Genomic DNA, 55,363 nt, shown 5'->3' on the forward strand with positions numbered 1-55,363 from the left:
CGCTGGAAAGGCTCACTGCTCGCTGATCGCGTGACAGGGTGGAGGCATGAGCGAGCTGGCACAGGACGAGCTGAAGACCGCGATCGACCACCTTCTGGATGAAACGGGTATCGGTCTCAACCGTTCGCTGATCCGCAAGATCGTGCGCACCGGCATCCAGCTGGGTGAAGACGACACTGACCGGCTCAACCTCAAGATCGCCTCCGCTGCCCTCGCAGAGATGCGCGATGCGTTCCGCCTGTTCCAGCCGTACGCCGACGTGCCCAAGGTGACCGTCTTCGGGTCCGCCCGAACTCAGCACGATGATCCGCTGTACGACCAGGCCCGGTCGGTGGCCGCGGTCCTCGCCGAGCGCGGGTGGATGGTGGTGACCGGTGCGGGGCCCGGCATCATGCAGGCGGCGGCGGAAGGCGCGGGCGAGAAGATGGCGCTCGGCGTCTCGATTCGGCTGCCTTTCGAAGAGAAACCGAGTGCGGTCGTCGCGAAGGACACACAGTCGGTCGAGATGAAGTACTTCTTCACGCGCAAGCTCATGCTCGTGAAGGAATCCACCGGGTTCATCTGCCTCCCCGGCGGCTTCGGCACGATGGACGAGATGTTCGAACTGCTCACGCTCCAGCAGACGGGCAAGGCGGAGCCGATGCCGATCGTTCTGCTGGACGAGCCGGGTGGGCGCTTCTGGCGAGGCCTGGAGAAGTTCATCGTCGAGACACTCATCCCCGCAGGCGTCATCTCACCCGACGACCTCGACCGGGTGCTGATCACTGATTCCGCGGAGGAGGCGGTCGCCGAGATCACTGGCTTCTGGCGCAACTACGACTCACTGCGCTGGGTCGACGACGTGCTGGTGCTCCGCCTCAAGAACATGCCGACGGATGCCGAGGTTGAGCGCCTCAACGAAGAATTCTCCTCCTTGGTGACAGAGGGGCGCATCGAACTCATCGATGCACTGCCCGTTGAAGTTGCCGACAAGGACGTCGTCGATCTGCCCAGACTCGCCTTGCGTCTGCGGCAGCGCGAAGTGGGCGGTCTTTACCACCTCATCGGCGCACTCAACTCGCTGCCTTCCGCACGCTGACGCCAGCGCCTTCGCACAGCGCCGGGATGATGGGCCGAATCCGCCGTGATCTGCGGATCGGGTATCGTTGTACGGATGCCGCGCGCGCACGATGCCGCGGTGAAGAGCTGAATATGGAGGCCGTCATGGAGATCGAACTGGGGTTGTTGCGCGGGATCGAGAAGGAGAAGGCGATTCCCTTCGATGAACTCGTCGCGATCATCGAGCAGGCCATCCTGACTGCCTACGGAAAGCACGTCTCAGAAGACGGCGCTGTGCCTGAGGGCGTGCGTGTCGAGCTCGACCGCAAGAGCGGACACGTCGCGGTCCTGCAGCCCGTCACTGACGAAGAAGGCGCAGTGATCGGCGAAGAGGACGCCACACCCGGCGACTTCGGCCGCATCGCCGCATTCGCTGCCAAGCAGGTCATCAGCCAGCGACTCCGCGACATCGCCGATGAAGCCGTACTCGGCGAGTTCAAGGGCAAGGAAGGCGACATCGTCGCCGGCGTCATCCAGCAGGGGCCGAACCCGCGCATGATCCACGTCGACCTCGGCAGCGTCGAGGCGATTCTTCCGCCTGAGGAGCAGGTTCCCGGCGAGGAGTACTCGCACGGCTCGCGCCTTCGCGTCTACGTCACGAGCGTGGCGAAGGGACTCAAAGGTCCGCAGATCACCGTGTCGCGCACGCACCCGGGACTCGTCCGCAAGCTTTTCGCACTCGAAGTGCCCGAGATCGCCGCCGGCCTCGTCGAGATCCTCTCCTTGGCGCGCGAAGCCGGGCACCGCACGAAGATCGCAGTGAAGGCGAACGACCCTTCGATCAATGCCAAGGGTGCGTGCATCGGTGAGATGGGACGACGCGTGCGTGCTGTCACAGAGGAGCTCGCGGGGGAGAAGATCGACATCGTCGACTACGACGCCGACCTTGCGACATTCGTCGCTCATGCGCTCTCACCGGCCAAGGTCACAAGTTCTTTCGTGCTGGATGCAGGCACGAAAGCGGTTCGCGCGCTGGTCCCCGATTACCAGCTCTCTCTGGCCATCGGCAAGGAGGGCCAGAACGCCCGTCTCGCGGCCAAGCTGACCGGTGCGAAGATCGACATCCAGCCCGACAGCATCCTGGACTGACCCGCAGGGCGCGGAGTTGTTCCCCAGCGGCGCGGTGTAAGATGGAACCCGTACGAACATGCGTTGGTTGTCGCATGCGTGCTCCTCGCTCCGCCCTGATCAGGGTGGTGGCTCAAGATGAAACGCTCATCCTTGATGATCGTGCCGTCATGCCGGGCAGGGGCGCGTGGGTGCATCCGACGCAAGAGTGCCTGGAAGCCGCCACACGGCGGCGGGCCTTCGCACGAGCACTCCGGGTGTCGCAGAACATCGGGTTCCCCGAAGACTTCGACACGCAGACTATTCAAGATCATCACCAGCGAAACAAAGGCTGAACGGCTATGGAAACAAAGTGAACGGCTCGAAATGAGACCCGTCCGCGACTAGTGGTCTGCCCTGTCTGGGCAGACCGACCCAGACAGGAGAATTGTGGCTGCCAAACCACGCGTACACGAGATTGCCGCCGAACTCGGCGTTGACAGTAAGGTCGCACTCGCGAAACTGAAGGAGCTCGGCGAATTCGTCAAGAGCCCTTCGTCAACGATCGAGCCCCCGGTGGCTCGCAAGCTCCGCGCTGCCATCGAGGCGGACGGGGCGATCAAGCCCAAGGCCGAGGAGAAGCCCGCTGCGAAGCCGGCGGCTGCCAAGTCGGCCTCCAAGGCGCCGACCCCCGGACCCAAGCCGGGGCCGAAGCCCGCCCCCGAGGCGAAGCCCGTCGAGGCGACGCCCGAAGCGGCGACCCCCGCACCGGCAGCAGAGAAGCCGGCCCCCGAGGCTCCGGTTGCTCCCGCAGCCGAGCCGGCTGCGTCTGCTGACCCGTCGGCAGCGCCCAAGCCGGGTGCTCCGCGTCCGGGCAACAACCCGTTCTCGACTTCCCAGGGCATGGGACAGCGTCCGGCAGGACCGCGTCCGGGTAACAACCCGTTCGCTTCCGCGCAGGGCATGGGCCAGCGCCCGACCCCCGGCAACATCCCGCGCCCGCAGGCTCCTCGCCCCGGCGCACCCCGTCCGGGTGCTCCTCGCCCCGGTTCCCCTCGTCCAGGCGCTCCTCGGGGCGGTCAGGGCGGTCGTCCCGGTGCTCCGTTCCAGCAGCGTTCGGGTGGACCCGGTCGGCCTGGTGGCGGTCCCGGCGCTGGTGCTCCTGGAGCACGTCCCGGCGGCGGCTTCGCCGGTCGCCCAGGTGGCGGCGGCGGTCGTGGTCGCGGACCCGGTGGTGGTACTGCCGGTGCCTTCGGAAAGGGAGGCGGCAAGTCCAAGCAGCGCAAGTCGCGTAGGGCTAAGCGGCAAGAATTCGAAATGCGGTCAGCACCGGTCGTCGGTGGCGTCAACGTCACTCGCGGCAACGGTGAGACGATCCGCATGCGCCGCGGCGCATCGATTGCTGACTTCGCAGACAAGATCGAGACCCTGACCGGATACACCGTCCAGCCGGGAACCCTCGTGACGATCCTCTTCAACCTCGGCGAGATGGCCACGGCCACCGAGTCGCTCGATGAGGCGACCTTCGAGGTCCTTGGTGCCGAGCTCGGCTACAAGATCCAGATGGTTTCTCCTGAAGACGAAGACAAGGAGCTCCTCGAGGGCTTCGGTCTCGACCTGGAGAAGGAGCTCGAGGAGGAGAGCGAGGACGACCTCGAGATTCGTCCTCCGGTGGTCACCGTCATGGGTCACGTCGACCACGGTAAGACCCGACTGCTCGACGCGATCCGCAAGACCAACGTCATCGAGGGCGAAGCCGGCGGCATCACCCAGCACATCGGTGCGTACCAGGTGTGGACCGAACACGAGGACATCGAGCGCGCGATCACGTTCATCGACACCCCCGGTCACGAGGCCTTCACGGCCATGCGTGCCCGAGGCGCGCAGGTCACTGACCTCGCGATCCTCGTCGTGGCTGCGGACGACGGCATCATGCCCCAGACGGTTGAGGCTCTCAACCACGCGCAGGCCGCAGGCGTGCCGATCGTCGTCGCAGTGAACAAGGTCGACAAGCCCGAGGCCAACCCGGGCAAGGTGCGCCAGCAGCTCACCGAGTACGGCCTGGTCGCAGAGGAGTACGGCGGAGACGTCATGTTCGTCGACGTCTCAGCGCGCCAGGGAACCGGCATCCAGGAGCTTCTGGACGCTGTGCTGCTCGTCGCGGACGCAGGCCTTGACCTGACGGCCAACCCGAACAAGGCTGCACGTGGTGTTGCCATCGAGGCGAAGCTCGACAAGGGCCGCGGTTCGATCGCGACAGTGCTCATCCAGTCCGGCACGCTCCGCGTCGGCGACTCGATCGTGGCAGGCACGGCATATGGCCGCGTTCGCGCCATGATCGACGAGAACGGCGAGGCTGTCGAGTACGCGGCCCCGTCGCGTCCGGTGCAGGTGCAGGGTCTGAACTCCGTCCCGCGTGCTGGTGACGTCTTCATCGTGACCGAAGAAGACCGCATGGCGCGTCAGATCGCTGAGAAGCGTGAAGCCGTTGAGCGCAACGCACTGCTGGCCAAGGCCCGCAAGCGCATCTCGCTCGAGGACTTCACCCGTGCTCTCGAAGAGGGCAAGGTCGAGACGCTCAACCTCATCATCAAGGGTGACGTTTCCGGTGCCGTCGAGGCGCTCGAGGAATCGCTGCTCAAGATCGAGGTCGATGACACCGTTCAGCTGCGCATCATCCACCGTGGTGTGGGTGCTGTCACAGAGTCCGATGTCAACCTGGCAACGATCGACAACGCGATCATCGTGGGCTTCAACGTCCGCCCTGACCCCAAGGCCCGTGAGGCTGCGGCTCGTGAGGGTGTAGATGTCCGGTTCTACTCGGTCATCTACTCCGCGATCGACGAGATCGAGAACTCCCTAAAGGGCATGCTCAAGCCGGAGTTCGAAGAGATCCAGTCCGGTGTCGCCGAGATCCGCGAGGTGTTCCGCTCCTCGAAGGTCGGCAACATCGCGGGTGTCATCGTCCGCTCGGGAACCATCACCCGAAACGCGAAGGCTCGCATCATCCGCGAGGGCGTCGTCATCGCCGATGGTCTTGCCATCGAGTCGCTGCGCCGGTTCAAGGATGACGTCACCGAGGTCCGCACGGACTACGAGGCCGGTATCGGTCTCGGTAAGTACAACGACATCCAGATCGGCGACGAGATCGAGACGACCGAACTCGTCGAGAAGCCTCGCGGCTGATCTGATCGATTGTGAGGGGCGCCCACGGGCGCCCCTCATTCGTCACAGAGGAGAAAGAAAATGGCCGGAGAACGACAGGCACGCCTCGCGGATCGCATCCGCGTCATTCTGGCTGAGCGTCTGGAGAAGGGACTGCGCGACCCTCGTCTCGGTTTCGTCACCATCACGGACGTCCGTGTTTCCGGTGACCTCCAGCATGCCTCCGTCTTCTACACCGTGCTGGGAACCGACGAAGAGCGCGTCTCCAGCGGTGTCGCTCTCGCCTCGGCCACCGGCATGCTCCGCAGCGAGGTAGGACGCCAGCTCAGCACTCGGCTCGTTCCGACTCTGGAGTTCATCGCCGACGCGCTTCCGGAGAACGCCGACAACATTTCGGCGCTGCTTCGTCAGGCGCAAGAACGTGATGCAGAAGTCGCCAAGCTCGCGTCGTCTGCGACACATGCCGGCGATGCAGACCCGTATGGTCCTGAGGTCACGGAAACAGAGCAGCAGTAGCCAGCCGCGTTTCTGATTTGGTACTCTGATCGCCGTTGACGGCCCGCAGATGCGAGCCGTGATGTCGGGAGATGCGATCAGGTGACGACGGCTCTGCAGGATGATCTGCGTGTGCAGTACGGCATCGCTGACGCCCGCGCGGACATCTCCCGGATCACCGCAGACCTCGCCAGCAGCGGTATACCTACGGCACCTCATGTCGTGACGAAGCTCGCACGGCGCCTGAACAGCGATGCGCAGGCGGTGCGGGAGACGGCCGCAGAGCTCAGCTCCTCGCAGCGCAGCGGACTCAGAGCGCTCCCGGAGCTGCTTCCGCTCGTGCCGTCGATTGCGGCGGAGTTCGATCGACTCGAACTATCTGCGAGAGATCGATTCGTGCTGCTGATCGCTTCGCTGTGCGCGGAGGCGGGGACCGACCTCCTTATGGAGGCGGCACAAGTCGATTCTCCGCACCGCGTTGCCGAATCCGTCGGCGAGTACCTGACGCTCTCGCGGGGTCAGTACAGCTTCAAGGACGCAAGACTTAGCGTGTGGATCGGGCATGCCGAGCCCCGCACGGCGGTCATGCGTGCCCATGAGCGATTGCACCAGGCGCATCTCGATCAGGGCGACGCCGCACACGCGGCGTGGCACCTGGCGCGCAGCGCAGTGGAGCGGGTCGCCGAGGTTGCACCACACCTGACGGCTGCGGCGCGCGAGATGCACGAGTGCGGACAAGCAGATCTCGCGTTCATCGTGGCGGTGGAGGCCGCGGAGCACGCCACCGGGGCAGTGCGCGATGAGGCATGCCTTGTGGCGGGAGCTGCTGCGGTTGCGGCGGGATGCTTCGAAGATGGGGTCGACCGGTTGGGAAGCCTCTTCCCGCACGGCGATGCGGAGCACAGGAGACAGGCTCTTGGGAGCATGCTCATCGCCGAGACCTGCGTGCGCGGCACGGTTCCCGTGCTCGATCCGTCCGAACACCGACCTCCCACGACGGATGCTCGGCACTGGAGCGCGTGGGCGCGAACGGCGGGGCTTGCTGCGATGATGTGCGCTGAGCGCGGTGAGATCTCGGGGATGCGCGTATGGCTGGCAGAACTGCGCGACGCGGACCTGCGGGCTGGGGCGCAAGGCGAGATCCGTGATGCGGTCGTTGCGCTGTGCTGGATGCTCACCGGTGACCAGGGCGAGGTTGAAACCCTCTCTCGAGGTCCGTTCGCCGGCGGTGTCGTCGGCGCGCTGCGCACCGCAGTCGGGGGCGACATCGAGCGGGCACTCCAGATGCTCGGCCGTGCGCAATCGGGCCTGTTGAACGAGGTCGATCCGCTGATCGCTGGTTTCGAGCACAGTCCGCTCATGGGCGCTTATCTTGCCGTGACTGAGACGCTGCTGCACTTCTGGCGCGGGGACATCGGTGCGGCAAGGGAGTGCCTCCTCGCGGCATCCGTTGATCTGCCGATCGCCATGCCCTTTGCCGGTCTCGGCACAACCCTCGCTCATCGGCTCGACATCATGTTCCTCGGCGCCCCCGGTGTGCTGCCTCAGGTTCTGAGAGCGACGCTCCCGGCCGGAATCCGCGTGGACAACCTGGTGGACCACAGCCTGCGCGCGTACCTCGATGGCGCCCACGAGCAGGCAGCCACGAACCTGCGGATCTGGCACGATCGAGGCGCGCCGCAGCCGGCGCTGTCGGTTCCGGGACTCGATGAGGTGGGCCCGCTGGTCCTCGGTGCCAGGGTCGAGCCGCCTGAGCTCGCCAAGGCGCGCGAGCTCAGGCATCGCATCCGGAAGATTCCCGAAGCGTCATGGCGTCATGAACGTGATGCGGTTGCCGAGGCGGCCCGTGGGCTGAACTCCTCCTTCTGCCGCGCTCGTGTAGAGGCGATGTTAGGTTCGGTCAGTGCCGTTCACGAGGATCTCTCGGCAGGTCGTCGGCACCTGCGTGCCGCACGCAGCCTCTTCGAGGAATCCGGTGCGCTGGCATGGCGGAGCGTGGTGGATGTGAAGATCGATCGGCTGGCGATGCAGCAGCAGGCGAGCGAAGGAATCGTCACGGCACCGATAAATGTGATCGGTGACGCGGATGCGTCGGAGAATAGCTGGTACGTCTGGTCAGAGGTGCTCACCGAGCGCGAGCTGGAGGTCGCAATGCGCGTTGTGCGAGGACTCACGAACAACGAGATCGCAGCCGAGCTCGACGTCTCGGTGCGGACTGTCGAGGTGCATGTGAGCAGAGTATTCAATGCGCTGGCAGTGCGGAACCGTGTCGAACTCACCGTGCTTGCGCACCGAACGGGCCAGTACCTCTGACGCGCAGACGGTACGGCTCAGTGCGGCAGTCGAAGGTGTCCATCGACCGCTTCGATCAGGCCATCGGCGATCAGTGAATCGATAGCGCGGTCGCGCTGCGCGGCATCCGTCCAATCATGAATGACGGCGTCCGCGGGCACCCCCGCACGGGAGGAATTCCGAAGGACTTTCAGGACAGCACCGCGAGCCGCCCGATCGGAGCCTTCATAGCGCGCCTGCCGGCGCCGAGTGTCGCCGGTGTCCGGCTGCCCTGCCGCAAGCCACGCGCAGCCGCTTGCGATCGGGCACGCGTCGCACCGCGGCGCACGGGCGGTGCAGACCACGGCACCCAGCTCCATCATGGCGGCGTTGAAGATGGCGGACTCTGCGTCTTCTGACGGTAGGAGCGCGGACATCGCCTCCAGATCACGACGTGCCGGAGGTCCGGGTTGGGACCGGCCCTCCCATGCACGCGCGATGACGCGGCGGATGTTCGTGTCAACGACGGGAACTCGGTCTCCGAAGGCGAATGCGGCGACGGCCCGAGCGGTGTAGTCGCCGATTCCGGAGAGTGCGAGCAGAGCGTCGACATCGCGCGGCACCGAGCCGCCATGACGGTTCGTGATCTCGATTGCAGCCCGGTGCAGCCAGAGTGCGCGCCGCGGATAGCCTAGGTTCGACCATTGCTCAACGACATCCGCGGGGGATGCCGTCGACATCGCGAGGGGAGTGGGCCAGCGCTCGAGCCACGCCTGCAGATGCGGGACGACCCGCGTCACGGGCGTCTGCTGCAGCATGAATTCACTGACGAGCGTTCCCCAGGCGCCGTACTCGTCGTGGAACCGGTCACGACGCCAGGGCAGGTCGCGAGCGTGCGTGCGATACCACTGGGACAGCTCCTCCTGACGGAGGGAAGTCGCGGCAGAAGTCGGAGACACGCAGACAGCCTATGCGGATCGGCGCGTGTGCTGTTCTCGCTAAGATCGAAGGATGGTCGAGCCCGGTATTCTCCTCGTCGACAAGCCCGGTGGGCTCACCAGTCACGACGTCGTCGCGCGCACGCGACGCGCCTTCGGCACTCGCAAAGTCGGTCACGCCGGCACTCTCGACCCGATGGCTACCGGCCTTCTGGTCATCGGCATCGAAGGCGCGACAAGGCTGCTCACGTACATCGTCGGGGCTGCGAAGACCTATCACGCGACAATCCGGCTCGGCCAGTCGACAACGACCGACGATGCCGAAGGTGAGATCACTGCACGCGCGAGCGACGATCTCGTTCAGGGTGTCACAGGGGAGCAGATCGCACAGGGTATCGCCGTGCTCACCGGAGAGATCGATCAGGTGCCGAGCGCTGTCTCTGCGATCAAGGTCGACGGGCGGCGCGCCTACGACCGCGTGCGCGCAGGCGAAGAAGTTGCGCTGAAATCGCGTGCTGTCATCGTCTCGCGCTTCGATGTTCTGGCCGAGCGCCGCGACGCAGGCGCCATCGACCTCGACGTTGTCGTCGACTGCTCGTCAGGTACGTACATTCGTGCGCTCGCCCGCGACCTGGGGGAGAGCCTCGGCGTCGGGGGACACCTGACCGCGCTGCGCCGCACGCATGTGGGGCCTTTCGATGTTTCGGATGCCGTGAGCATCGACGCTCTCGATGAGGCATCGACCCTGACACCTTCTGCCGCCGCTGTTCAGGTGATGCAGCGGTTCGATGTATCGGCCGATGAGGCCAGAGACCTGCGCCATGGCAAACGATTACCAGACCGATCTGCTGAGTTGCACGGCGCTGTCGCCGCCGCGGTCGATCCGGACGGCACCCTGGTGGGGATCGTCGAGCGGCGCGGCACTGATGTGAAGAGCGCAATGAACATGCCGGAGGAGACCCGATGATCCTGTGGTTCACACTGGTGCAGATCGCCATCGCGGTCGTGGCCGGGATCTTCTGCGTCACGGCCGGGTTGATGGGGCGACGACCGAGTGATTTCACCGTGGGTGCGCTCGCGATCGTCGAGCTTCTGCTGATCATTCAAGTGATCGTCGCCATCGTCTCGCCCTTCGCGGGGAACCCGCCCAGCGGCGATCTGCTCGAGCTCTGGGTCTATCTGGTCTCTGCGGTGCTGGTGCCGATCGGCGGCGTCGTCTGGGCACTGGTCGAGCGCAGCCGGTGGAGCACCGTGATCCTGGGGCTTCTCGCGTTCGCCGTGGCCATCATGCTGTGGCGCATGGAAGTCATCTGGACGATCCAGGTCGCCTAGCACGCGGCGTCTGGTGCGTTCAGGCGCACTTAGGATGGAAGACGCTATGAGCACCACCCAACCCCGCACTCGGATGACCGGCATCGGCCGTGTTCTCGTGATCGTCTATGCAGTGATGGCACTGGCGGCGACGGGCCGCAGCTTCGTGCAGATCGTGCGGAAGTTCGATGACGCACCGCTCGCCTATTCGCTGTCTGCTCTCGCGGCTGTCGTCTACATCGTCGCGACGCTCGGGCTCGTGTTCGCTCGCCGCCGAGGCTGGTACACGATCGCATGGGTGGCGATCATCTTCGAGCTCGCCGGAGTGCTCATCATCGGCACGCTGAGTCTCGCGATTCCTGAGCTGTTCCAACACGATTCGGTGTGGTCCGTGTTCGGTCGTGGGTACCTGTTCATTCCGCTGGTGCTGCCCGTGTTCGGCATCTGGTGGTTGCGCACGCACCGCCCGGTCGGCGCTGTGGCGAATGGGGAACGTTCGGAGTCCATCGCATGATCGTCTTCCGCGATCCGAGCGAGGTTCCTGAGGATTTCGGGCCGTCGGCTGTCGCCATCGGCAAATTCGACGGGGTGCACGCCGGTCATCGGGCGGTCATCGAGCGTCTGAAAGCGGATGCCGCGGCATCCGGAGCGCGATCGGTGGCGGTGACGTTCGACCGCAACCCGCTTGCGCTGCTGCGTCCTGAACTGTGCCCCGAGAATGTCGTCTCGGTAGATCGTAAGCTCGCGCTGCTCGGTGAACTGGGCATCGACGCGACGCTCCTGCTGACGTTCGACGAGAACCTCGCATCCCAGTCTCCGCAGGCATTCATTCAGGACATCCTTGTGGGCGCTCTTCATGTGTCGACGGTGCTCGTCGGGGAGGACTTCCGATTCGGCCACAGGGGAGCAGGCACACCAGGGCTTCTGCGCGAGCTCGGTCCCGAGTGCGGCTTCACGGTCGACGTCGTCGACGACGTCTATGTCGCGGGCTCCGAGCGGCGCGTGTCGTCGAGCTGGATTCGTGAGCTTCTCACCGAGGGCGATGTGACGACGGCAGCTCGGGTGCTCGGCAGGCCTGTCGATGTTCGAGGAGAAGTGGTCCACGGTCTCAAGCGCGGACGTGAGCTCGGATTCCCGACCGCCAACCTCTCCGAGACGATCGACGCTTTTGTTCCCGCTGACGGCATCTATGCAGGCTGGCTGCAGGACCACGACACCGGCATCCGTCACCCCGCAGCGATCTCCGTCGGCACCAATCCCACCTTCGATGACGTTCTCGTGCGCCAGGTTGAGGCGCACGTGCTCGATCAGGACGCCCTTGATCTCTACGGACACGACGTCACAGTGGAGTTCGCCGAACGCTTGCGCGGCATGGTGGCATTCGAGGGGATCGAGGCGTTGATGCAGCAGATGACGGCCGATGTCCACGCCGCCCGCGCAATTCTGGTAACCGATGCACTAGAATGATCGTGGTTCTCGACGTTGCGGGTGTGAAGTTCACATATCGCTGAGCACGAGAACGACTTCCGCACGGTCATGGCACACGCCACACGCGGAGAATACGTACGACACGGGGCGCGCATTCGACTGCGTCCGGTATCTCACGCTCAGGAGGAGCATGCCGACTACGGCAACCGCCGCCGCAAAACGGCGCAAGAAGACAACCCGTCGTGACGACGAAGCCCCGCTGATCCCGATCCTGGCGCGCAAGGTGCGCGAGATCGAGGCCAAGGCGCAGCGAGGCAAACTCGGCCCGACGAACCGCGTCAAGTTCCAGGTCATCGCGTTCCTGGTGCGCGAGGAGCGAGCCCGAGTCAAGACCGACGACGCCTTCAGCGATTCAGCTCGCGCTGAGCTGCTCAAGCGGCTCGACGGTGTGGCGACGATTCTGGCGAAGACCGCAGCACGCGACACTTCGCTGATCCAGTTGCTGGAAGCCGACCAGGCCACGAGCCCCGTTGCCAAGCGCATGCGACGCGACTGGCTCCTCGAATCCGGTGCTGAACTCGCGCCGGAAGAGCTCATCATCACCGACATCGCTCCGGTGCAGGCGCCTGTGGTGCCAGCGGCACTTGCCGAGCGACAGGTCACACCGCCTTCTCTTGAGTCGCGTCAGCTCGCCAATCCATTCCTCGCTCCAGATCTCACCCCGCGGGTGACCTCGACTCCGCGGCGACGGCTGGACGGCTGGGAGCTCATGGGCCCGCTGTACAAGGCATTCGAGACGGGAGCCGGTGGCTCTTCGGCGACCATGGAGCTTCCGCCTGTTCCCGAGTACGACCACCTCTCGCCCAAGGGGCTCGAGATCATGGTCCACCAGTCGCGTTTCCTCGAATCGGTGCGTGCCGGTCACCGCAGCTTCCTGCTGGCAGATGAGCCCGGTCTCGGCAAGACGGCACAGTCCGTGCTCGCCGCATCCCTCGCAGACGCATACCCGCTGCTCGTCGTCGTTCCGAACGTCGTGAAGATGAACTGGGCGCGCGAGGTCGAGCGCTGGACGCCGCAGCGTCGCGCAACCGTCATCCAGGGTGACGGCACCGACATCGATGCGTTCGCCGACGTGTTCATCGTGAACTACGAGATTCTCGACCGGCACCTGTCATGGCTCGGATCCATCGGGCTGGGGGGCATGGTCGTCGACGAAGCGCATTTCATCAAGAACCTCTCCTCACAGCGTTCGCAGAATGTTCTCGCGCTGGCGTCTCGCATCCGCGAGCGCACACGCGACCCGCTCATGATGGCACTGACCGGAACTCCGCTGATCAACGACGTCGAGGACTTCGACGCGATCTGGCGCTTCCTCGGCTGGACGACCGGCGACAAGCCAGGGCCGGACCTCATGGAGAAGCTCGATGCCACCGGTCACACACCCGCTGATAAAGCGTTCTACCCCGAGGCGCGCGATGCGGTGATCTCCATGGGGATCGTGCGACGCAAGAAGAAGGACGTCGCAGCAGACCTCCCAGACAAGCTGATCGCCGACCTGCCGGTGCAGTTGGACGACGAGTTCGGCCGCAGCATCCGACAGGCCGAACGCGAGCTGGGGGAGCGACTGGCCGCGAAGTACCGTCGCATCGTCGCGGCACGCGGCGATCGCGGGCTCGAACCCGGCGAGATCGACGAGGATATCGTGCGGCTCGTCGCCCACAACGAACTCGAAGAATCCAAGGCTGCCGGCACCGGCGGAGACAACGTCTTCACGATGGTTCGCAAGATCGGTCAGGCCAAGGCTGTGCTCGCCGCCGACTACGCGGCTCAGCTGCAGCGGTCCGTGGGCAAGGTCGTCTTCTTCGCGAAGCACATCGATGTCATGGACCAGGCCGAGGCGCACTTCGCGGCCTCCGGCATCCGCTATGTCTCGATCCGCGGTGACCAGACGACACCGGCGCGCCAACAGGCCATCGACGACTTCAACGGTGATGAAGGCGTCGGCGTCGCCGTGTGCTCTCTTACTGCTGCTGGCGTCGGCTTGAATCTGCAGGCGGCATCCAACGTCGTGCTCGCGGAGCTCAGCTGGACGGCAGCCGAGCAGACGCAGGCGATCGACCGAGTGCACCGCATCGGTCAGGACGAGCCCGTCACCGCGTGGCGCATCATCGCTGCGCACACGATCGACACCAAGATCGCCGAGCTCATCGACCAGAAGCAGGGGCTCGCTGCGCGTGCTCTCGATGGTGAGGCCGTTGAAGAGACAGCGAGCGAGCCCGTACAGCTCGCGGCGCTCATGCACCTGCTGCGTACGGCGCTGTCCGACTGATCTGCTCCGTGAACGCCCGGTAAGAACAGCTGTTCTTACCGGGCGTTTTGGCGTCATTTCGGGTGCTGTCCGTCAGATCGGCGATTTGCGCAGAGTGCGGGTGTAAAAATCAGCCGTTCTCACGCCATTCGAATAGCATCTGCGGATGTTGCCCACTAGTGTCGAGTGCAGGCAGCGTCGCCGATTCCCCCCACTTCCGAAACCTCCGAAGGCATCAGCATGAAGATCGGTATTCTCACCAGCGGCGGCGACTGCCCCGGCCTCAACGCGGTGATCCGCGGAGTCGTCCTCAAAGGCACGACGTCGTACGATCTCGAGTTCGTCGGCATCCGTGATGGCTGGCGCGGCGTTGTCGAAGGTGATTTCGCCCCGCTGACCCGGCACGAGGTCAAGGGACTGTCGAAGGTCGGCGGCACGATTCTCGGCACGAGTCGCACGAACCCCTACGAGGGGGACCGCGGCGGCGCCGAGAACATCGCCAAGACGCTCTACGGGCACAAGATCGATGGCATCATCGCCATTGGCGGCGAAGGCACTCTTGCTGCGGCAGACCGGCTGTCGAAGGACGGGATCAAGGTTCTCGGCGTGCCGAAGACCATCGATAACGATCTGCGCGCCACGGACTACTCATTCGGCTTCGACACTGCGGTGAACATCGCCACCGACGCGATGGACCGACTCCGTACCACCGGTGACTCGCACCAGCGATGCATGGTCGCAGAGGTCATGGGACGCCACGTGGGGTGGATCGCGCTGCACGCCGGAATGGCTGCCGGTGCCCACGTGATCTGCATCCCTGAAGTGCCGATGTCGATCGACGAGATCGCCGCTCAGGTCACGAGCGCTCATGATCGCGGCCGCGCACCGCTCGTGGTCGTCTCCGAAGGCTTCAAACTCGAGGGCATGGACGAAGCGTTCAGCGACAAGGGCCTGGATGCTTTCAACCGGCCTCGCCTCGGCGGCATCGGCGACCAGCTCGCTCCTGCGATCGAACGGCTCACCGGCATCGAGACCCGTGCCACGATTCTCGGTCACATCCAGCGCGGCGGCTCGCCGTCTGCGTTCGACCGTGTGCTGGCAACCCGCCTCGGGCTGCACGCCGCAGATGCGATCGTGGATGGCGACTGGGGTCAGATGGTGGCCATGAAGGGCACTGACATCGTGCGCGTGCCGTTCGAGGAGGCTCTGGGCGAGCTCAACACCGTGCCGCGTTACCGCTACGACGAGGCGGCTGCGCTCTTCGGCTGAGCCCGCGCCCGTGCCCGAGCTCAGGCGAGGCCGAGCGCGTCGAGCATCCACGCGAGCTCGAACGCGCGCTCGCGCCAGGCGTTGTACCGTCCGCTCACGCCGCCGTGTCCTGCCGCCATCTCGCACTTGAGGAGCACGTCCTGCGCGCCGGCCTCGCGAAGGCGCGCGACCCACTTCGCCGGTTCGACATAGAGAACGCGAGTGTCGTTGATCGATGTCATGGCAAGGATCGGCGGGTACGCAACGCCGTCCTGCACGTTCTCGTACGGCGTGTACGTCTTCATGTATGCGTAGACGTCCGGGTTGTGCAGCGGGTCGCCCCACTCGTCCCACTCGATGACCGTGAGCGGCAGCGAGGGATCGAGAATCGAGGTCAGTGCATCGACGAACGGCACCGATGCGAGAATGCCCGCGAACCTCGACGGAGCAAGGTTCGCCACCGCGCCCATCAGCAGCCCGCCAGCGCTGCCGCCCTCTGCGACCATCCTTTCGGCAGAGGTGACACCGCTTGCGATCAGGTGCTCGGCGCACGCGACGAAGTCCGTGAAGGTGTTGCGCTTGTTCAGCAGCTTCCCGTCTTCGTACCAGTTGCGTCCCATCTCGCCGCCACCGCGCACGTGGGCGACAGCGAAGATGACGCCCCGGTCGAGCTCAGAGAGGCGTGCGACCGAGAACCCAGGGTCGATGGAGTGCTCGTAGGAGCCGTAGCCATACAGGTGCACGGGGCGCACATCGTCGCCCGGCACCCCGAACGACTTCTTCCACACGAGCGAGATCGGCACGTTCGTGCCGTCGGCAGCGAGGGCCCAGCGCCGCTCCTGGTCGTATTCAGCGGGGTCGTACCCGCCGAGCACAGGCTGCTGCTTGCGAAGCACTCGCTCCTGCGTGGTCAGATCCAGGTCGTACACCGTCGATGGCGTGACGAATGACGTGTACGTCAGGCGCAGATAGGGCGCGTGCCACTCCGGATTGCCGCTCGGCCACGCCGAGAAGAGCGGTTCGTCGAAGCCGATCTCTTCGACAGCATCCGTCGGGTAGTCGAGCAGACCGATGCGCTCGAGTCCCTCGCGTCGGAAGCCGACGACGGCGTGATCGCGGAAGCAGTCCACGTCGAGGATGCGGCGGCCGGGCTCGTGGGGCATGACGACCCGACGCGGGCCTTGAGGGTCGGATGCTGCGACGGAAACCAGCTCGAAGTCGAGAGCATCCTGGTTGTGCAGGATGTAGAGGCGGTCCTCTCCTCCCACCACCGCATGCTCGAGGGAGTACTCCACACCCTCAGTGCGGGGCCACACGAGCTGCGGCTCCGCAGTGATCTCGCCCTGGAGGTCGACGAGGTACTCCTCGCTGGTGATGCTGGAGCCGATCCCGATCACGAGATAGCGACGACTGCGGGTGATTCCCGCCCCCAGCCAGAAGCGCTCGTCAGGCTCGTGGAAGAGCTTCACGTCATCGGCGACGGGTGTGCCGAGCCTGTGCAGCCAGAGGGTGTCCGGCCGCCACGCGTCGTCACGGGTCGTGTAGACGATCGCACTGCCGTCGGGGGTGAAGAACCCGCCGCCGGTGTTCGGGATCTCGTCTTCGAGCGTCATTCCGCTGACGAGATCGCGCACCTTGATCGTGTAGAGCTCGTCGCCTTCGTAGTCGGGCGCCCACAGAAGCTTCGTCGCGTCATCAGACACGTCGAATGCGCCGAGTGAGAAGAACTCATGCCCCTCGGCTTCGACATTGCCATCGAGCAGGATCTCTTCACCGGGAACGGCGACACCAGGCTCGAGCACCGGGGGAGTCCAGTCATCGGGTGCTGCGGCCGCGCGGCACTGGATGCCGTACTGAGAGCCTTCTTCGCTGCGGCTGTAGTACCACCAGTCTCCGCGACGCGATGGGACCGACAGGTCCGTTTCCTGTACACGCCCCTTGATCTCCTCGAAGAGAGTTTCGCGCAGTCCCTCCAGATGTGCGGTTCGCGCATCGGTGTAGGAGTTCTCCGCTTCCAGATGAGCGAGCACTTCCGGGGAGTCCTTCTCCCGGAGCCATTCGTATGGATCGGCGAACGTGTCGCCGTGATGAGTGCGGGTGTGCGAGCGGCGAGCGGCGATGGGTGTGTTGGTCACCGTTCCACGGTAGTCCAGGTCAAGTTGACCGGAGCCGAGCGGGGTGCGAGGATCAATCGGGGCCGGTTAACGGAAGCGAAACCCACGGTGAACTTTTCGTTCGTCACGCCGATCACGTCGGCACATCCCTTCTTCAGACAACCGAAAGCTAACGGTGGAAACCGCAGTCCTCATTGTCGTGCTGGTGATCTTGCTGGCGCTCTTCTTCGACTTCACAAACGGGTTCCACGACACCGCGAATGCGATGGCAACGCCCATCGCCACCGGTGCTCTCAAGCCCAAGACCGCTGTGCTGCTTGCGGCGTCTCTCAACCTCGTCGGCGCATTCCTCTCGACGGAAGTGTCCAAAACCGTCTCGCACGGCATCATCAATGAGAGTGCGATCCTGGAATCGGGCGCCCAGCTCTTCCTCTCGGTGATCTTCGCCGGTCTCATCGGTGCGATCACGTGGAACATGCTCACCTGGCTGCTCGGACTGCCTTCGAGCTCCTCGCACGCACTGTTCGGCGGACTGATCGGTGCGACCCTCGTCGGCGTCGGTGTCGGTGGCATCGACTTCGGAATGGTGCTCTCCAAGATCGTGCTGCCCGCGCTGATCGCACCGTTGACTGCAGGCATCATCGCCTTCATCGCGACGAAGCTCGCGTACTCCATCACGCGCCGCTATGACGGCAAGCCTGATGGACGCTCCGGGTTCCGATGGGGGCAGATCTTCACGTCATCGCTCGTGGCGCTCGCCCACGGCACCAACGACGCGCAGAAGACCATGGGCGTGATCACGCTCGCTCTGATCACCGTCGGCTGGCAGAGCTCGGATCACGCCGACCCCTATCTCTGGGTGATCATCGCCTGTGCCGTGACGATCGCACTGGGTACGTACCTCGGCGGCTGGCGGATCATCCGCACGCTCGGCAAGGGACTCACTGAAGTCAAGCCCGCGCAGGGCTTCGCCGCTGAGAGCTCCACCGCAGCGACGATCCTCGCGTCGAGCGCTCTCGGCTTCGCGCTGTCCACCACCCAGGTCGCATCAGGCTCTGTCATCGGATCAGGCCTCGGCCGCCGCGGGTCGTCCGTACGCTGGGGTACCGCCGGCCGTATCGCGATGGGCTGGCTGCTCACCCTTCCCGCCGCTGCCGCAGTGGGAGCCCTGGCCGCGCTGCTGGTCGTGTGGCTCGGCGGCTGGGGCGTCATGATCGACGCGGTGCTGGCCCTGATCATCATCATCGGTCTGTACCTGCGCTCGCGTAAGAATGCCGTCACCTCGGACAACGCCATGAGCGACGTTGCCGAGTCCGGGCACGCCGTCGAGCACCCCGAGGTGCCGCCGCCCACGCGTCGTCAGAGCCGCATCGAGCTGCTCCGCGCACTCGACCACGCCGAGCGCAAGGCCGCAGAGGCGGAGAAGGCCGGACGCCGAGCCCGCAAGCTGAAGAAGAGCGGCGGATCCGAGGCAGCGATCAAGGCCGCGCGCAAGGCCGCTGATCGCGCCAACCGTAAGCTCGCCGAGGCTCAGAAGGCAGCGGAGGAGTGGGAGAAGCTCAGTGCCAGCCGTCGCGCTCGCGCAGAGCTCACCGAATGGGATGTCTCCGATGAAGAAGCGGCCGAACGGGAGGCACGGCGATGAGTGTAGGAATCGACTGGATGGCATTCGTCAACGTCTTCCTCGCCGCCCTGCTGGGTGCATGTCTGATCGTGACCTTCTATGCGACAGGGCTACGGCTCCTCGTGCGTGCTGGCCGCATCCCCGTGGTTTCGCCGGTCGAGTTCACCGACGCGATCACCATCCTCAGTGAGAAGCAGGCGAGGCGGGCAGCGAAGCAGGCGGCGAAGGCTGAGCGCAAGAGCCCACTCACCGAAGGCCAGAAGCTGTTGGCACTGGTCGGGGCGTACGCATGCTTCGCGCTGTGCGCGCTGGCAGTCATCGCAGGAATTCTCATCATCGTCGTCGGTCACTGACATCTGACCCGGATGCGCCGGACGCAGATATCCCGGGCGCGTCGAGTGTGCGCGGCATAGGATGGAAGCATCCCCCGACTACCGATCCGCCACACCCACAAGGAAGTGACATGGCTTCTGCCGCGCCCGAGTTGACCCGCACTGAGACAGATTCACTGGGAAGCATGGAGATTCCCGCCGAAGCGTACTGGGGCATCCATACTGCCCGCGCTGACGCGAATTTCCCCATCTCGAAGCGTCCGATCTCGGTCTATCCGGATCTGATCCGAGGGCTGGCGATGGTGAAGCAGGCCAGCGCCCGTGCGAATAAGGCGATCGGCGTTCTCGATGCCGAACGCGCCGACCTGATCGATGCCGCCGCACAGCGCGTGATCGACGGTGAGTTCCTCGATCAGTTCACGGTCGGGGTGATCCAGGGCGGCGCCGGCACGTCGACGAACATGAACGCGAACGAGGTCATCACCAACATCGCGCTCGAGATGGCCGGTCGCGAGAAGGGCGATTATGCGTTCCTGTCGCCGATCGACCACACCAACCGCAGCCAGTCGACCAACGACGTGTACCCGACGGCGATCAAGATCGGCCTCTCGCTGAACCTTCAGTCGCTGCTCGACGAGCTCGAGCTGCTGCGTCGCTCCTTCCTCGGCAAGGCTGTCGAGTTCCACGATGTGCTCAAGGTCGGTCGCACCCAGCTCCAGGATGCCGTACCGATGACGCTCGGCCAGGAGTTCCACGGATTCGCGACGACGCTGGGGGAGGACCACTCTCGCCTCACCGAGAACGCGAGTCTCATGTTCGAGATCAACATGGGCGCAACAGCGATCGGCACTGGTATCACCACGCACCCCGCCTACGCATCGGCGGTGCTCGAGCACCTGCGTGAGATCAGCGGGCTGGAGCTGGAGACGGCGACTGACCTGGTGGAGTCCACGAGCGACACCGGCGCGTTCATGTCGTTCTCTTCCTCGCTCAAGCGCAACGCCATCAAGCTCTCGAAGATCTGCAACGATCTGCGCCTGCTCTCGTCGGGTCCGCAGGCCGGTTTCGGGGAGATAAATCTTCCTGCCAAGCAGGCCGGATCCAGCATCATGCCGGCGAAGGTCAACCCGGTCATCCCCGAGGTCGTCAACCAGGTCGCGTTCGCCGTCGTGGGTGCCGACACCACCGTCACCATGGCAGTCGAGGGCGGACAGCTGCAGCTCAACGCCTTCGAGCCGGTGATCGCGCACTCGATCTTCCAGTCGATCACCTGGATGCGTCAGGCGATGTGGACGCTGCGGGTCAACTGCGTCGACGGAATCACCGCGAACGAAGACCGCCTTGGTGCGATGGTGGGCGCTTCTGTGGGCGTCATCACGGCACTGACACCGTTCATCGGTTATGCCGCGGCGGCAGCCCTCGCCAAGACAGCGCTGCTGACGAACCGCAACGTCGCCGACCTCGTCGTCGAGGCGGAGCTCATGTCACGCGAAGAGGTGACCAAGCAGCTGTCGCCGGCACGACTTTCCGGTCTGCAGGCAGCCACTTCGGCGATCAATATCATTCCGCCAGAGGACATGATCCAGATTTGAGCAGGAACGCGCCTGGTTCCATCGCAATGATGGAACCAGGCGCGCTCGGTTCAGCCGTAGATGCGGCAGTGCGTGGTGAGCTCGCCGATGCCGTCGATGCCGACGGTGACGGTGGAGTGATCGCGCAGAAAGATCTGCGGGTTGCGCGAGTAGCCCGCCCCACCAGGGCTTCCGGTGGAGATCAGCGTTCCCGGCTGCAGAGTGATCGACTGCGACAGGTGCGCGATGAGTGTGGCGACTGAGCGCACCATCTGCCCGGTGCTGGCATCTTGCACGGTGTGGCCGTCGATGACGGTCCAGATGTGCAGATCCTGAGGGTCTGGGACTTCGTCTGCGGTGACGGCGAAGGGGCCGGTCGGCGTGAAACCGTCGAATGACTTGCAGCGCGACCACTGCGCCTCGGCGAACTGGATGTCGCGTGCGGTGATGTCGTTCACAACCGTGTATCCCCACACGTGCGCGAGCGCGTCGTCGGCCGAGACATCCTTCGCCGACTGCCCGATCAGCACGCCGAGTTCGGCCTCGTAGTCGATCGATTCGCTGAGCGACCGCGGCCAGCCGGTGATCTGGTCGTGACCGGAGAGCGAGTTCGGCCACAGCGTGAACACGGTGGGTGCCGTGTCGGTTTTGAGGCCGAGCTCGCTGGAGTGCGCGGAGTAGTTCAATCCCACAGCCAGGATGACGGGTGGGTTCAGCACGGCAGACGCGAACGCGAAGCCATCGAGCGGATGCCGCGGTGCGGTGCCGTCGACAAGAGCAGAGCGCAGTGCGTCAAGCGCATCGTCGCCGCCCTCGATGAGCTCCTGGAGGGTGCCAGGTGCCGGGGAGAGGAGATCGGAGACGAGGATCGCGGAGGAGTCTTCGACGACGGCCAGCTGGATGCCGTCGTCGGAGCCGCGCAGATGAGCAAAACGCATGCTTCTACGCTACCGGTGAAGTCTTACCGACGGTGTGGTCACTGGCCTCTAGGCTTTGGCTATGACTTTCGGAGGACCGGGACAGCCGCATCACACTCAACCTGCGTATTCCTCCGCGTTCGAACAGCCCACGGCATACGCGCCGCCTGCGCCGATCGTGCAGACCGCGGCTTCCGCGCTGCCGGTACTGCCGGTTCCAGTGCGGAAGGGACGCACGGCTTCGATCTGGGCTTTCGGCATTCTCGCGTTCGTGCTGCTGGCATTGATCGGGTATTTCGTCTGGGCGCTCGGACCTGAGGCCTCTGGAGTCGGCCTTGTGATCGCCGTGGTGCCGTTGGCCATCGTGTTCCTGGGCGTGCACCTCATCGATCGATGGGAACCAGAGCCGAAACCGCTGATTGCGTTCGCGATCGCCTGGGGTGCGATCGGTGCAGTGGGGATCACTCTCGTCGTTGATCTCGGGATCACCATGCTGATCGGGTTGCGCACCGAAGTGCTCAGCACCGTGGTCCAAGCTCCGATCATCGAGGAGATCGCCAAGGGACTCGGCATCTTCATCATCTTCCTGATGGGGCGACGCGCGTTTGATGGTCCGATCGACGGGATCGTATACGGCGCGCTGATCGGGGGAGGGTTCGCCTTCACCGAGAACATCCAGTACTTCGCCATCAGCCTGCTCGAGGGAGGGGGATCCCAACTGACGGCGACCTTCGTGATGCGAGGGCTGCTCTCGCCGTTCGCGCACGCCATGTTCACGGCGTTGACCGGTTTCGCGATGGGGCTGGCTGCGCGCCGCAGCGCATCGAAGAGTGCCGTCTTCGGCGCAGGCTGCCTCGGGTTGATCGCCGCGATGCTGCTGCACGGATTCTGGAACGGCTCGGCGATCTTCGCGGACTTCTTCGCGCTCTACCTGTCGCTGCAGGTGCCGCTGTTCATCGGTTTCATTCTGGCCATCGTCGCGCTGCGTCGTGAAGAAGCGCGCGTCACGCGAGCGCGCTTGAGCGAGTACTCGACAGCCGGGTGGTTCACACCCGAGGAAGTGACGATGCTCGCGACACCCGCGGGCCGCAAGATCGGGATGCAGTGGGCAGCCTCACTGAGCGGCGATCGGCGCCCGCTCATGAAGCAGTTCATCCGGGACTCCACGGCGCTGGCAGCAGTGCGCCAGCGTGCTCTCACCGGGCGCGATCCGCTTGCAGCCGATGACGAGCGTGCCCTGCTCACACGTACACGCGCAACGAGAGCAGCGTTGCTGGCGTACTGAGTTCGACGGGCTCTTGACAGGTGCAGAGACCGGGTGCACCCTGGAGACAGGTCAACTCAACGCCCGGGAGACTCGCAGGCATCGCCGCAGCACCGGGCGTTGAGTCTGTTCACACGATGTTCGCTCTGAGCGGGTGCGGTCACATTGACCGGGCACCGACGCTCCGCTTTGATGGAATCATGACTGATCGCACAAAGCCCGAGTTCGACGCACCTACCGGACCCGCTCCTGAAGAGCTCGTCATCCGCGACCTCATCGAAGGCGACGGCGCCGAGGCCAAGCCCGGTGACACTGTGACCGTGCACTACGCCGGTGTCGAGTACGACTCCGGAGAAGAGTTCGACTCCTCCTGGGGTCGTGGCGAGACGATCCAGTTCCCGCTGCGCGGACTGATCCAGGGCTGGCAGGACGGCATCCCGGGTATGAAGGTCGGCGGCCGTCGTGAGCTGGTCATCCCTCCGCACCTGGCCTACGGGCCTGCAGGCGCCGGTCACTTCCTCTCCGGCAAGAGCCTCATCTTCATCATCGACCTCGTCGCTGTCGGCTGACCTGACTCGCTGTTCTCGAAGGCCCCTGTCACGCGCGTGACAGGGGCCTTCCTCTTTCCTTCGAAAAATTTCTGGTATTGGCGGAATATATGCGCATGCATACGAGTTTCACCCATGTGCAGGCCGCATCTGCGGCTCAGAACTTGAGGAGAATCCCGCATGACTACGATCGACATTCCCGGCTACCGTGCAGGCACCTGGACGCTTGACCCCTCGCACAGCGAGGTCACCTTCAGCGTGCGTCACATGATGATCTCGAAGGTGCGCGGCACTTTCGGTGTCAAGAGTGCAACGATGATCGCGCCCGAGAACCCGCTCGACGCAAAGGTCGAGGCCTCTGTGGATGTCACGTCGATCGACACCAACGACGAGGGCCGCGATGGGCACCTCCGCTCTGCAGACTTCTTCGACACCGAGAACTTCCCCACGATGGAGTTCGTCTCCACGGGAGCCCGCGTCGAAGGCGGCGACTTCTTCGTCGACGGCGACCTCACGATCCGCGGCACCACGAAGCCGGTGAGCTTCGAGTTCGAGTTCGGCGGTTTCGGTCAGGACCCGTACGGCAACTACAAGGCTGGCGCTTCGGCATCGACCACGATCAACCGCGAAGAGTTCGGCCTCACTTGGAACGCTGCGCTTGAGACCGGTGGAGTCCTCGTCGGCAAGGACGTCACCATCACTCTCGACCTTCAGGGCTCGCTCGCGCAGGCCTGACGCTGCGAGAATGCTCGTGAACCCCGTGTCCGTCAGGGCACGGGGTTCAATGCGTCGTAGTCGCGGAATCGTGGCGCGAAGCGTACGAGAGCGCCCACCAGCCCGATCACGATGAGCCCTCCCAGCAGAGGGGGGAACCACAGTGCGGTGAAGGTTGCGAGCGTCCCCGCGTAGAGGGCCCCCACCCGTGGGCCGCCCGCCACCACGACGACGAAGATCCCCTGCAGGCGTCCTCGCATCGTGTCGGGCACGGCAGCCTGCATCATTGTGCTCCGGTAGATCGAGCTGATGTTGTCGGATGCTCCGGATATCGCGAGAGCGATACAGGCTGCCACAATAAGCCCCACGCTCGGAGCGGTCTCGGTTGCGTGGCTGGAGAATGATCCGAACAGCAGCACCGCCCCGAAGAGGACGATGGCCGCGCCGTAGGCCTGGATGGCGCGCTGGATGCCGCGTCCGTGCCAGCGGTACTGCGCGATGCGCCCGGAGAGAAGGCTCGACATGAAGGTTCCGACGGCGACGGCGGCAGTGAGCAGACCCGTGGTCACCGCGCCACCGCCGAGTATCACCGTCCCGAGGGCAGGAAAAATGACGAGCGGCTGCCCGAATGTCATCGCGATGATGTCGCAGATGAACTGCATCCTGATGTTCCCGGCGCGACGCAGGAATTGCCATCCGTCCACGAGGGAGCTGAGCCCAGGACGAACGATCTCGCCCTCTGGGACGAGCGCCGGCAGCGTCCAGAGCCCCAGGAACATTGCGAGCATCAGCACGACGTCGATCGTGTAGGTCCACCCGTAGCCGGTGAGCGCGACCAGCACGCCGGCGAGAGCGGGCCCGACCATGACGGTCATCCCGAATGCGATGCCGTTGAGAGCGGATGCCGCGGCGAGCTTCGCGCGGGGGATGAGCCGCGGCACGATGGCTGTGCGGGTCGCCATTCCCACAGAGTTCGCGGCAGCGACGATCATGCTCAATGCGTAGAGCCACCAGATCGTCTCGTTCTGCGTCCAGGTGAGGACCGCGAGCAGCACGGTGGAGGCGAATGCGACTGCTGCCGCGATCAGCGCGACCAGGCGTCGATCGAACGCGTCAGCGAGCATGCCGCCGTAGAGCCCCGCGAGGATCATCGGTACGAGTCCTGCGACAGCGATCATCGACACGGCGAATGTGCTCTGCGTGAGAGCAAACACATGCAGCATGACCGTGACGATCGTGAGCTGTCCACCGAGGCCCGAGAGCGCGGAGCCGATCCACATCCGCGCGAACGCCGGACTCTCTTTCAACGGTGAGAGATCGACGAAATGACTCACGCCCTGGGTCCCTGATGCACCCTTCGAGGGTATCCGAGTGCAGCACGCAGGCGGTCCGCCCGTACGACCGGTGGCTGGTAGACTCTACAGGTTGCCGTTTGATCGGCCGCGGATAAAGAGAGCCCACGTATCAGGCGTCGGGCGCCGCGCAATGAGTGAGAGGGGATCGAATCTATGGCACTGGAAGCAGACGTCAAGAAGGCGATCATCGAAGAGTACGCGACGCACCCCGGTGACACCGGATCCCCCGAGGTGCAGGCCGCAATGCTGACGCAGCGCATCAAGGACCTCACCGAGCACCTCAAGGAGCACAAGCACGACCACCACTCGCGTCGTGGACTGTTCCTGCTCGTCGGTCAGCGCCGTCGTCTGCTCGGTTACCTTCAGGGTGTTGACATCGAGCGTTACCGCTCGCTGATTCAGCGCCTGGGGCTCCGCCGATAACGACCAGCGTTCAATCGCGCAGAACTTCTTAGAAGGCCGTCCCAGGTGTGGGGCGGCCTTCGTCGTTTCCTCAGGCGGGGTAGGTCACCGTGTTCCCGGCGACGATGGCTCCCGGCGTGAGATCAGCGGAGTTCTCGCGGCCCGCATTCATCAGATGGAAGACCGTCTCGCCTCGAGCGAGCAGGTGGTCAGCGATGATCCGCCGGTGGCAGCGCCACCAGACTGCTTCAGAGCACATCACCGCCGTGCGTGCTTCTCGCCCGATGGCGACGAGGCGGTCGTACCCCCGGTTGAAGTCATCTGACAGCGCGTAGTCGGCGTAGTTGTGAAAGCTGCGGTTCTGCCAGAAGGCATTCGTCTCGAACGGCACATCTTTGGAGACCCGGCGACGGCCGCCGAGCTCGGGGATGCGATCGAAGCGGATGCTGTTGGCGCCGAGTGATTCACGCAAGGCGTCTTCGTTGAACTGAGGGTGCCGATTCGACCCCGGCAGGCGGCGCACGTCGACGATGCTCTCCACATTCGCGGACTGCACCAGGGCGATGAACTCGTCGATAGACCGATTCGAGTGTCCGATGGTGAAGAACGGCAGTCGCATGCTTCCAGGCTATTGCGGCGGCATGGCCAGATGGGTCAGGCGGGCGCGCCCATCAGATCTGCGTGGTGGATCACCGCGACATTCGGGTGTGCGCGCAACCGGTAGCGCAGTGCGTTCTCGCCGTACAGGCCCTCGATCGGGTTGGAGGACTCGTCGCCGACGCCGCGGCTTTGCGCCTTCAGCTCTGCCGGCAGGTCGATCACCGGCACCTGAGCATCGAGTGCCGGGTTGAAGAAGAACGGCACGGAGATGCGGTCATCCGGGGCTTTCGGTGAGACCACACGGTGGTTCGTGGCCTTGAGATAGCCGCCAGTGGCGTACTCGAGCATCTCGCCGATGTTGACCACGAAGGCGCCGTCGACGGATGGGGCATCGACCCACTCGCCGCCACGCTCGACCTGCAGGCCGCCCTTGCCCGGCTCGACCCAGAGCAGCGTCAGCACACCGCCGTCCTTGTGGGCACCGACGCCCTGCTGAGGCTCCGGTGCATCCGTGCCGGGATAGCGGACGATCTTGACGAGCGTCGCCGGCTCGCGGAAGCTTCCATCGAAGTGCGACTCGTCGGCTCCCAGCGCCAGAGCCCAGCTGCGCATGAGCTTGCGAGCGATCCCATCGAGGTGCGCCAGCCATTCCTCTGCGACCTCGCGCAGCGCGGGCTGCGCTGCGGGCCAGAGGTTCGGGCCGATGAGCCGGTTGAACGTCGGACCGCCCTCGACGTTCTCGCGCTCGGGGCCGATGTCGATCTGCTCGCGCCAATCGACCTTTCCCTGGGTGAGTTCGCCCCCGGTGCGGGTGTACCCGCGGAACTGCGGGCTCTTCACGTTCTCGATTGCGAGCTTCTCCTCCTCGGGGAGTGCGAAGAAGTCGCGTGCTGCCTTGTGCAGGCGCTCGGAGAGCTCGGCGGTGACGTCGGTGCCGGTGAGATAGAAGAAGCCGATGTCGTGGGTTGCCGCGCGCAGATCGTCGCGGAACTGTGCGGCGGCTTCGGGTCCCTGGTCGAGCTGCGACAGGTCGAGGATAGGGAGGTTGAGATCAGGCATGACCCGAGCGTAAGACGGAATTCTGCACGTCGACGCGAGTGTTACGAAGCGAGGCACGCCGACACAGAGTTGCGTGAGAAGTCAGCGCTCGCGTGGTCGCCGCGAACCGGTGGGATCGTCTCGACGGGATGCGTCCACCAGGCGCGCGTCCGAGAAGAGCCACCGCGCGCGGGGCTCGATGAGAGGACGGAAGACCCAGCGCACGGGCTTTGTCGCGAGCGCCAGAGCGATCAGGATCGACAGCACGATGACCGCCGGCAGCCAGATCCACGTCGGTTCTGCGTTGCGCAGGATTCCGGACTCGCGGAACGGGTAGAGAACGAAGGAATGGAGCAGATACACATACATCGTGTACTGCCCGAATTTCGTCCACCAGTACGTACCCCGCGGGATCAGCACGAAGAACGCGATGCTGAGGATGAAGCCGAGCACGAGGAGCGCCAGTCGGATCGCGCCGGACCACCAGGCTTGTGCGCCGAGGGCGGCATAGGAGTCGTCGTAGAAGAACCAGTTGTCAAGGTCGATGCTCTTCCACAGATCCACCCAGTTCCAGGCGACGAAGCCCACGGCGACGAAGGCTGCGACGGCGATCGCGCGCAACCACCACGGGCGTGTGTCGATGAGTCGCAGCCTGTTCACGAGGTCCTTCTCGTGCACCCACCAGCCCAGTACGAAGAACGGCAGGAAGCCGAGCGTGCGAGAGAGCGAGAACGTGCTGTCGACGTTGGGGAGGTAGCCTGCGCCGACCGAGATGAGCACGGCCCACACCAGGGGCCAGTGCAGGAGCGCCAAGTAGGGGAGCACGAGCCGGAAGATTCCGAGCGCGAGCAGGAACCAGAGAGTCCAAGAGGGCTGGGTGAGGTTCGGGTCGGCCCGTCCCTCGACGAGCCACTTCGTGAGCGTCCACAGCATTTCGAAGATCACGTACGGCACGAGGATGTCGGTGATCACCCGCGACATCTGCTTCTTCGTGGGGGGCGCGGACTTCGAGAAGTACCCGGCGATGATCGCGAACGCCGGCATGTGGAACGCGTAGACCGAGAGGTACAGCGCCATGGCGATGTCGGAGTCATAGGTCAGGCGTTGAATGGCATGCCCGAGAACCACCAGCACGATGCACGCGTAGCGGGCGTTGTCCCAGAACGGAACGCGCCTGCGCGGTCGCGGAACGGAGCCGGTGGTGGGCTCCGCGGGTGCGGTGGGGGTGCTGCTCATCATTGAAGGCTACCGGTCGGGAATAATATCGCTGAGGTCGCGTTTCATCAGATATATTCAAATGCATAGATGCGGATGCTGGCGCACCCGCTGTGAGAAACCGGAGCACCACCATGAGCGAACAGCCCGAGACCTCAGGCATCCAGTTCGGCCTCTTCACCGTCAGCGACATCACCCAGAACCCCGTGACGGGAGAGACACCGAGCGAGCGTCAGAAGATCAAGGACGCGATAACGATCGCGAAGCACGCCGAAGAGGTGGGCCTTGATGTCTTCGCCGTCGGCGAGCACCACAACCCGCCGTTCTGGTCCTCGTCGCCCACGACGACCCTCGCCGCGATCGCCGCGCAGACCGAGCGCATCATCCTGTCCACTTCGACGACGCTGATCACCACGAACGACCCGGTGAAGATCGCCGAGGACTTCGCGATGCTCCAGCACATCTCCGATGGTCGCACCGACCTCATGCTCGGGCGCGGCAACACCGGGCCGGTCTACCCGTGGTTCGGCAAGGACATCCGGCAGGGCCTGCCGCTCGCCATCGAGAACTATGCGCTGCTGCGCAAGCTCTGGGATGAGGACGTCGTGGACTGGGAGGGTAAGTTCCGCACCCCTCTGCAGGGCTTCACCTCCACTCCTCGTCCGCTCGACGGTGTCGCGCCGTTCGTCTGGCACGGCTCGATCCGCACCCCGGAGATCGCCGAGCAGGCCGCCTACTACGGCGACGGATTCTTCGCCAACAACATCTTCTGGCCCAAGGAGCACTACCAGCGCCTGATCGAGCTGTACCGCCAGCGCTTCGCGCACTACGGTCACGGCACGCCGGAGCAGGCGATCGTCGGCATCGGCGGACAGGTCTTCATGCGCGCCAACTCTCAGGATGCGGTGAATGAGTTCCGTCCGTACTTCGATAACGCGCCGGTGTACGGTCACGGCCCGAGTATGGAGGACTTCACCGAGATGACCCCGCTCACCGTCGGCTCTCCGCAGCAGGTCATCGACCGCTACGCCGCGATGCGCGACACGTTCGGCGACTATCAGCGCCAGCTGTTCCTCATCGATCACGCGGGGCTCCCGCTGAAGATCGTGCTCGAGCAGCTCGACATTCTGGGCGGTGAGGTCGTTCCGGCGCTGCGCCGCGAGCTGATGACGAATCGTCCCGCTGAGGTGCCGGATGCGCCGACCCACGCCGCTCGCGTCAAAGCTGCGTACGGCGATGGCCCATCGCGCGAGGCTCGCCCTGGCGCGAACCGTGGTGACAACCTGACGGCGGGCTCGCCGTACCAGGACACCGCAGCCCCCGCAGGGGCGGCGTTCGGTCTCGGCCGGAAGGGAGCCTGAAGATGGCCGCACGCCGTATCGCTGTCGTCTCTGCGGGTCTGTCGAACCCCTCATCGACAAGGATGCTTGCCGACAAGCTCGCCGCCGAAACGGTGAGTCAGCTGGCTGAGCGCGGAATCGAAGCATCCGTCGACGTGATCGAGCTTCGGGACCTGGCCCATGACATCACGAACAATCTGCTCACCGGCTTCGCGCCAGCGGAACTGGAGTCGGCGATCAACTCCGTGTACTCGGCCGATGCGCTGATCGCGGTGACGCCGATCTTCTCGACGAGCTATTCGGGGCTGTTCAAATCCTTCATCGACGTGCTCGACCCCGACGCGCTCACTGGCAAGCCGGTGCTGATCGGTGCGAATGCCGGCACCGCTCGGCACTCGCTCGCGATCGACTACGCGATCCGCCCGCTGTTCGCTTATCTGCACGCCGAGGCGGTCTCGACCGGCGTGTTCGCGGCATCCAGCGACTGGGGCGGATCCGGCGACGATGTCGCACCGCTCAGCAGGCGCGTGGAGAAGGGGGCGCGCGAGTTGGCGGAGGCGATCACCCGCAAGGATGCCGTCACCTCGAACGATCCATTCGACCCGGCCAGCTATCTCGGCGAAGGCCGTTCGTTCGGGCACCTGCTCGGAGGTCTCTCCGGCGAGTGAGCCGGGGCAGAACGAAGGCGCCGCACCCGAACGGGTGCGGCGCCTTCTCGGTGGTCAACCGCTCTTGCGTCGGAACTCACGCCGCGTCTGCGGGGCGTTCGCTGCGTGGACGGCGGAATCGCCATCCAGGTGCGACTCACCGTTGCGGTGATGTGCGTTCTTCTTCTCGAGCGCTTCCTTGAACTTGCGCTTCATGTCCTCGGCGGAGGACGGTGCGCTTTCTTCGGTGCTCATGGGGTCAGCCTAGGCCAACGTGACGATATGGTGTGAGCCGCTACGGCGGAGCCGATTATGCGCCAGTGGCTCCGTGACGGCGTGACGCCGCAGCTGGTCGGCGTGCCCGAAGCGTTCTCATGAGGATGCCTCTAGTGTCCGGGGTGTTCGGAGCTGCCGCGCTGATAAGCTGGAACTGGATTGCTGTGTGCAATCAGCGTGCGAATACGCGCGCGTACGTATGATCTCGCCCGTCACACGGACGGACGAGTCTAAACAAAGAAGGAGAGACCTCTTGGAAGGTCCTGAAATCACTGCCACCGAGGCCGTTCTCGATAACGGTCGCTTCGGCACCCGCACTGTCCGCTTCGAAACCGGTCGCCTCGCTCAGCAGGCCCAGGGTTCGGTTGCGGCTTATCTCGACGGAGAGACCATGCTTCTCTCCGCAACTTCCGCAGGAAAGCACCCGCGTGAAGGCTTTGACTTCTTCCCGCTGACTGTCGACGTCGAAGAGCGTTCGTACGCAGCAGGCAAGATCCCCGGGTCGTTCTTCCGTCGTGAGGGACGCCCCTCCACTGAGGCGATCCTCGTCTGCCGTCTGATCGACCGCCCGCTGCGCCCGTCGTTCGTCGACGGACTCCGCAACGAGGTCCAGATCGTCATCACGGTTCTCTCGATCGCCCCGGGCGAGTACTACGACGCGCTGGCGATCAACGCGGCATCCGCCTCGACGCAGATCTCCGGCCTGCCGTTCTCCGGTCCGATCGCAGGCGTCCGCCTTGCGCTCATTCCTGGCCAGGGCGAGAACGCCGACCAGTGGGTGGCGTTCCCGAACCAAGCCCAGGTCGAAGAGGCCGTGTTCGACCTGATGGTCGCCGGTCGCGTGATCACCAAGGCTGACGGCACCGAAGATGTCGCGATCATGATGGTCGAGGCAGAGGCCACCGAGAACAGCTGGAACCTCATCAAGGGCGGCGCAGTCAAGCCCAGCGAAGAGATCGTCGCCGGCGGTCTTGAGGCGGCGAAGCCGTTCCTCAAGCAGCTCGTCGAGGCTCAGGCTGAGATGGCGAAGCACTCGTCGAAGGCGCCCGGCGTCTACCCGGTGTTCCCGGCGTACGAGCAGGCCACCTACGACTTCATCTCAGCCTCCGCAACGGCTGATCTCGAGAAGGTCTACCAGATCGCGGACAAGGTCGAGCGTCAGAACGCTGACGACGAGGTCAAGGACCGCGTCAAGGCCGAGGTCGCCGCAGCCATCGAGGCGGGCACTCTGCCCGCGTCGGCAGCGAGCGAGGTCTCCGGTGCGTACAAGTCCGTCACCAAGGGCATCGTCCGCGGCCGCATCCTCTCCGAGGGTGTCCGCATGGACGGCCGCGGTCTTGCAGACATCCGTCCGCTGGACGCAGAGGTGCAGGTCATCCCACGCGTGCACGGTTCGGCGATCTTCCAGCGCGGTGAGACCCAGATCATGGGCGTCACCACGCTGAACATGCTCAAGATGGAGCAGCAGATCGACTCGCTGTCGCCCACGACGAGCAAGCGCTACATGCACCACTACAACTTCCCGCCCTACTCGACCGGTGAGACCGGCCGCGTAGGTTCGCCGAAGCGTCGCGAGATCGGGCACGGCTTCCTCGCCGAGCGCGCCCTTGCACCGGTGCTGCCTAGCCGTGAGGAGTTCCCCTACGCGATCCGTCAGGTGTCTGAGGCTCTCAGCTCCAACGGTTCGACGTCGATGGGCTCGGTCTGCGCATCGACCCTTTCGCTGCTGAACGCAGGTGTGCCGCTGCGTGCAGCTGTTGCCGGCATCGCGATGGGCCTGGTCACCGATGAGGTCGACGGACAGACGCGCTATGCCGCGCTGACCGACATCCTCGGCGCCGAAGACGCACTCGGTGACATGGACTTCAAGGTGGCAGGAACCAGCGAGTTCATCACCGCGATCCAGCTCGACACGAAGCTCGACGGAATCCCGTCGGACGTTCTGGCCGGCGCGCTGACGCAGGCCAAGGATGCTCGTCTGACCATCCTCAACGTGCTGAACTCGGCGATCGACTCGCCTGACGAGATGGCGCCCACCGCGCCGCGCGTCATCAGCGTGCAGATCCCGGTCGACAAGATTGGTGAGCTGATCGGCCCGAAGGGCAAGACGATCAACGCGATCCAGGACGAGACGGGCGCTCAGATCTCCATCGAGGAGGACGGCACCGTCTACATCGGTGCGGTTGATGGACCGTCGGCCGAGGCCGCACGTGCCCAGGTCAACGCGATCGCCAACCCCACCAACCCTGAGGTCGGCGAGCAGTTCCTCGGAACCGTTGTGAAGATCGCATCGTTCGGTGCGTTCATCTCGCTGCTCCCGGGCAAGGACGGCCTGCTGCACGTTACCGAGGTGCGCAAGCTCGCCGGTGGCAAGCGCGTCGAGAACGTCGACGACGTGCTCTCGGTCGGTCAGAAGATCCTCGTGAAGATCACGAAGATCGATGACCGTGGCAAGCTGTCGCTCGAGCCCGTGCTCGACGACGCACCGGCTGAAGAGGCACCTGCGGCAGAGACCGCAGAAGCGTAAGTCTTCGCTTTCAGGCCCGGATGCTGCCCCGTTGGGACAGGATCCGGGCCTTTTCGCGCTTCCGTTATAGAAAAGTTATTGGAACTTCCGACTCCGTTACGCGCAATGGTCGGGGAGTTCACGGTTCTCGCTTACCCTCGAAGTACGCACCGGGGGGTGTACAGGAATCCCTGTTCTTCTCGGAGGACACGCGCGGGGGTGATGAGGATGCGACTGTTCGGTCAAGGGACAGCAGAGTCTTCCACACGCTCCCAAGATTCGACCCAGCATCCCTCAGCTCCGATTCCCGTGGTCGGGCCAGGCGTTGGCGAGACGATCCGCGTGCCGCTCGGCGAGAGCGGCGTCAGCACCTTCCCGCTGATGCTCGGGGCAGCGGAGTTCGGTTGGAACGTCGATCTCGAGACCAGCCACGCCATTCTCGATCGCTACGTCGAGTTCGGCGGCAACGCCATCCACACGGCAGACGGTTTCTCCGGCGGGCGAAGCGAGCACATCATCGGCCAGTGGTTGCACTCCCGCGGCCGGCGCGACCGCACCGTGCTGAGCGTACGCATCGGGACTCACGCCGATAACCCGGGACTCGGTTCGGTGAACCTCGTCCGTGCAGTCGAAGGCTCGCTCACTCGGCTCGGCGTCGAACGCATCGATGTGCTGTACCTCGATGCGACTCTCGACCAGACGAGCAACCTCGAAGACACTCTCGCCACGGTGGAGTGGCTGCGCGACGCTGGCAAGATCGGCACGCTCGGCGCGTTCCGGTTCACGCCCGAACGACTCGTCGAGGTGCGGATTCTCGCCTCGGCGGGGTATCCGCGCATCGAAGTGCTCGACGAGCCGTACAACCTGATCAGGCGCGACGCCTTCGAAGGTGATCTCCGTCTTGTCGCCGGTGCGCAGAACCTCGCGGTGACGCCGTCTCACGCGCTCGAGCACGGTTTCCTCTCCGGACGCCACCGCAGCAAGGCCATGATGTCCAGGGGGGTGCGAGGAGAGCAGCTGCGCAGTCACCTGAATCGGCGAGGCATCCGAATTCTTCGCGCGCTCGATCAGGTGGCCACTGAGGTGAATGCGCCGGTCGCGGCGGTATCGATCGCTTGGCTGCTCGCACAGCGCACGATCGCGGCCCCCATTGTCAACAGCTTCGCCACCGAGCACGTCGACGAACTCATGCAGGGCGCGGGCATCACGCTTTCGCGGACACAGCTCGCAGATCTCACTCGCGCAGGCAACTGAGCCGGTCGCACCTGCACGTGTCTTCTTCGGCCGGTAGGGTGGAAAGGCCGGGCAGACGGACGGCGACGAAGCGAGTGGGTTGTGACGCACTATATATATCTGGTCAGACATGGTGAGCATCAAGATGCCGAGCACGGCATCGACGACGGACCTCTTTCTCCCCGAGGTCAACGTCAGGCCGAGCTGATCGCAGATCGTCTGTCAGGACTCCCGTTGGATGCTGTCTGGCATTCGCCGTTGCTGCGCGCAACTGAGACCGCACGAGCGATCGCCGAGCGGCTGCCGTCGATCACTCCTGAGCCGTCGGCGCTGCTCTTCGATTGCGTTCCGACGGGAATGACGCCGGACACCCCGGCGGTGTATGAGTCCTTCTTCGGATCGGTGACGGATGCCGAGGTCGAGGCGGGCGGCGCCCAGATGTCCGATGCCGTGAACGAGTTCCTCGTCCGCAAACAGGGTGACGTCCACGAGGTGCTGATCACACATAACTTCGTCATCGCGTGGTTCGTGCGAGAGGTTCTCGAAGCTCCCGATTGGCGCTGGATGACGTTGAACCAGGCGCACTGTGGGCTCACGACCATCGTCCAGAAGCAGGGGCGTCCGTGGTCGTTGATCAACCACAACGAGCTGAGTCATCTTCCTATGGAGTTGCGCACCGGCCTGCCGGACGACACGCTCGTCTGAGCCGAATTAGACTGGCCTCATGACCAAGCAGGTGGCCCTTGTCGGCGGTTCCGGCAAGCTCGGAACGATCATAAAGACGGTGATCGACGAGCTCGACGGCTTCGACGTGACACGCGTGCTCACGTCGTCCAGTGATCTCAGCGAGCTCGACGGGGTGGATCTCATCGTCGACGCATCGACCCCGCAGGTCAGCATTAATGTCGTGCGGGCAGCCGCCGAACGCGGCATCAACGTGCTGGTCGGCACTTCCGGCTGGTCTGCCGAGCGCATCTCGCTCGTGCGCCCGCTCGTGGATGCCGCGGGCACGGCGGCGGTCTTCATTCCGAACTTCTCGCTCGGGTCGGTGCTCGGCTCGGCGTTGGCGGCAGCAGCTGCGCCGTTCTTCCCTTCGGTCGAGATCATCGAGGCGCACCGCGACACCAAGATCGATTCACCGAGCGGCACCGCCGTCCGCACGGCCGAGCTCATTGCCGCAGCACGTGCGGATCAGGGTCCGGTGGATGCTCCGCACACAGATCAGCGCGCGCGAGGCCAGCAGGTTGCGAGCGTGCCAGTGCACTCGTTGCGCAGACCCGGTGTCATCGCCCGTCAGGACGTCATTCTGTCCGGCCCGGGGGAATCGCTCACCCTGACCCACGACACGGTGGAGCCCGCCCTTGCGTATGCTCCCGGCATCCGTCTTGCCGTGCCGTTCGCGGCTGAGGCACGAGGGGTCGTCGTCGGCTTGGAGAACATGCTCGACATAGACATTCGGACTCGCTCGTGATGGCGCGCGCCGGCGTGATCGTCGTCGGTCTGTGTCTGATCCTCTACTTCGTCCTCACCGGACAATGGGCGTATCTGTATCTCGTCAGCGGTACGCCGATCGGCATTGCAATGGGTGTGGCGCTCATCGTGCTTCCGCTGATCGGTGCATGGGCGCTGGTGCGCGAGATCCAGTTCGGAATCCAGGCCGATCGACTGGGAACGCAGTTGGATGCGGAAGGCGGGATGCCGCCAGCGGAAACCGAGCTGAGCGCGCGAGGAAAACTCGCCAAGGCCGATGCTGAGTCTGTCGTGCAGCGTTACACGACGGAGGCAGAAGCGGCCGTCGACGATTGGCGGGCACGCTACCGCCTCGGTGTCGTGCAAGAGGCCGCAGGGCGCCGCAAAGACGCCCGCGCGAGCATCCGCGAGGCGATCCGCCTCGCCAAGATTCGGCCAGCCGCATCGTGAGATAGGCCAGCCGAACCCTGTCGAAGATCAGGCGAGCGTCGCCTCGAGGGTGATCTCGATGCCGGCGAGAGCCTGAGACACGGGGCATCCGGTCTTCGCGCCCTCGGCGATGGTCTGGAACTGCTCGGGCGTAAGCCCGGGCACCGTCGCGTTCACATTGAGGTGGCTGCCGGTGATTCCGACGCCCGGCTTGAACGTGACGGACGCGGTGGTGTTCACGCGCTCGGGCGGGGTGCCGTTCTCCGCGAGAGCATTCGAGAGCGCCATGCTGAAGCAGGATGAGTGCGCGGCCGCGATCAGCTCTTCGGGCGTGGTGGTCGTGTCGGAGCCCTCGCTGCGGGCCTTCCAGTTGATGGGGAACGTTCCGAGGTTCGATGAGGAGAAGGTCACATCTCCCGATCCCTCCATCAGGGAACCGTTCCAGGCGGTGATGGCTTCGCTGGTGACGGGCATGGTTCCTCCAGAGTCGTGGCTGTCTGTCCGGCCAGCCTATCGACCATGGCTCCGCCGGGGAACAGGCGAGCTCAGCCGGCTGCGGGTTCTCTGCCGACGAGACCTGCGCGCTGCAGCAGCAGGTAGATCTGGCAACCGAGGCAGAAGGCGAAGCCGGCGTTGAGGAAGGCCGCGACGAACGCGGCAGCGGCCGCGATCGGCAGTGCCCACGCAACGCCGGCCAGATGCAGCACGAGACCGACGGTGACGACGACGAGTCCTACGCCCTGAGCGAAGCGCGGGGGACGAGCATCTTCCAGCTCGGTCGGAGCCGACAGCCGCGGACGCACGACGCGCCGAAAGAGCACGCCCCACGGTGCGGTGCGGGGAAAGGCAACTCCCCAGAGAAAGAGAAGCGCGATGACCAAGAGGGCGAGGAACCCAGGATCGAGCACCCGCTGCGCGAACGATGCCGATGGGAGCGCCCATGCCGCCCCGGGGGAGAAGGTGGCTCCAGCGAGCGGTTGATAGGCAAACCAGCCGAACGACGCTCGCGCCGTCGAGAGGCCGACGAGGCTCAGAATGAGCGCTGCGAGGAGCAGAACGGAGGTGATGGTCGCCGCGAATCGCGGACCGCGGGGATCGATGCCCGACGGGGTGGTCATGACTGCTCCTGTCTCTCTCGGGGCGTCCGCGACGCTGCACGCAGCGTGGTGATCGCCTCAGTGATCGAGCCGTGATCGGGAACGCCGCCCCAACGCGCCGCGACCTTGCCGGATGCGTCGATGAGGAAAGTCGTCGGCGTCTGGAGCACGTGATATTTCGCCGCGAGATCGCTGCTCCGGGTCAGGTCGATCTCTGCTCGTGCGATGCCGTTCGCGCTTGCGATCTCACCGAGCAGTCGGCGCACCTGCGGGCAACGGGCGCACAGCTCAGTGCTGAACTGCACGAGAGTGATGCCGGTGCGCCGACCGTTCGGGAGATCCTCGTCGCTGACGCGGACAGCTCCACCCGAACGACGCCGTCCGTCCTGGGCGCGGGCGATGAGGCCCACTGCGAGTGCGACTGCCATAACCGCACCGGCGATGAGCAGAGCGGTCGAAACAGGCATTCTCCAAGAATACGGATGCAAGGCGTTCGCAGACTCGAGATGACGGCCAATGACGCCTCGGTCGAGGTTGATCCCGGGTATCGTGGCAGGCATGAGCGCCGACGTCCCCACGCAGTATGAAAACCTCCTGCGCGAGGTGCTGGACTCCGGAACGCACAAGGATGATCGCACCGGTACCGGCACCACGAGCGTGTTCGGCCGACAGATCCGCTTCGACCTCGCGAAGGGCTTCCCGCTGATCACCACCAAGCGGGTGCATTTCAAGTCGATCGCGTACGAGCTGCTCTGGTTCCTGCGCGGAGACTCGAATGTGTCGTGGCTGCGGGACAACGGCGTCACGATCTGGGATGAGTGGGCCGACGCCGATGGCGATCTGGGGCCCGTCTACGGAGTGCAGTGGCGCTCGTGGCCGACCCCGGATGGCGGACACATCGACCAGCTGTCGCAGGTCGTGGAGCAGATCCGTGCGACGCCGGATTCTCGTCGGCTGATCGTCTCCGCATGGAACCCTGCGGATATCCCCGATATGGCGCTCGCGCCGTGCCACGCTCTGTTCCAGTTCTACGTCGCTGACGGCAAGCTGTCATGTCAGCTCTATCAGCGCAGCGCCGACATGTTCCTCGGCGTTCCGTTCAACATCGCCAGTTACGCGCTGCTGACGATGATGATCGCCCAGCAGGCGGGACTCGAACCAGGAGACTTCGTCTGGACCGGCGGAGACTGCCACGTCTACGACAACCACGTCGAGCAGGTGCGAGAGCAGCTGACGCGTGAGCCTTACGCCTATCCGACGCTTCGTTTCGCGCGCAAGCCCGAGTCGATCCTCGATTACACCTATGACGACTTCGTCATCGAGGACTATCAGCACCACCCCGCAATTCGAGCGGCGGTCGCCGTATGACCTGGGTCGGACTGATCTGGGCAGAAGCATCCGGCGGTGTCATCGGCGCAGACGGGGGGATGCCCTGGCACGTGCCAGAGGACCTGGCGCACTTCAAAGAAGTTACGCTGAGCACCCCCGTGGTCATGGGTCGCAAGACCTGGGACTCACTTCCCGAGCGATTCCGACCGCTCCCCGGGCGCGAGAACATCGTCATCACGCGTCAGCAGGACTGGCAGGCTGACGGCGCGCGCCGTGCAGCCGATCTTCCGGCAGCGGTGCGGGGGCTGGAAAAGGTGTGGATCATCGGCGGCGCCGAAATCTTCGCCCAGGTCATCGGAGAAGCTGATCGCCTCGAAGTCACCGAGCTCGAGCTCGCGGTCGCCGGAGACTCTTACGCACCGTCGAAGGCGGGCTGGCGGCTCGTCGACGAAGGGGAGTGGCAGACCTCTCGCACCGGCATCCGCTATCGATTCCTGGGATACGAGCGCTGATGCCCACAGCTCTCATCACGGGTGCGAGCGCCGGGCTCGGCGCGGAATTCGCCCGCCAGCTCGCACAGCGCGGCGCTGACCTCGTGCTGGTCGCTCGATCTGCGGTTTCGCTGGAGGCGCTTGCGGACGAGCTTCGCGAGGCGCACGGGATCTCTGTCGACGTCCTGCCCGCTGATCTCGTCACGAAAGAGGGGATGGCACTCGTTGTGGCCAGGATCGCCGATGCGCAGCATCCGATTGATCTGCTCGTCAACAACGCAGGGTTCGGTCTGCCGCTGCACTTCGCTGACAACGACATCGAAGACGAGGTGCGCCACCTTCGCATTCATGTCGAGGCACCGATCCGCCTGATGCACGCAGCGCTCGGCAGCATGCGCGGGCGGGGCGGTCGGATCATCAATGTGGCCTCGGTTGCCGGATTCATCTCTCGTTCGACCTACTCCGCGTGCAAGCAGTGGCTGATCGGCTTCAGCCGGTGGGCGAATGCCGAATACGCCCGCGACGGCGTCAGCGTGACGGCGGTGTGCCCCGGATTCACGCACACGACATTCCATGAGCGGATGGGACTTGCGCCAGGGCAGGAGGGCATTCCCGCGATCGGCTGGCTGAACGCCTCCGACGTCGTGCGCGAGGGCTTGCGGGATGCTGCCCGTGGCAAAGCGGTTTCGGTCCCGTCGCTGCGCTACAAGCTGGTCGTCGCACTGACTCGGGTCCTTCCGTCATCGCTCACCGCAGGCGCTGCGCGCCGCGGCCGCATCTGAGCGACACGTCTTCGCGAAGCACTCAGGCGAAGCGTCCGAGTCGGATGCCGGCGTAGGCCAGCGCCGCGACCGTCTCACCATCGCGGATGCGACCGTCAGCGACCATCTGGAGCACCTCAGCGAAGGGCACCCAGGACACCTCTTCGATGCCCTCCTCTTCATGAGCGGCGCCTGCGCTGTCTGCCGCGCTCAGACCGCGCGCGAGGAAGACATGCTCGGGTGCAACGGTGACGCCGTTGAGCGCGTTCATCGATCCGAGCAGCGACCATTCCTCGGCCTGCATGCCGGTCTCCTCGAAGAGCTCTCGCTGGGCGGCAGTGAGAGGATCCTGCCCGTCGCTGCCTCCCGCCGGAACCTCGATCGAGCGACCGGTCGTGTAGCGCTCGAGCGTGACCAGGCACACCCGATCCTCGTCATCCAGCGCCACGATGAACACAGAGTCGTTGCGCATTGTGACGACGCCGTAGATGCCGTCGCCGGCTGGTCCTGTCACGGCGTCTTCTCGCACGGAGATCCAAGGGTTCTCATATACGAGACGGGAATCGCGGGTCTGCCAGCTCATGATCGTGAGCATATCCGGGGCGATCGGTGAGGGCTGAAACCGATACGCTGGAGGAATGACGCATTCGAGCAATCCTTTCGGTCAGGTTCTCGTCGCGCTCGTCACTCCGATGACGGCCGACGGTGAGGTCGACTGGGATGCCACAGAGAAGCACATCGACGATGTCATCACCGCCGGTGCCGATGGCATCGTCGTCACCGGTACGACGGGGGAGACCTCGACGTTGACCGACCCGGAGAAGCTCAAGCTCGTCGAGGTGGGCAAGTCCGTATCTGCCGGGCGCGCGAAGATCATCACCGGCGGTGGTTCCAACGAGACCGCGCACGCCATCGAGCTCTACAAGGCGAGCGAGAAGGCCGGCGCCGACGGCATCATGATCGTCACGCCGTACTACAACAAGCCGACTCAGGCCGGAATCCTCACCCACTTCCGTCTGGTCGCAGACGCCACGGACCTTCCCGTGATCCTCTATGACATTCCGGGTCGCACCGGGGTGCCGATCAAGTACGAGACGCTTCTGCGACTCGCGAAGCATCCGAACATCCTCGCGGTCAAAGACGCCAAGGGCGATTTCAGCGAGGTCAGTCGTGTGCTGAACCAGACCGACCTGATGTACTTCTCCGGTGATGACGCGAATGCACTGCCGCATCTTTCGATCGGTGCGACCGGACTCATCGGTGTGACGGGAAACATCACGGCGACTCCGTATCGCACGATCGTTGACGCGGTCAATCGCGGCGACCTGTCGGCTGCGACTGCAGAGCACAAGCGCCTCGAGCCGCTGGTCCGCGCGGTGATGACCCACGTCCCCGGCACCGTGTCGGTGAAGTACATCCTGCACGGTCTCGGACGCATCTCCAGCCCGCGCGTGCGGCTGCCGCTGGTGGGCCCGGAGGAGTGGGAAGCAGCCCTCATCGAGGATGATCTCGCGGTTGTCGCCGGCCTCCCCGGCGCCGATTTTTCGAATTTCCGCCCCGACCGCAATGCGGCCGCTGGCGGTGCGCTGCCGAAGGTGCACGGCACGACGCGCTGAGACGACGGGCGCAGAGCGCGCCCACTTTGCAATACGGGCACGACGTGTCCGATAGAGGAGACATCAATGTCCATTCCCATCGCAGCTCCTGGGCCACTCGCCGATGGAACGCTCCGCGTCGTCCCTCTGGGCGGGCTCGGCGAGGTCGGCCGCAACATGACCACATTCGAGTACAACGGCAAGATCCTCATCGTCGACTGCGGCGTGCTCTTCCCCGAAGACCACCAGCCCGGCGTCGACCTCATCCTCCCGGATTTCGAGCCCATCAAGGACCGTCTTGATGACATCGTCGGCGTTGTGCTCACCCACGGTCACGAGGACCACATCGGCGCGGTGCCGTACCTGCTGCGTCTGAAGAGCGATATTCCGCTGATCGGTTCCGGCCTCACGCTCGCACTGGTCGAGGCGAAGCTGAAAGAGCACCGCATCAAGCCGTTCACGCTCACCGTGAAGGAAGGGCAGCGCGAGACGGTCGGGCCGTTCGACCTCGAGTTCATTGCAGTGAACCACTCGATCCCGGATGCTATGGCCGTTGCGATCCGCACGCCAGCCGGTCTCGTGCTCGCTACCGGCGACTTCAAGATGGACCAGCTGCCACTGGATGGCCGCATCACCGACCTCCGCGCCTTCTCGCGCCTCGGTGAAGAGGGAGTCGACCTGTTCCTCGTCGACTCGACCAACGCCGACGTGCCCGGATTCACCCCTACCGAGAAGTCGATCGGCCCGGTTCTGGACCAGGTCATCGCCAAGGCGACTCGCCGAGTCATTGTCGCGAGCTTCTCCAGCCATGTGCACCGCGTGCAGCAGGTGCTCGACGCCGCGCATGCCAACGGTCGTCGGGTGGCGCTGCTCGGGCGCAGCATGGTGCGCAACATGGGCATCGCCGCGGATCTCGGATACCTCAAGGTGCCCGAGAACGTGCTGATCGATTACAAAAAGGCCAAGGACATCCCCGACGACAAGATCGTCTACATGTCTACGGGTTCACAGGGCGAGCCGATGGCAGTCCTCAGCCGCATGGCAAACCTCGACCACGCCATCGAGCCAGGGGAGGGCGACACCGTCATCCTCGCGTCGAGCCTCATTCCCGGCAACGAGAACGCGGTGTACCGAGTGATCGACGGGCTCACCAAGCTCGGCGCGAACGTCGTGCACAAGGCCAACGCCCGCGTGCACGTCTCCGGTCACGCGGCCGCTGGCGAGCTGCTGTACTGCTACAACATCCTCAAGCCCAAGAACGTGCTCCCCGTGCACGGCGAGTACCGGCACCTCATGGCGAACGCCAAACTCGCCCAAGAGACCGGCATCCCCGAAGAGAACACTCTGCTCGCATCGAACGGCACCGTGATCGATCTGAAGGACGGCCAGGTTCGCGTGGCCGGCCAGTACGACATCGGCTTCGTCTACGTCGACGGCTCCACGGTCGGTGAGATCACCGATGCCGACCTCAAGGATCGTCGCATCCTGGGCGAAGAGGGCTTCGTATCGATCATCGTGGTGGTGGATGCCGCCACTGGGCGCATCATCACCGGCCCTGAGATCCACGCGCGAGGCATCGCCGAGGATGACGCGGTGTTCGATGATGTCGTGCCGAAGATCGTCGCCGCGCTCAAGGAGGCATCCGGCAACGGGGTACGCGACACGCATGCGCTTTCGCAGGTCGTTCGCCGCACGATCGGTCGCTGGGTGAACCAGAGGCTCCGTCGCCGGCCGATGATCGTCCCGCTCGTCATCGAGGCCTGATCGGTCAGAAAGCCGCGTCATTACGCGGCGATGTCGGTGCCCGACCGTAGTCTGTGAGTATGGCCAGGAGTACTACGAAGACCGAGCGCGCTTCCGAGAAAGCACCCGCGCGCTCGAGGGCCAAGACGGCTGCGGCGCCGAAGAAGTACATCGACGATGTCGATAAGCCGCCGCTCGCCGTCCGGGCGTGGACAGGGCTGGCGCACGGCGTCGGCGGTCTGTTCCGCGCGTTCGGCCCTGAGTCTCTCGAAAAGGACCAGCGACGCGACGGGTTCCCGTTCCTGCTGGTGATCCTGGCGTGCCTAGGCGCGGTCAATGAGTGGTTCTTCATCGGCAACGAGGTCGCCCAGAACATCAGTGCGTACTCGGTGGGGCTTCTGGTGGGTCGTACGGCATTCCTCATGCCTGTGCTGCTTCTGATCCTCGCTGGGTGGCTGTTCCGGCATCCATCATCGGTCAACGACAACGGTCGTATCGGTATCGGTTTCGGCCTGTTCGTGCTCTCCATCGCCGGCATCTGCCACCTTGCGGGCGGCCAGCCGCAGCCCAAGGACGGCATGCCTGCGTTGAGCGCTGCCGGCGGTCTTTTCGGATGGATGCTAGGCGAGCCGCTCTCCTACCTGACCGACATTCCCGCCTATGTCATCCTCGCCGTGCTCATCGCCCTGAGTATTCTCATCATCACGAAGACGCCACCGAACCGCATCGGTGCTCGACTCGGCGATCTCTACGCGTGGATGTTCGGTGCGGAACGCGTCGAGAAGCCGGTCAGAGAAGCCGAGCCCGAAGGAGAATTCGAGCAGGGCGACGACCCGGATGTGCTCCCATGGTGGCGACGCAACAAGACGGGACGCGAGGAAGACCCTGACGACGGCATCGGCTCGCAGGACCTTACTGAACTGCTCGCGACCGCCGATGAGGCCCCCGCCAACCACACCGCCTTCGATCAGGCGATCATCGTCGACGATCCATCAGACTCCGTGACCGAGGTCCTCACCGACGTCGAGGGCGTGATGGCCGGACTCGGCTCGCAGGGCGGCACCGCGCTGCTCGACGACTACGGCGACACCGGCGAGCAGCCTGAGCTTCCCGGTCTCTCCGGCTTCGGCACAGAAGGCCCGGGCGACCGCGGCCTGCAGGCACCGGCAGCGCCGTATGTACTGCCTTCGACCGCGGTGCTGCGTGAAGGTCCGCCGCCGGTGGTCCGCTCCGATGCGACCGACCGCGTCATCGAGCAGATTACGGGTGTGTTCACCCAGTTCAAGGTCGACGCGCAGGTGACGGGTTTCTCGCGCGGTCCGACGGTGACCCAGTACGAGGTCGAGGTCGGTCACGGCGTCAAGGTCGAGAAGATCACTCAACTGAGCAACAACATCGCCTACGCCGTGGCATCCAACGATGTGCGGATCCTCTCGCCGATCCCCGGCAAGAGCGCAATCGGCATTGAGATTCCGAACGCCGATAAAGAGATGGTGGCGCTCGGAGACGTGCTGCGCTCGCCCGCGGCGCAGAAGAGCACCCACCCGATGACGATCGGCGTCGGCAAGGATGTCGGCGGCAACATCGTCGTCGCGAACCTCGCGAAGATGCCGCACCTTCTGGTTGCGGGTTCCACGGGCTCGGGTAAGTCGAGCTTCGTGAACTCGATGATCACGAGTCTGCTGATGCGTGCGAGGCCGGCCGATGTCCGCATGGTGCTCATCGACCCGAAGCGCGTGGAACTCACCAGCTACGCCGGCGTTCCGCACCTGATCACCCCCATCATCACGAATCCCAAGAAGGCCGCTGAAGCGCTGCAGTGGGTCGTCAAAGAGATGGACATGCGCTATGACGACCTCGCGTCGTTCGGATTCCGGCACATCGATGACTTCAACAAGGCTGTGCGCGCTGGTGAGGTCGAGCTGCCGGTCGGCAGCGAGCGTGTCCTCAAGCCCTACCCGTATCTGCTGGTCGTGGTCGATGAGCTCGCTGACCTCATGATGGTGGCGCCGCGCGACGTGGAGGACTCGATCGTCCGCATCACTCAGCTCGCGCGTGCCTCCGGCATTCACCTGGTCCTTGCAACTCAGCGTCCGAGCGTCGATGTGGTCACCGGTCTCATCAAGGCCAACGTGCCCTCTCGCCTCGCGTTCGCCGTGACGAGCGTCACTGACAGCCGAGTGATCCTCGATTCGCCAGGAGCTGACAAGCTGATCGGCCAGGGCGATGCCCTGTTCTCTCCAATGGGCACGTCCAAACCGTTCCGGCTGCAGGGGGCCTGGGTCGAAGAGAGCGAGATCGACGCCGTCGTCAAGCACGTCACGGCACAGGCTCGCCCCGAGTATCGCTCTGACGTTCAAGAGGCGATGGACCCGGCGAAGAAGAAGAAAGAAGTCGACGAAGACATCGGCGACGACCTCGAGGTGCTGCTCGCCGCCGCTGAACTCGTCGTCTCTTCGCAGTTCGGCTCGACGTCGATGCTGCAGCGCAAGCTTCGCGTCGGCTTCGCGAAGGCCGGCCGACTCATGGATCTGCTCGAATCGCGCGAGATCGTCGGTCCTTCTGAGGGATCCAAGGCCCGCGACGTGCTCGTCACCGCCGAGCAGCTCCCGGCAGTGATCGCGAAGCTGCGAGGTGATGACGTTCCTGCCTCGGCCCCTGCAGCCTCTGCATCTCAGGCAGCTCCCGCCCCGGTCGAATCGGTCGACTACGGACGCGACCCGATCGAGTCGCAGTTTGACGGGCTTCCAATCGAAGACAATGGCGACGGCGATGAAGACGCCTGGGGCCTGACAGGACGCGACTGATGACAATTCCGCGGCAGCTGCCGAACGCGATCACGATCGCTCGCATACCTCTCGCGGTGGTGTTCTTCGTGCTGTTGCTGCTGGGAGGCACGTACGGGGACGATGACCTCGGCATCCGCTGGATTGCCGGCGCGCTTTTCGTGCTGGCGATCTCCACGGACTGGGTCGATGGCTACCTCGCGCGCAAGTACGACATCGTCAGCGACTTCGGAAAGCTCTGGGACCCGATCGCGGACAAGCTGCTGACGGGTGCCGGTTTCGTGGGCTTGGCGATTCTCGCCGAATGGCCGTGGTGGGTGGTCATCGTCATCCTCATTCGTGAGTGGGGCATCACTGTGCACCGCTTCATCGTGGCCAGCAGCCATATCGTCGCCGCTGCCTGGATGGGCAAGCTCAAGACTGCTTTCCAGGGTGTGGCACTGAGCTGGTGGCTGCTTCCGCTTCATCAGCTCATCGGGATGGACTGGTGGACCGGGATCGGCATCGTCCTCATGTACGCCGCTCTGGTGCTGACCGTCGTAAGTGGCATCGACTATGTGGTCTCTCAGATGCGCGGATCGAGAACGGCTCGGTCATGAACCGGCGTATCGAGGCTGATGCGGCTCGGCTCGTATCGGTGCTCATTGCGAAGGGCTTGACGTTGGGTGTGGCTGAGTCACTCACCGGAGGTGCTCTCTGCGCAGAGCTCGTCTCGGTTCCGGGTGCATCGGCCACGCTTCTCGGCGGGGTCGTCGCCTACGCGACACCGGTCAAGGCGACGGTTCTGGGCGTGGATGAGGCGCTCCTCGACACGCACGGGCCGGTTCACTCCGAAGTCGCAGCGCAGATGGCTACCGGAGTGCGCAAGGCGGTGCAGGTCGCGGGACGCCCGGCCGACGTGGGAATCTCGACCACGGGGATCGCCGGGCCTGATTCGCCAGATGGCCAACCGGTCGGCACGGTGTGGATCGGCGTCGCCGTCGGCGAACGCACTGAATCTCAGGTGTTTCGATTCGATGGTGATCGAAGCGCGGTGCGAGAGCACGCTGTCCGCGCAGCGATCGGCGCTGCGCTCCGGATGCTCGGGGAATAGCTCGCGCGAGCTCGGCGTTGTCATATACGTGTTGCTCAAAGCGAAAGCACAGCGTGTAAAGGTAGCGTTTTCCCCAGCGAGTCGGGTTAGACTGGCGATCCGTTCGGAGGAGACTTCGGTAAGGGGAATGGAGAGGAGGTTCCAATGATTCTTGTACGACAGGAAATCGGCGACGTGCTGAGGGACTTCCGCCTGCAGAAGGGGCGCACTCTTCGACAGGTCGCGAGTAAGGCATCTGTTGCGCTGGGTTATCTCAGCGAGGTAGAGCGTGGCCAGAAAGAGGCCTCCAGCGAGATCCTCGCTTCTGTTGCTGAAGCGCTCGATGTCCCCATCTCCATCATCATGCGCGAAGTCGGCGACAGGATCTCTGTGCTCGAGGGCATTCAGGTCTTCCCCGATGTGGTTCCCGATGACCTCATGGCATCGGTCGAGTCCGAGCTCTCCCTGCACTGATACGGCAACGGGTTCAGCGAGCGGATGCGACGCAGTGAATTTCTTCGTGCTGTCGAAGATGAGTTCGGGCGGCGTTCTGTCACCCTCCTGAACGACCTCGTTCTGAGCGCGGTGGGTAATCGAACTCCCACCGAGGCGCTTGAGGCGGGTGTCCCGCCGCGAGAGATCTGGCTTGCGCTCTGTGCCGAGGCGGACGTTCCTGCGGAGCGCCGGTACGGAGTCGGACGGCTCGAGCCGCGCAAGTAGCGCTTCTTCGCAGCGGATGCTGTGTTCGTAACCGGATGCCGCACCAGCGGCGTGTCGTCGAATATGTGTTCGATGTGCGCGTATCGTTCTGCACAAGTGGTTTCGAGGTCTCGTTGTCCACCGTTCGTGGCATTTCCGTTGCAATGTCGGAGGTCCCTCGTACGGTGATTTCAGGCCAAGAAGCCATACGCCTTGTCGGAGAGCCCGTCCCAACCGGGGCGGCCGCGACAGCCTATAGGCGGCACCACGCGAACACGAGGAGCACACATCATGCCATCAGCAGCAGACCGCGAGAAGTCTCTGGAATCAGCTCTCGCCCAGATCGACCGCCAGTTCGGAAAGGGCTCGGTCATGCGGCTGGGCAGCGACGAGCGCGCACCAGTGGCCGTCATCCCGACCGGATCCATCGCCCTCGACGTGGCGCTCGGTGTCGGTGGCCTCCCGCGTGGCCGCATCGTAGAGATCTATGGCCCGGAATCCTCCGGTAAGACGACGCTGACGCTGCACGCCATCGCCAACGCACAGCGCGCCGGTGGCATCGCCGCCTTCGTCGACGCGGAGCACGCTCTCGACCCCGAGTACGCGAAGAAGCTCGGTGTCGACATCGACGCCCTCCTGGTCTCTCAGCCCGACACAGGTGAGCAGGCCCTCGAGATCGCCGACATGCTCGTTCGCTCCGGGGCCATCGACCTCATCGTCATCGACTCCGTCGCGGCTCTGGTACCTCGCGCTGAGATCGAGGGCGAGATGGGTGACTCGCATGTGGGTCTGCAGGCACGCCTCATGTCTCAGGCGCTCCGCAAGCTCACCGGTGGTCTGAACCAGACCAACACCACCATGATCTTCATCAACCAGCTGCGCGAGAAGATCGGCGTGTTCTTCGGTTCTCCGGAGACCACGGCCGGCGGTAAGGCGTTGAAGTTCTACGCCTCAGTCCGCCTCGACATCCGCCGCATCGAGACGATGAAGGACGGTACTGAGGCCGTCGGCAACCGCACCCGCGTCAAGGTCGTGAAGAACAAGATGGCACCGCCCTTCAAGCAGGCGGAGTTCGACATTCTGTATGGAACGGGCATCTCACGTGAAGGCAGCCTGATCGATTTCGGTGTGGAGCATGGTCTCGTGAAGAAGTCGGGCTCGTGGTACACCTACGAGGGCGATCAGCTCGGTCAGGGCAAGGAGAACGCACGCTCGTTCCTCATCAAGAACGCCGATATCGCGTTGGAGATCGAGACGAAGATCAAGCAGAAGCTCGGCATCGGCGGCGCTGCTGCGCCTGAAGCGGTGCCTGCGGCTGACGAACTCGCGCAGCGCCGTCCGGCCTGATGAGTCCCGCACACGATGACGGGGGCGAGGATCGTCTCGCCCCCGTCATCCCACTCTTCGGCGGCAAGATGACCCGCGCATCAGAGCTGGCACGCGACGAGGCCCCCACCGAGCCTCGATCGACGGCAACGCCGGTGCACTCTTCTGTCCAGGGGCGCCGGCCGCCGCAGAGACCAGAAGAATCCGATCCCGACGACGTCGCACGGCATGCAGAAGGGGCGCTGGTCCGCAAGCTGCGGGCTCGCTCCCTGTCTGTATCCGAGGCGCGACAGGTCCTGCGCGGCCAGGGACTCGATGCCGCCGGCATCGATGATGTGATCGACAGATTCTGCGAGCGGGGCTACCTCGATGACGCGCTGCTCGCCGAGCATCTTGTCATCTCAGGCATCGAGCGCAAAGGCCAGGGCCGTGTGGCTCTCTCTCGCGCGCTCGCACAGCGAGGTGTTCCGCGCGATGTGATCGATGCCGCACTCGGTGATCTTCCCGACGATGACGCAGAGCGCGCACTGGAGTTCGCCAGAACGAAGGCGCGGTCGCTGTCGCGATTGGACTTCGATACCGCGCTGCGCCGGCTGATGGGACAGCTCGCTCGTCGAGGGTATGGGGGATCAGTGGCGATGACAGCGGCACGGACTGCGCTGGCCGAAGCGTCGCTCGGCGGCCCGACCACAGGTGTTCGTTTCGTCGACTCGGACTGACGCTCAGATTCCGCTCGTAGAATAGGGGCACCATGACTACTCCGCGCAGCGAACCGACGATCATCACGGCCTCACCGGCTGCCGTTGATGCCGACGGACACCAGCGAACCTATGAAGTGCGCACTTTCGGGTGTCAGATGAACGTGCACGATTCAGAGCGACTCTCGGGATCGCTCGAGAGCGCCGGGTATCTGCGGGCGGATGCCGGCACAGAAGCCGATGTCGTCATCATCAACACGTGCGCTGTGCGCGACAACGCCGCAGGAAAGCTCTACGGCACGCTCGGTCATCTCGCCTCGGTCAAACGTCGCCGAGAAGGCATGCAGATCGCCGTCGGCGGTTGTCTCGCCCAGATGGACAAAGACGCGGTTCTCGACAAGGCGCCCTGGGTCGATGTGGTCTTCGGCACGCACAACATGGGGTCGCTGCCTGGACTCCTCGAGCGCGCGAAGCACAACGGTGACGCCGAGCTCGAGATTCTCGAGTCTCTCGAGGTGTTCCCTTCGACGCTGCCCACCAAGCGCGACTCGGCGCACAGCGGCTGGGTGTCGATCTCGGTGGGGTGCAACAACACTTGCACGTTCTGCATCGTGCCGAGCCTCCGCGGCAAGGAGAAGGACCGACGCCCAGGAGACATCCTCAATGAGATCCGCCTCCTGGTCGAAGACGGCGCCATCGAAGTCACCCTCCTCGGCCAGAACGTCAACTCCTACGGTGTCGAGTTCGGAGACCGTCAGGCCTTCAGCAAGCTGCTGCGCGCTGCTGGTGAGATCCACGGCCTCGAGCGGATCCGCTTCACGAGCCCGCACCCTGCCGCGTTCACCGACGATGTGATCGATGCCATGGCCGAGACGCCTGCTGTCATGCCGCAGCTGCACATGCCGCTCCAATCGGGGAGCGATCGCATTCTCAAGGCGATGCGCCGTTCGTACCGCAGCTCGAAGTTCCTCGGGATTCTCGATCGAGTGCGCGAGCGCATGCCGTATGCGGCAATCTCCACCGACATCATCGTCGGCTTCCCCGGTGAGACCGAAGAAGACTTCGAAGACACCATGCGCGTGGTCGAGCAGGCTCGCTTCGCGAACGCCTTCACCTTCCAGTACTCGATCCGTGAGGGTACGCCGGCGGCGACTATGGCGGACCAGGTCCCCAAGGCGGTCGTCCAGGAGCGCTACAACCGCTTGATCGCCCTGCAGGAGAAGATCTCCCTCGAAGAGAACGAGAAGCAGGTCGGACGCGAGGTGGACGTGCTCGTCTCGGTGGGCGAAGGCAAGAAAGATGCCGCGACGCACCGTCTGACTGGCCGGGCTGAAGACAACCGTCTCGTCCACTTCGAGGTGACCGAAGGATCAGAGATTCCGCGGCCAGGTGACGTCGTCACAGTCAAGATCACGCATGGTGCGCCCTTCCATCTGCTCGCCGATGACCCGACGGGTGCGCCGCTGCGTATCCGCCGCACTCGTGGCGGCGATGCGTGGGACCGTGCGCAGGCGGAGTCGTGCGGTATTCCGGCATCCACCGGCGAAACCGGCGCTCCACGCGCGGTCTCGCTGGGGCTCCCCACGCTCCGCGTCGGTGTCTGAGCAACCGCGCCTATGGGCGATCGTCGGGGCCACCGGTACAGGCAAGAGTGATCACGCACTCGGTCTCGCTGAAGCGCTGCGCGCTGACGGAAATCCCGCAGAGATCGTCAACGCCGATGCCATGCAGCTCTACCGCGGCATGGATATCGGCACGGCGAAGCTCCCCGTCGCCGAGCGTCGCGGCATCCCGCACCATCTGTTCGATGTGCGAGACGTCACAGAGGAAGCGGCAGTGGCGTGGTATCAGCCGCTTGCTCGCACGGCGATCGCAGACATTCACGCACGTGGCGGCGACGCCATTCTCGTCGGAGGCTCGGGGCTGTACGTCTCAAGCGTGATCTTCGACTTTCGGTTTCCGCCGCGCGATCCCGCGATCAGGGCACGGCTCGAGCGAGAGCTCGAGGAACTCGGCAACAGGGCTCTCTATGAGAAGCTCGTCGCTGCGGACGCGGCGACCGCAGCGAAAGTCGATCCGAAGAATGGTCGCCGAATCGTGCGTGCGCTCGAAGTGCTCGAGCAGGGCGCGCAGACGCACGGCGCCGCACTGCCGGATGCTCCTCAACCGTGGCACGCCGACACCCGCATCATCGGTCTGCACGTCGAGCGGCCAGAGCTTGTTGAGCGGCTTGACCGGCGCGTAGAGGGCATGTGGGAGCAGGGGATGCTTGAGGAGGCATCCGCGCTCCGAGAAGCAGGGATCGAACGAGGTATGACCGCACCGCGAGCGATCGGGTATGCCCAAGCGCTTGCGCAGTTGTCGGGCGAGAAGAGCGAAGCCGAAGCCATCGCTGAGACACAGGCGCTCACGCGTCGGTATGCCAGACGCCAGGTCTCGTGGTTCAAGAGATATCCCGCGATCAGATGGGTCTCGCCGATGTCTGACCCTCGTGACATCCTGGCGGGATGACGACGCATTACTACACGGCTTCGAGCCTTGATGGTTTCATCGCGACGGCACAGCACTCACTCGACTGGCTGCTGAAACAAGACATCGATGAGAACGGGCCCATGGCGTATGACGGGTTCCGCGCGATGTTGGGGGCAATGGCGCTCGGCGCGACGACCTACGAATGGGTTCTCGCTCACGAAGGCTCCTGGCCGTACACGCTGCCGGCGTGGGTGTTCACGCATCGTGCGATCTCCGTGCCCGAAGACGGGTCTGTGCGGCTCACGCAGTCCGATGTGCGCGACGTGCACGCCGAGATGACGGTCGCCGCGGGCGGCAAAGATCTGTGGATCGTGGGCGGGGGAGACCTTGCCGGCCAGTTCGCCGATGCCGGACTCCTCGACGAGGTCTGGGTGCAGTATGCACCGGTCACACTGGGGAGTGGTTCGCCCGTGCTTCCGCGGGGGCTCGACCTGGAACTGATCGATGTCGCGCGCAACAGGGACTTTCTGTGCGGGCGCTATCGCGTGCTGCGCCGAACGCCGAACACGAAGTAGGCCGCCGGTCCGATCCAGTTCACGAGAATCACTGGAATCCAGCGGTGGGCGCGTGCTCTCTAGAATGAAGAAATGGTCGCATTCACCAAAGGGCACGGCACAGGCAACGACTTCGTCATCATTGCCGATCCTGACGGCGAGCTCGAGCTCACTGCGGATCAAGTCGCCGCCCTCTGCGACCGTCATTTCGGCATCGGTGCCGACGGAGTCCTCAGAGTCGTCCGTTCCGCGTCGATCCCCGAGGGCTCTGCCGCCCTCGCGGAAGAGCCTGCGGCCGAGTGGTTCATGGACTACCGGAACGCCGACGGTTCGATCGCCGAGATGTGCGGCAACGGCATCCGCGTCTTCGCGCACTATCTGGTTCGCTCTGGGCTCGCAACGATCGAGCCCGGTTCCACGCTCCCGATCGGCACGCGTGCCGGAGTGCGTGACGTCACAGCGAGTGCGGACGGATACCAGGTCGACCTTGGTCGATGGAAGCTCTCGGACGTTGACCCGCTCGCGAAGGCTCGCGGCCTGGATGTGGCGCGCCCCGGCCTGGGCATCGACGTCGGCAATCCGCACGTCGTGGTCGCACTCGCATCGGATGAAGAGCTCGCAGGTCTCGAGCTCGAGTACATTCCAGAACTCGATCCTGCACTCCCTGAGGGCGCGAACATCGAGTTCGTCGTTCCGGGGGAACCTCTGGTTCGCGAGGGCATCGGTCACGTCACCATGCGCGTGTTCGAGCGCGGAGTGGGGGAGACGCTGAGCTGCGGCACCGGCGTTGCAGCGACCGCACTCGCTGTGCGCTACTGGGCCGGCGAGAGCGCTCCGGACCACTGGCAGGTCGAGGTTCCCGGTGGCATGCTCGGTGTGCGGATGTTCCCAGCCGACGACGGTGAACATGTGGCGCTCTCCGGACCAGCGCAGCTCGTCTACACGGGCACCATCGAGCTGTTCTGACAAGCCAGCCTGCCGCCGCTCGGCCGTCGCAGAGAGATGATTTCGGCCGAATGCGTCGTTTCATGACGGACCGCGAGACAACAGCGCGCCTCATCGTTCACTATGGTGCGTATGAGCAAGCAGATCCGTTTCAACGCCTTCGACATGAACTGCGTCGCCCACCAGTCCTCCGGGATGTGGCGGCATCCACTGGACCAGTCTGCGCGCTACAAGGAGCTCGCGTACTGGACCGAACTCGCGCAGCTCCTCGAGCGCGGGCACTTCGACGGACTGTTCATCGCCGATGTGCTCGGCACGTATGACGTCTACGGCGGCACCAACGAAGCGGCGATCCGTCACGGCGCACAGGTCCCGGTCAACGACCCCGTGCTGCTGGTGAGTGCCATGGCCGCCGTCACCGAGCACCTCGGCTTCGGCGTGACCGCTGGCACCGCGTACGAACACCCCTATCCGTTCGCGCGCCGCATGACGACCCTCGATCACCTGACGAACGGCCGGGTCGGCTGGAACGTCGTCACCGGCTATCTGCCGTCTGCCGCGCGCAACATGGGTCATGACGACCAGCTCGAGCACGATCAGCGCTACGACGTCGCCGACGAGTATCTCGAAGTGACCTACAAGCTCTGGGAAGGCTCCTGGGAGGACGACGCGGTCATCCGCGACCGCGAGAGCGGCGTCTTCACCGATCCGTCGAAGGTGCACGAGATCGGTCATCACGGCGAGCACTTCACTGTTCCGGGCATCCACATCTCGGAGCCTTCTCCGCAGCGCACCCCCGTGATCTTCCAGGCAGGTGCTTCTCCGCGCGGCATCGCGTTCGCCGCGGGTAACGCAGAGGCGATCTTCGTCGCGGCGCCCACGAAGACTGTT

Annotated in this window: 56 protein-coding genes (2 of these 56 cut by a window edge); 44 read left to right on the forward strand and 12 right to left on the reverse strand. The window is 64.6% G+C overall.

All coding sequences use genetic code 11. The features are described 5' to 3' along the window. The 7 genes from ACN0RC_RS02370 to ACN0RC_RS02400 all read left to right on the forward strand — a co-directional run. A protein-coding gene (locus ACN0RC_RS02370; RefSeq protein WP_417508447.1) for a proline--tRNA ligase crosses the window boundary here: on the forward strand, positions 1–26 show its end. It extends 1,732 nt beyond the left edge of the window; only the last 26 of its 1,758 coding nucleotides appear in the window; its start codon lies off the left edge, out of view; the stop codon is at positions 24–26. A gap of 20 nt (positions 27–46) precedes the next feature. Continuing rightward, a complete protein-coding gene (locus tag ACN0RC_RS02375; protein ID WP_417508448.1) occupies positions 47–1,078 on the forward strand; it encodes a TIGR00730 family Rossman fold protein in 1,032 nt (343 codons plus the stop codon). Positions 1,079–1,203: 125 nt separating this feature from the next. Next, positions 1,204–2,187 carry a transcription termination factor NusA gene (gene nusA / locus ACN0RC_RS02380; protein ID WP_417508449.1) on the forward strand — a complete coding sequence of 328 codons (984 nt, stop codon included), beginning with the start codon at positions 1,204–1,206 and terminating at the stop codon, positions 2,185–2,187. 41 nt (positions 2,188–2,228) lie between these two features. Further along, a complete protein-coding gene (locus ACN0RC_RS02385; RefSeq protein ID WP_417508450.1) occupies positions 2,229–2,501 on the forward strand; it encodes a YlxR family protein in 273 nt (90 codons plus the stop codon). A gap of 94 nt (positions 2,502–2,595) precedes the next feature. Continuing rightward, positions 2,596–5,331: a translation initiation factor IF-2 gene (gene infB / locus ACN0RC_RS02390; RefSeq protein WP_417508451.1), complete on the forward strand. Its 2,736-nt coding sequence runs from the start codon at positions 2,596–2,598 to the stop codon at positions 5,329–5,331. Positions 5,332–5,391: 60 nt separating this feature from the next. Then, positions 5,392–5,826 carry a 30S ribosome-binding factor RbfA gene (gene rbfA, locus ACN0RC_RS02395; protein WP_417508452.1) on the forward strand — a complete coding sequence of 145 codons (435 nt, stop codon included), beginning with the start codon at positions 5,392–5,394 and terminating at the stop codon, positions 5,824–5,826. 81 nt (positions 5,827–5,907) lie between these two features. Next, a complete protein-coding gene (locus ACN0RC_RS02400) occupies positions 5,908–8,118 on the forward strand; it encodes a response regulator transcription factor (RefSeq protein WP_417508453.1) in 2,211 nt (736 codons plus the stop codon). 17 nt (positions 8,119–8,135) lie between these two features. Here ACN0RC_RS02400 and ACN0RC_RS02405 read toward each other — a convergent pair whose 3' ends face one another. Then, positions 8,136–9,035: an A/G-specific adenine glycosylase gene (locus ACN0RC_RS02405; RefSeq protein WP_417508454.1), complete on the reverse strand. Its 900-nt coding sequence runs from the start codon at positions 9,033–9,035 to the stop codon at positions 8,136–8,138. 52 nt (positions 9,036–9,087) lie between these two features. Between ACN0RC_RS02405 and truB the strand changes: the two genes are divergently transcribed. The 6 genes from truB (at position 9,088) to ACN0RC_RS02435 (ending at position 15,330) form a co-directional block, all read left to right on the forward strand. Beyond that, a complete protein-coding gene (gene truB / locus ACN0RC_RS02410) occupies positions 9,088–9,981 on the forward strand; it encodes a tRNA pseudouridine(55) synthase TruB (RefSeq protein ID WP_417508455.1) in 894 nt (297 codons plus the stop codon). Next, positions 9,978–10,346, forward strand: a complete 369-nt coding sequence (locus ACN0RC_RS02415) for a hypothetical protein (protein ID WP_417508456.1) — start codon at positions 9,978–9,980, stop codon at positions 10,344–10,346. Before truB ends, ACN0RC_RS02415 begins: the two co-directional genes overlap by 4 nt. Positions 10,347–10,419: 73 nt before the next feature. Further along, positions 10,420–10,839 (forward strand): hypothetical protein, encoded by a 420-nt coding sequence (locus ACN0RC_RS02420; RefSeq protein ID WP_417508612.1) that lies wholly within the window; start codon positions 10,420–10,422, stop codon positions 10,837–10,839. Beyond that, positions 10,836–11,792 (forward strand): bifunctional riboflavin kinase/FAD synthetase, encoded by a 957-nt coding sequence (locus ACN0RC_RS02425; RefSeq protein ID WP_417508457.1) that lies wholly within the window; start codon positions 10,836–10,838, stop codon positions 11,790–11,792. The genes ACN0RC_RS02420 and ACN0RC_RS02425 overlap by 4 nt, the downstream gene beginning before the upstream one ends. A gap of 151 nt (positions 11,793–11,943) precedes the next feature. Further along, a complete protein-coding gene (locus tag ACN0RC_RS02430; protein ID WP_417508458.1) occupies positions 11,944–14,082 on the forward strand; it encodes a DEAD/DEAH box helicase in 2,139 nt (712 codons plus the stop codon). Positions 14,083–14,301: 219 nt separating this feature from the next. Then, positions 14,302–15,330, forward strand: coding sequence for a 6-phosphofructokinase (locus ACN0RC_RS02435; RefSeq protein ID WP_417508459.1), 1,029 nt, complete (start codon positions 14,302–14,304; stop codon positions 15,328–15,330). Positions 15,331–15,350: 20 nt separating this feature from the next. Here ACN0RC_RS02435 and ACN0RC_RS02440 read toward each other — a convergent pair whose 3' ends face one another. Then, a complete protein-coding gene (locus tag ACN0RC_RS02440; protein ID WP_417508461.1) occupies positions 15,351–17,444 on the reverse strand; it encodes a S9 family peptidase in 2,094 nt (697 codons plus the stop codon). 154 nt (positions 17,445–17,598) lie between these two features. Here ACN0RC_RS02440 and ACN0RC_RS02445 point away from each other — a divergent pair, with 154 nt between their 5' ends. The 3 genes from ACN0RC_RS02445 (at position 17,599) to ACN0RC_RS02455 (ending at position 20,971) form a co-directional block, all read left to right on the forward strand. Next, complete coding sequence (locus tag ACN0RC_RS02445) at positions 17,599–19,068, forward strand: anion permease (protein ID WP_417508462.1); 1,470 nt, start codon at positions 17,599–17,601, stop codon at positions 19,066–19,068. Then, the gene (locus tag ACN0RC_RS02450; RefSeq protein WP_417508463.1) at positions 19,065–19,400 is read left to right on the forward strand and encodes a peptidase; all 336 of its coding nucleotides are present in this window, start codon (positions 19,065–19,067) and stop codon (positions 19,398–19,400) included. Before ACN0RC_RS02445 ends, ACN0RC_RS02450 begins: the two co-directional genes overlap by 4 nt. Before the next feature lie 110 nt (positions 19,401–19,510). After that, positions 19,511–20,971, forward strand: a complete 1,461-nt coding sequence (locus ACN0RC_RS02455) for an aspartate ammonia-lyase (RefSeq protein ID WP_417508464.1) — start codon at positions 19,511–19,513, stop codon at positions 20,969–20,971. 50 nt (positions 20,972–21,021) lie between these two features. On the opposite strand, the gene ACN0RC_RS02460 is transcribed toward ACN0RC_RS02455, so the two are convergent. Further along, positions 21,022–21,888: a fumarylacetoacetate hydrolase family protein gene (locus ACN0RC_RS02460; RefSeq protein WP_417508465.1), complete on the reverse strand. Its 867-nt coding sequence runs from the start codon at positions 21,886–21,888 to the stop codon at positions 21,022–21,024. 61 nt (positions 21,889–21,949) lie between these two features. Between ACN0RC_RS02460 and ACN0RC_RS02465 the strand changes: the two genes are divergently transcribed. The 3 genes from ACN0RC_RS02465 to ACN0RC_RS02475 all read left to right on the forward strand — a co-directional run bounded on the left by ACN0RC_RS02465 (position 21,950) and on the right by ACN0RC_RS02475 (position 24,414). After that, on the forward strand, positions 21,950–23,152 hold the full coding sequence (locus ACN0RC_RS02465; RefSeq protein ID WP_417508466.1) for a PrsW family intramembrane metalloprotease: 1,203 nt from the start codon (positions 21,950–21,952) through the stop codon (positions 23,150–23,152). Positions 23,153–23,331: 179 nt separating this feature from the next. Continuing rightward, positions 23,332–23,700 (forward strand): FKBP-type peptidyl-prolyl cis-trans isomerase, encoded by a 369-nt coding sequence (locus ACN0RC_RS02470; RefSeq protein WP_417508467.1) that lies wholly within the window; start codon positions 23,332–23,334, stop codon positions 23,698–23,700. Positions 23,701–23,859: 159 nt separating this feature from the next. After that, on the forward strand, positions 23,860–24,414 hold the full coding sequence (locus ACN0RC_RS02475) for a YceI family protein (protein ID WP_417508468.1): 555 nt from the start codon (positions 23,860–23,862) through the stop codon (positions 24,412–24,414). A 32-nt stretch (positions 24,415–24,446) separates the two neighbouring features. On the opposite strand, the gene ACN0RC_RS02480 is transcribed toward ACN0RC_RS02475, so the two are convergent. After that, positions 24,447–25,673: an MFS transporter gene (locus tag ACN0RC_RS02480; RefSeq protein ID WP_417508614.1), complete on the reverse strand. Its 1,227-nt coding sequence runs from the start codon at positions 25,671–25,673 to the stop codon at positions 24,447–24,449. Positions 25,674–25,901: 228 nt separating this feature from the next. Here ACN0RC_RS02480 and rpsO point away from each other — a divergent pair, with 228 nt between their 5' ends. Then, positions 25,902–26,171 (forward strand): 30S ribosomal protein S15, encoded by a 270-nt coding sequence (gene rpsO, locus ACN0RC_RS02485; protein WP_147037780.1) that lies wholly within the window; start codon positions 25,902–25,904, stop codon positions 26,169–26,171. 70 nt (positions 26,172–26,241) lie between these two features. Here the strand turns inward: rpsO and ACN0RC_RS02490 are convergent, their stop codons facing one another. The 3 genes from ACN0RC_RS02490 to ACN0RC_RS02500 all read right to left on the reverse strand — a co-directional run bounded on the left by ACN0RC_RS02490 (position 26,242) and on the right by ACN0RC_RS02500 (position 29,027). Beyond that, a complete protein-coding gene (locus ACN0RC_RS02490) occupies positions 26,242–26,769 on the reverse strand; it encodes a DUF488 family protein (protein WP_417508469.1) in 528 nt (175 codons plus the stop codon). A 35-nt stretch (positions 26,770–26,804) separates the two neighbouring features. Then, positions 26,805–27,809: an isopenicillin N synthase family dioxygenase gene (locus tag ACN0RC_RS02495; RefSeq protein ID WP_417508470.1), complete on the reverse strand. Its 1,005-nt coding sequence runs from the start codon at positions 27,807–27,809 to the stop codon at positions 26,805–26,807. An 81-nt stretch (positions 27,810–27,890) separates the two neighbouring features. Further along, complete coding sequence (locus ACN0RC_RS02500; RefSeq protein WP_417508471.1) at positions 27,891–29,027, reverse strand: acyltransferase family protein; 1,137 nt, start codon at positions 29,025–29,027, stop codon at positions 27,891–27,893. A gap of 110 nt (positions 29,028–29,137) precedes the next feature. Here ACN0RC_RS02500 and ACN0RC_RS02505 point away from each other — a divergent pair, with 110 nt between their 5' ends. Both ACN0RC_RS02505 and ACN0RC_RS02510 read left to right on the forward strand, forming a co-directional pair. Next, positions 29,138–30,364 carry an LLM class flavin-dependent oxidoreductase gene (locus tag ACN0RC_RS02505; protein WP_417508472.1) on the forward strand — a complete coding sequence of 409 codons (1,227 nt, stop codon included), beginning with the start codon at positions 29,138–29,140 and terminating at the stop codon, positions 30,362–30,364. A 2-nt stretch (positions 30,365–30,366) separates the two neighbouring features. Then, positions 30,367–31,011, forward strand: a complete 645-nt coding sequence (locus ACN0RC_RS02510; protein ID WP_417508473.1) for an FMN reductase — start codon at positions 30,367–30,369, stop codon at positions 31,009–31,011. 54 nt (positions 31,012–31,065) lie between these two features. Here ACN0RC_RS02510 and ACN0RC_RS02515 read toward each other — a convergent pair whose 3' ends face one another. Further along, positions 31,066–31,245, reverse strand: coding sequence for a DUF5302 domain-containing protein (locus tag ACN0RC_RS02515; RefSeq protein ID WP_417508474.1), 180 nt, complete (start codon positions 31,243–31,245; stop codon positions 31,066–31,068). A gap of 274 nt (positions 31,246–31,519) precedes the next feature. On the opposite strand from ACN0RC_RS02515, the gene ACN0RC_RS02520 reads away from it, so the two are divergent. The 5 genes from ACN0RC_RS02520 to ACN0RC_RS02540 all read left to right on the forward strand — a co-directional run bounded on the left by ACN0RC_RS02520 (position 31,520) and on the right by ACN0RC_RS02540 (position 36,925). Further along, positions 31,520–33,793: a polyribonucleotide nucleotidyltransferase gene (locus ACN0RC_RS02520; RefSeq protein ID WP_417508475.1), complete on the forward strand. Its 2,274-nt coding sequence runs from the start codon at positions 31,520–31,522 to the stop codon at positions 33,791–33,793. 207 nt (positions 33,794–34,000) lie between these two features. After that, positions 34,001–35,026: an aldo/keto reductase gene (locus ACN0RC_RS02525; protein ID WP_417508476.1), complete on the forward strand. Its 1,026-nt coding sequence runs from the start codon at positions 34,001–34,003 to the stop codon at positions 35,024–35,026. Positions 35,027–35,107: 81 nt separating this feature from the next. Further along, positions 35,108–35,710, forward strand: coding sequence for a histidine phosphatase family protein (locus ACN0RC_RS02530; RefSeq protein ID WP_417508477.1), 603 nt, complete (start codon positions 35,108–35,110; stop codon positions 35,708–35,710). A 19-nt stretch (positions 35,711–35,729) separates the two neighbouring features. Next, positions 35,730–36,476, forward strand: coding sequence for a 4-hydroxy-tetrahydrodipicolinate reductase (gene dapB, locus ACN0RC_RS02535; protein ID WP_417508478.1), 747 nt, complete (start codon positions 35,730–35,732; stop codon positions 36,474–36,476). Further along, positions 36,476–36,925, forward strand: coding sequence for a hypothetical protein (locus ACN0RC_RS02540; protein ID WP_417508479.1), 450 nt, complete (start codon positions 36,476–36,478; stop codon positions 36,923–36,925). Before dapB ends, ACN0RC_RS02540 begins: the two co-directional genes overlap by 1 nt. A gap of 27 nt (positions 36,926–36,952) precedes the next feature. Here the strand turns inward: ACN0RC_RS02540 and ACN0RC_RS02545 are convergent, their stop codons facing one another. The 3 genes from ACN0RC_RS02545 to ACN0RC_RS02555 form a co-directional block, all read right to left on the reverse strand. Further along, positions 36,953–37,378 (reverse strand): OsmC family peroxiredoxin, encoded by a 426-nt coding sequence (locus ACN0RC_RS02545; RefSeq protein ID WP_417508480.1) that lies wholly within the window; start codon positions 37,376–37,378, stop codon positions 36,953–36,955. A 71-nt stretch (positions 37,379–37,449) separates the two neighbouring features. Further along, positions 37,450–38,022: a DUF4395 family protein gene (locus ACN0RC_RS02550; protein ID WP_417508481.1), complete on the reverse strand. Its 573-nt coding sequence runs from the start codon at positions 38,020–38,022 to the stop codon at positions 37,450–37,452. Beyond that, entirely contained in the window at positions 38,019–38,468 is a 450-nt protein-coding gene (locus ACN0RC_RS02555) for a TlpA family protein disulfide reductase (protein ID WP_417508482.1), read from the reverse strand. The genes ACN0RC_RS02550 and ACN0RC_RS02555 overlap by 4 nt, the downstream gene beginning before the upstream one ends. Before the next feature lie 91 nt (positions 38,469–38,559). Here ACN0RC_RS02555 and ACN0RC_RS02560 point away from each other — a divergent pair, with 91 nt between their 5' ends. From ACN0RC_RS02560 to ACN0RC_RS02570, 3 genes are read left to right on the forward strand one after another with little or no spacing between them, the layout of a single operon-like run. Continuing rightward, a complete protein-coding gene (locus tag ACN0RC_RS02560) occupies positions 38,560–39,369 on the forward strand; it encodes a thymidylate synthase (protein ID WP_417508483.1) in 810 nt (269 codons plus the stop codon). Continuing rightward, positions 39,366–39,842: a dihydrofolate reductase gene (locus ACN0RC_RS02565; protein ID WP_417508484.1), complete on the forward strand. Its 477-nt coding sequence runs from the start codon at positions 39,366–39,368 to the stop codon at positions 39,840–39,842. Before ACN0RC_RS02560 ends, ACN0RC_RS02565 begins: the two co-directional genes overlap by 4 nt. After that, on the forward strand, positions 39,842–40,603 hold the full coding sequence (locus ACN0RC_RS02570; protein ID WP_417508485.1) for an SDR family NAD(P)-dependent oxidoreductase: 762 nt from the start codon (positions 39,842–39,844) through the stop codon (positions 40,601–40,603). Before ACN0RC_RS02565 ends, ACN0RC_RS02570 begins: the two co-directional genes overlap by 1 nt. 22 nt (positions 40,604–40,625) lie before the next feature. Here ACN0RC_RS02570 and ACN0RC_RS02575 read toward each other — a convergent pair whose 3' ends face one another. After that, on the reverse strand, positions 40,626–41,165 hold the full coding sequence (locus ACN0RC_RS02575; RefSeq protein ID WP_417508486.1) for an NUDIX domain-containing protein: 540 nt from the start codon (positions 41,163–41,165) through the stop codon (positions 40,626–40,628). 55 nt (positions 41,166–41,220) lie between these two features. On the opposite strand from ACN0RC_RS02575, the gene dapA reads away from it, so the two are divergent. From dapA to ACN0RC_RS02645, 14 genes are all read left to right on the forward strand, one after another. Then, a complete protein-coding gene (gene dapA / locus ACN0RC_RS02580) occupies positions 41,221–42,198 on the forward strand; it encodes a 4-hydroxy-tetrahydrodipicolinate synthase (RefSeq protein ID WP_417508487.1) in 978 nt (325 codons plus the stop codon). Positions 42,199–42,264: 66 nt separating this feature from the next. Next, on the forward strand, positions 42,265–43,941 hold the full coding sequence (locus ACN0RC_RS02585) for a ribonuclease J (RefSeq protein ID WP_417508488.1): 1,677 nt from the start codon (positions 42,265–42,267) through the stop codon (positions 43,939–43,941). A gap of 59 nt (positions 43,942–44,000) precedes the next feature. Next, positions 44,001–46,727 (forward strand): DNA translocase FtsK 4TM domain-containing protein, encoded by a 2,727-nt coding sequence (locus tag ACN0RC_RS02590; protein ID WP_417508489.1) that lies wholly within the window; start codon positions 44,001–44,003, stop codon positions 46,725–46,727. Then, positions 46,727–47,305, forward strand: coding sequence for a CDP-diacylglycerol--glycerol-3-phosphate 3-phosphatidyltransferase (gene pgsA, locus ACN0RC_RS02595; protein WP_417508490.1), 579 nt, complete (start codon positions 46,727–46,729; stop codon positions 47,303–47,305). The genes ACN0RC_RS02590 and pgsA overlap by 1 nt, the downstream gene beginning before the upstream one ends. Next, on the forward strand, positions 47,302–47,799 hold the full coding sequence (locus tag ACN0RC_RS02600; protein ID WP_417508491.1) for a CinA family protein: 498 nt from the start codon (positions 47,302–47,304) through the stop codon (positions 47,797–47,799). Before pgsA ends, ACN0RC_RS02600 begins: the two co-directional genes overlap by 4 nt. 144 nt (positions 47,800–47,943) lie before the next feature. Further along, positions 47,944–48,252: a helix-turn-helix domain-containing protein gene (locus ACN0RC_RS02605; protein ID WP_417508492.1), complete on the forward strand. Its 309-nt coding sequence runs from the start codon at positions 47,944–47,946 to the stop codon at positions 48,250–48,252. A 24-nt stretch (positions 48,253–48,276) separates the two neighbouring features. Continuing rightward, positions 48,277–48,498 (forward strand): DUF3046 domain-containing protein, encoded by a 222-nt coding sequence (locus tag ACN0RC_RS02610; RefSeq protein WP_417508493.1) that lies wholly within the window; start codon positions 48,277–48,279, stop codon positions 48,496–48,498. 270 nt (positions 48,499–48,768) lie between these two features. After that, a complete protein-coding gene (recA, locus tag ACN0RC_RS02615; protein WP_417508494.1) occupies positions 48,769–49,824 on the forward strand; it encodes a recombinase RecA in 1,056 nt (351 codons plus the stop codon). After that, positions 49,824–50,522, forward strand: coding sequence for a regulatory protein RecX (locus ACN0RC_RS02620; RefSeq protein WP_417508495.1), 699 nt, complete (start codon positions 49,824–49,826; stop codon positions 50,520–50,522). The genes recA and ACN0RC_RS02620 overlap by 1 nt, the downstream gene beginning before the upstream one ends. 32 nt (positions 50,523–50,554) lie before the next feature. Then, positions 50,555–52,105, forward strand: a complete 1,551-nt coding sequence (miaB, locus tag ACN0RC_RS02625; protein ID WP_417508497.1) for a tRNA (N6-isopentenyl adenosine(37)-C2)-methylthiotransferase MiaB — start codon at positions 50,555–50,557, stop codon at positions 52,103–52,105. Beyond that, complete coding sequence (gene miaA / locus ACN0RC_RS02630; protein WP_417508499.1) at positions 52,098–53,012, forward strand: tRNA (adenosine(37)-N6)-dimethylallyltransferase MiaA; 915 nt, start codon at positions 52,098–52,100, stop codon at positions 53,010–53,012. Before miaB ends, miaA begins: the two co-directional genes overlap by 8 nt. Then, positions 53,009–53,548, forward strand: a complete 540-nt coding sequence (locus ACN0RC_RS02635) for a dihydrofolate reductase family protein (protein ID WP_417508501.1) — start codon at positions 53,009–53,011, stop codon at positions 53,546–53,548. Before miaA ends, ACN0RC_RS02635 begins: the two co-directional genes overlap by 4 nt. A 72-nt stretch (positions 53,549–53,620) precedes the next feature. Then, positions 53,621–54,493, forward strand: a complete 873-nt coding sequence (gene dapF / locus ACN0RC_RS02640; RefSeq protein WP_417508503.1) for a diaminopimelate epimerase — start codon at positions 53,621–53,623, stop codon at positions 54,491–54,493. Between the two features lie 111 nt (positions 54,494–54,604). Further along, positions 54,605–55,363 carry the 5' portion of an LLM class flavin-dependent oxidoreductase gene (locus ACN0RC_RS02645; protein ID WP_417508505.1) on the forward strand. It continues 624 nt past the right edge of the window, so 759 of the gene's 1,383 nt are visible here — the first part of the coding sequence; the start codon lies at positions 54,605–54,607; the stop codon falls past the right edge of the window.

This window comes from Microbacterium sp., from assembly GCF_048259935.1.
Classification (GTDB): Bacteria; Actinomycetota; Actinomycetes; order Actinomycetales; family Microbacteriaceae; genus Microbacterium.

Excerpts from the sequence above, each read along its gene's own strand:
- dapF (WP_417508503.1), top strand. The coding sequence starts at position 53,621 with ATGGTCGCATTCACCAAAGGGCACGGCACAGGCAACGACTTCGTCATC.
- miaB (WP_417508497.1), top strand. The coding sequence starts at position 50,555 with ATGACTACTCCGCGCAGCGAACCGACGATCATCACGGCCTCACCGGCT.
- ACN0RC_RS02495 (WP_417508470.1), bottom strand. The coding sequence starts at position 27,809 with ATGCCTGATCTCAACCTCCCTATCCTCGACCTGTCGCAGCTCGACCAG.
- ACN0RC_RS02500 (WP_417508471.1), bottom strand. The coding sequence starts at position 29,027 with ATGATGAGCAGCACCCCCACCGCACCCGCGGAGCCCACCACCGGCTCC.
- ACN0RC_RS02450 (WP_417508463.1), top strand. The coding sequence starts at position 19,065 with ATGAGTGTAGGAATCGACTGGATGGCATTCGTCAACGTCTTCCTCGCC.
- ACN0RC_RS02620 (WP_417508495.1), top strand. The coding sequence starts at position 49,824 with ATGAGTCCCGCACACGATGACGGGGGCGAGGATCGTCTCGCCCCCGTC.
- ACN0RC_RS02560 (WP_417508483.1), top strand. The coding sequence starts at position 38,560 with ATGAGCGCCGACGTCCCCACGCAGTATGAAAACCTCCTGCGCGAGGTG.
- ACN0RC_RS02540 (WP_417508479.1), top strand. The coding sequence starts at position 36,476 with ATGGCGCGCGCCGGCGTGATCGTCGTCGGTCTGTGTCTGATCCTCTAC.
- ACN0RC_RS02385 (WP_417508450.1), top strand. The coding sequence starts at position 2,229 with ATGGAACCCGTACGAACATGCGTTGGTTGTCGCATGCGTGCTCCTCGC.
- ACN0RC_RS02585 (WP_417508488.1), top strand. The coding sequence starts at position 42,265 with ATGTCCATTCCCATCGCAGCTCCTGGGCCACTCGCCGATGGAACGCTC.
- ACN0RC_RS02570 (WP_417508485.1), top strand. The coding sequence starts at position 39,842 with ATGCCCACAGCTCTCATCACGGGTGCGAGCGCCGGGCTCGGCGCGGAA.
- ACN0RC_RS02475 (WP_417508468.1), top strand. The coding sequence starts at position 23,860 with ATGACTACGATCGACATTCCCGGCTACCGTGCAGGCACCTGGACGCTT.
- ACN0RC_RS02635 (WP_417508501.1), top strand. The coding sequence starts at position 53,009 with ATGACGACGCATTACTACACGGCTTCGAGCCTTGATGGTTTCATCGCG.
- ACN0RC_RS02545 (WP_417508480.1), bottom strand. The coding sequence starts at position 37,378 with ATGCCCGTCACCAGCGAAGCCATCACCGCCTGGAACGGTTCCCTGATG.
- ACN0RC_RS02590 (WP_417508489.1), top strand. The coding sequence starts at position 44,001 with ATGGCCAGGAGTACTACGAAGACCGAGCGCGCTTCCGAGAAAGCACCC.
- ACN0RC_RS02420 (WP_417508612.1), top strand. The coding sequence starts at position 10,420 with ATGACCGGCATCGGCCGTGTTCTCGTGATCGTCTATGCAGTGATGGCA.
- ACN0RC_RS02455 (WP_417508464.1), top strand. The coding sequence starts at position 19,511 with ATGGCTTCTGCCGCGCCCGAGTTGACCCGCACTGAGACAGATTCACTG.
- ACN0RC_RS02600 (WP_417508491.1), top strand. The coding sequence starts at position 47,302 with ATGAACCGGCGTATCGAGGCTGATGCGGCTCGGCTCGTATCGGTGCTC.
- nusA (WP_417508449.1), top strand. The coding sequence starts at position 1,204 with ATGGAGATCGAACTGGGGTTGTTGCGCGGGATCGAGAAGGAGAAGGCG.
- truB (WP_417508455.1), top strand. The coding sequence starts at position 9,088 with ATGGTCGAGCCCGGTATTCTCCTCGTCGACAAGCCCGGTGGGCTCACC.
- ACN0RC_RS02555 (WP_417508482.1), bottom strand. The coding sequence starts at position 38,468 with ATGCCTGTTTCGACCGCTCTGCTCATCGCCGGTGCGGTTATGGCAGTC.
- ACN0RC_RS02505 (WP_417508472.1), top strand. The coding sequence starts at position 29,138 with ATGAGCGAACAGCCCGAGACCTCAGGCATCCAGTTCGGCCTCTTCACC.
- ACN0RC_RS02575 (WP_417508486.1), bottom strand. The coding sequence starts at position 41,165 with ATGAGCTGGCAGACCCGCGATTCCCGTCTCGTATATGAGAACCCTTGG.
- rpsO (WP_147037780.1), top strand. The coding sequence starts at position 25,902 with ATGGCACTGGAAGCAGACGTCAAGAAGGCGATCATCGAAGAGTACGCG.
- ACN0RC_RS02435 (WP_417508459.1), top strand. The coding sequence starts at position 14,302 with ATGAAGATCGGTATTCTCACCAGCGGCGGCGACTGCCCCGGCCTCAAC.
- ACN0RC_RS02375 (WP_417508448.1), top strand. The coding sequence starts at position 47 with ATGAGCGAGCTGGCACAGGACGAGCTGAAGACCGCGATCGACCACCTT.
- ACN0RC_RS02565 (WP_417508484.1), top strand. The coding sequence starts at position 39,366 with ATGACCTGGGTCGGACTGATCTGGGCAGAAGCATCCGGCGGTGTCATC.
- recA (WP_417508494.1), top strand. The coding sequence starts at position 48,769 with ATGCCATCAGCAGCAGACCGCGAGAAGTCTCTGGAATCAGCTCTCGCC.
- rbfA (WP_417508452.1), top strand. The coding sequence starts at position 5,392 with ATGGCCGGAGAACGACAGGCACGCCTCGCGGATCGCATCCGCGTCATT.
- ACN0RC_RS02605 (WP_417508492.1), top strand. The coding sequence starts at position 47,944 with ATGATTCTTGTACGACAGGAAATCGGCGACGTGCTGAGGGACTTCCGC.
- dapA (WP_417508487.1), top strand. The coding sequence starts at position 41,221 with ATGACGCATTCGAGCAATCCTTTCGGTCAGGTTCTCGTCGCGCTCGTC.
- ACN0RC_RS02465 (WP_417508466.1), top strand. The coding sequence starts at position 21,950 with ATGACTTTCGGAGGACCGGGACAGCCGCATCACACTCAACCTGCGTAT.
- ACN0RC_RS02490 (WP_417508469.1), bottom strand. The coding sequence starts at position 26,769 with ATGCGACTGCCGTTCTTCACCATCGGACACTCGAATCGGTCTATCGAC.
- ACN0RC_RS02525 (WP_417508476.1), top strand. The coding sequence starts at position 34,001 with ATGCGACTGTTCGGTCAAGGGACAGCAGAGTCTTCCACACGCTCCCAA.
- ACN0RC_RS02425 (WP_417508457.1), top strand. The coding sequence starts at position 10,836 with ATGATCGTCTTCCGCGATCCGAGCGAGGTTCCTGAGGATTTCGGGCCG.
- ACN0RC_RS02460 (WP_417508465.1), bottom strand. The coding sequence starts at position 21,888 with ATGCGTTTTGCTCATCTGCGCGGCTCCGACGACGGCATCCAGCTGGCC.
- ACN0RC_RS02470 (WP_417508467.1), top strand. The coding sequence starts at position 23,332 with ATGACTGATCGCACAAAGCCCGAGTTCGACGCACCTACCGGACCCGCT.
- pgsA (WP_417508490.1), top strand. The coding sequence starts at position 46,727 with ATGACAATTCCGCGGCAGCTGCCGAACGCGATCACGATCGCTCGCATA.
- ACN0RC_RS02515 (WP_417508474.1), bottom strand. The coding sequence starts at position 31,245 with ATGAGCACCGAAGAAAGCGCACCGTCCTCCGCCGAGGACATGAAGCGC.
- ACN0RC_RS02430 (WP_417508458.1), top strand. The coding sequence starts at position 11,944 with ATGCCGACTACGGCAACCGCCGCCGCAAAACGGCGCAAGAAGACAACC.
- ACN0RC_RS02550 (WP_417508481.1), bottom strand. The coding sequence starts at position 38,022 with ATGACCACCCCGTCGGGCATCGATCCCCGCGGTCCGCGATTCGCGGCG.
- dapB (WP_417508478.1), top strand. The coding sequence starts at position 35,730 with ATGACCAAGCAGGTGGCCCTTGTCGGCGGTTCCGGCAAGCTCGGAACG.
- ACN0RC_RS02510 (WP_417508473.1), top strand. The coding sequence starts at position 30,367 with ATGGCCGCACGCCGTATCGCTGTCGTCTCTGCGGGTCTGTCGAACCCC.
- ACN0RC_RS02610 (WP_417508493.1), top strand. The coding sequence starts at position 48,277 with ATGCGACGCAGTGAATTTCTTCGTGCTGTCGAAGATGAGTTCGGGCGG.
- ACN0RC_RS02415 (WP_417508456.1), top strand. The coding sequence starts at position 9,978 with ATGATCCTGTGGTTCACACTGGTGCAGATCGCCATCGCGGTCGTGGCC.
- ACN0RC_RS02480 (WP_417508614.1), bottom strand. The coding sequence starts at position 25,673 with ATGTGGATCGGCTCCGCGCTCTCGGGCCTCGGTGGACAGCTCACGATC.